Here is a 56061-nt window from a genome sequence, read left to right on the forward strand (position 1 = left end):
TCGGCGTACCGCCCCTTCTGGTGGTCGATCAGGACCACGTCGAAGGGGCCGTCGTAGCGGTCTATGGTCTCCATCGCGTCCCCCACCTCGAAGGTGACCCGGTCGGCGTAGCCGCCGTCGGCGGCGAACGCGACGCCGCGCTCGGCCTCGTCGGCGTCGAACTCGGTGCAGACCACGCTCTCGGCGCCGCCGCGGAGGAACCACGTGGCGGAGTAGCCGAACCCGGAGCCGAACTCGAAGACGCGGTCCGCGTCCGTGAGGCGCGCGAGCAGCCGGAGGACCGCCCCCGCCTCGGGGCCGATTATCGGAAATCCCCACTCGTCGGCGAGGGCGGCCATCTCCGCCTGGGTCTCGGTGTGGTCCGGCGCCGTCGCCGTCAGGAACCGACGCGCGGGGTCCGTGAGCACGTCCATACCGGCGCCTCGGTCGCGTGATACTTAAATCGGGACGGCGGACCGACCGCCCGGCCGCTGGCGCCCCGATCGCTGCCGCCCCGATCGCCAGCGCGCTGAAAACTGTTAAGTCCCGCTCGGTCGACCGGTTCGATAATGTACGACCCTGAGGAACTCGCCGCGATCCGGGAGGCCAAAGAGTCGTGGGAGGACGGCACCTACGGCGAGACGGTCGACCGATTCGGCGAGCGCGAGGAGACGTTTACCACCGACACCGGGGGTCAGGAGGTCGACCCCCTGTACACCCCTGCGGACGTCGAGGTGGACTACCGCGAGGACCTCGGCTACCCCGGCGAGGAGCCGTACACCCGCGGCGTCTACTCGACGATGCACCGGGGGCGCCTATGGACGATGCGCCAGTACGCCGGGATGGGCACCGCCGCGGAGACGAACGAGCGCTTCCAGTACCTTATCGACGAGGGGTCGTCCGGCCTCTCGATGGCGTTCGACCTCCCGACGCAGATGGGGTACGACTCCGACGCCGCGATGGCCGAGGGGGAGGTGGGGCGCTCGGGCGTCGCCATCGACACCTTAGACGACTTCGAGACGGTGTTCGACGGCATCCCGCTCGACGAGGTGTCCACCTCGATGACGATCAACGCGCCCGCCGCGGTCCTCCTCGCGATGTACGTCGCGATGGGCGACGAGCAGGGCGTCCCGCGCGACCAGCTCCGCGGGACGATCCAGAACGACATCATGAAGGAGTACATCGCGCGGAACCTCTACATCTACCCGCCGAAGCAGTCGATGCGGCTCATCACAGACATCTTCGAGTTCTGCGCTGCGGAGACCCCCTCGTTCAACACCATCTCCATCTCGGGGTACCACATCCGGGAGGCGGGCTCGACCGCGGCCCAGGAGATCGCCTTCACCCTCGGCGACGGTATCGAGTACGTCGAGGCCGCGCTCGACGCCGGGCTCGACGTCGACGAGTTCGCCCCGCAGCTCTCCTTCTTCTTTAACGCCCACAACAACATCTTCGAGGAGGCCGCCAAGTTCCGCGCCGCCCGCCGGATGTGGGCGCAGATCATGGAAGAGCGGTTCGACGCGGAAAACCCCAAATCGAAGCAGCTGAAGTTCCACACCCAGACCGGCGGCTCGACGCTCACCGCCCAGCAGATCGAGAACAACGTCGTCCGCGTCTCGTATCAGGCGCTCGCGGCGGTCCTCGGCGGCACCCAGAGCCTCCACACGAACGGGAAAGACGAGGCGCTCGCGCTCCCGACCGAGAAGTCCGTCCGCACCGCGCTCCGTACCCAGCAGATCCTCGCCCACGAGTCGGGCGCGGCCGACACGATCGACCCGCTCGCGGGCTCGTACTACGTCGAGGACCTCACCGACGGGATCGAAGAGGATGCGTTCGAGATCTTAGAAGAGGTCGACCGCCGCGGCGGCATGCTGGAGGCCGTCGAGAGCGGGTGGGTCCAGCGGCAGATCCAGGACGTCGCCTTCGAGCGCCAAGAGGAGATCGAGGAGGGCGAGCGGATCATCGTCGGCGTCAACGAGTTCGAGGTCGACGAGGAGCCGGAGATGGACTTAGAAGAGGTCGACCCGGAACAGGAGCAGAACCAGCGCGACCGCCTGAACGAGGTGAAAGCCGATCGCGACGACGACGCGGTCGACGACGCGCTCGCGGGGCTCCGCGAGGCCGCGCGGGGGACGGAGAACGTGATGCCCCACGTCGTCGACGCGGTGAAGGCGTACGCGACGGTCCAGGAGATATCCGACGTGCTCCGCGACGAGTTCGGCGAGTACAAGCCGGGACGGTGACCCCCGGCCAACGGGCGGCGGGAGTCGACCGCCTCAGGCCGTGCTGATCCGCGGCGCGAGCCGGTAGGAAACCCGCGGTCCCGCCTCGGCGGCCTCGTACGCGAGGCGGACGAGGAACTCGGTCCCCATCTCGACCGTGACCGACGCGTCGCTCGGGATCGCGTGGTTCATCTCCTTGAGGTAGTCCAGCGAGTAGAGCGAGTCCGCCTCGCCCGGCGAGAAGTCGATCAGGTCCTCCGGACCCAGTTCGACGGTCACGTCGTCGGTGTCGCCCTCGGCCTCGATCCGCAGGGACCGGCGCGACTCCGGCACTCGGAGCCGGAGGTGGTCGGCGACCATGTCCGCGGCCGCGATGCCGCGGTCGAGCTGTGCCCCCGACATCGTGGCCTCTGCCGGCGGCGAGAGCTCCGGGAGATCCGGTTCCTCCCGGACCGTGTCCGGGTCGATGAGGCCGAGCGAGTACGAAAGCGTTTCCACCTCGACGGCTAGCACGCGGCGCTCCGCGTCGAGTCTGAGCCGGACGAGGTCGTCGTCGTCGGACACCCGCACGAGGTCCTCGAGGCGCGTCAAATCGACGCCGATTACCTCGCCGTCGGCCGCGTAGGAGTGGAAGTCGTCGGCGTCGACCTCGACCTCCACCATCGCGACCACTGCGGGGTCCGCGGCCCGGATGGAGACGCCCTCCTCATCGAGCCGCAGGCGGCACTCGTCTACGAGCGCCGCCGTCGCGTCGACCGCGTCTGCCAGCCTGTCCGCTCGGATCGTGGCTTCGAACATGATGTAACGGCCGCCGGTCTGGCTAATAAGTATTCGTGCGCTGCTCCGAGTTTATAATCAGAAACAGATTACAAATTTATATATAGTATATATTCTATAATCGAATACAGAGTATGTCGGAGATCGACCGCGAGCGCGGAATTCTGAGCCCGGCGGACCGAGAGTACCTGCGCGGAGAGCGGGAGTTCTCCGGCGCACAGGCGGAACGGAACGCCCGGGCCCGGATACGGGACCGCGTGTTCGCTGCCACCTTCGACCTTGAACTCCTCGTGGACGCGCTCTCGGACCGCGACCGCGAGCTGGTGTTCGGGAAGCGGTTCGACGAGATCGACGGCGTCGCGGCGTTCGACGCGCTGGTCGCGGCGGTCGCCTTCTACTACCGGGCGACCGACGACGCCGGCGTCCGGTTCGAAGACGTGCTCACGGAGGCGATCAACGTCGCCGAGGCGGGACAGGACAGGGCCGCCTCAGTCGACCTCGACGTCACGTATCACGGCCTCTCCGCCGACGGGCTCCGCAGGAAGCTCCGGACGGGCGAGGAGCTGTCGCTCACCGAGATCGCGTACCTACAGCGGAGCGAGGAGGTATCGTCGAACGAGCTGGCACGCCACCTCGCGGAGGGGCCGGACGAGGTCGACGACGGCCGTATCCAGTCGAAGGTGACGCAGTTCTGACCCGGCCGCTCCGGACGGGCCGCCGTGACCGCACCGCGGTTTCGGACGCGGACGCCCCGCGATTCGGTTCCGGACGCGGACGCTTCGCGATTCGACTCCGGACGCGGACGCTTCCCGCCGGCGCGTTCAGTTCGCGCCCCGGACCACGTGCCCGTACTTCAGGAGCGCGACGAACACGCCGCCGCCGAAGGCGTTGCCGAGCGTCGCCAAGACGAGGAACGCGACGTAGTCCGCCGGGGAGATGGCGGACGAGACGATCAGCCCGAACAGCACCTCGACGTTGCCCGCGACCGAGTGCGGGAGGTGGAGCAGGCCGATCGTGCCGGTGACGATCAACACGAGCAGGATGCGCGCGGTCGTGTCTTGGGCTGCCGTTACGAGCCACGCCAGCAGCCCCATCAGCCACCCGGCGAAGACGCCCCCGACGAACAGCCACGGGAGGTCGTGATCGACGAGCTTCAGCGCGATGGTCTCGAACGAACTCGGGTCGACGACGCCGAGTTCGGGCATCAGCAGGGTCACGAGGAGGGTGAAGAACAGCCCGCCGACGATGTTGCCGACGTACACGAGCCCCCAGAGCCGCCCCAGCTGTCGGGCCGAGGCCTGCCCGTCGATCACCGGGATCACCGCCAGCGTCGTGTGCTCCGTGAACAGCTCGGAGCGGCCCAGGATGACGAACATGAAGCCGATGGAGTAGACGCTCGCCAGCAGGAGCTCCGTCGAAAGGTCGCCGAAGGTCCCGGGCGAGAGGGTCAACACGACAGCCATCATCAGCGGCCCGAATCCGATATCGAGCCCCGCGGACAGCCCCGAGAGCAGCAGGCCGGACCGCTCCCGATTCATCTCGTGGAGCCCGGTCTCGAGCAGCGAACCGAGGATGTTCCGTGACGACATCTGCTCCGTCGCCGCGTCGGTCTGTGAGTCGCTCACTGGTCTGGACGCAGTTCTCCCGGGGCTCACCCAAACCTTTGGATATCGGCGGGGCGGGAATGGGAGTCGCGCCGCCCGCGGACGTTATAAGTCGACGGCGCCGGATCCGGAACGTATGCGCTTCGACCACGTCGGCGTCGCCACGCGCGACGCCACCGCGCTGGCCGACCTGTTCGGCGGGCTGCTCGACGCGCCGGTCGCCCACGAGGAGACGTTCGACGACATGCGGATTGTCTTCCTCGAACTCGACGGCGGCGGCTACTTCGAGCTGCTCGAGCCGGACGCCGGCGGAACGATCGCGGACTACCTCGACTGCGAGGGGCCCGGAGTCCACCACGTCGCGCTCGCGGTCGACGACCTCCCGGCCGCGCTCGACGACGCGCGCGACCTCGGCATCGACCTCGTCGACGAGGAGCCGCGCCCCGGCGCGTGGGGCCACGAGGTGGCGTTCTGCCACCCGCGGTCGACGGGCGGCGTGCTCGTCGAGTTCGTCGAACACTGAACTCCGGCTCGCGGCGGCCTCAACCGTCGGCCGCCCGCCGGCAGCTCAGTCGTCGGGTCGGCGGCTCAGTCGTCGCCCTCCGCCTCGACCGCCGGGTCGTGCGTCTCGTACCAGTCGAGGATCTTCTCTAGCCGGTGAATCGCGCGGTCGGGGTCGCCGATGTTGTGGTGTTCGTCGGGGTAGACGACCAGCTCGGCGTCGATCCCCCGCTTGCGGGCGGCGACGTACAGCTGCTCCGACTGCGAGGGGGGGCAGCGCCAGTCCTCGCCGCCGGCCATCACCAGCAGCGGCGTCTCGATGTTCCCGGCGTCGAGGACCGCAGTCGAGGAGTCGTACGCCTCGGGGTTCTCCCACGGGAGCCCGAACTCGGCCTCCAGCCAGACGTGGGTGTCGTCGGTGCCGAACGCCGAGCGGAGGTCGTAGATGCCGTGCTCCGGCGCCGCCGCCGTGAACAGGTCGGGCTCCTGCGTGACGAGGAACCCCTGCGCGATGCCGCCGTACGAGAAGCCGTGGCCGAACACGCGGTCGGGGTCGACCCAGCCGCGCTCCGCGAGCGACTCGACCCCCGCTGCGATGTCGTCGACCTCGGCGGTCCCCCACTTGCCGGTCAGCTCCGCGGTGAACTTCCGGCCGCGGGAGGTGCCGCCGCGGTAGTTCGGCCGGAAGACGAGGTACCCCCGGCTCGTCAGGGCGGCGTGCCCGAAGCTGAACACCGGCTCGTCGTACGACATCGGGCCGCCGTGGATCGCCACCACCAGCGGGTGGTCGCCGTCCGCGGGGTCGATCTCGGGGTCGTGATAGAGCACGCCGTCGAGCGTCCAGCCGTCGGACTCCCACTCGACGCGCTCGGCGGCCGGCATCGCGAACTCGTCGACGAGCGACTCGTTGACCTGAGTGAGTCGCCGGAAGGAGTCAGGCTCGGAAGACGCGTCGAGATCCTCACCGTCGACTGCGTAGAGGTCGCTCCCGTCTTCCGGGTCCGAGAGCACCGTCACCGCGGTCGAGCCGTCGCCGGCGACGTCGAACCCGGCCATGGCGCGGTCGCGGCCCTGCGCCTCGAAGACGCGCTCTGCGGTCCCGTCGGTCTCGACGCGGACCAGCCGCGTGTGACTCTCGTCGGCGATCCGGACGTACAGCGCGCCGTTGATCCACACCGGCCCCCCGCCGCGGGCGACCGTCCGGTCGAGGTCGGCGGTGAGCGAGACGGGACCGTCGTCGGCGCCCGCTCCGATCAGGTACACCTCCGCCGGGGCGGGCGGGTCGTCGGGGTCGCTCGCCACCGTCGCGATCCCGTCGCCGTCGGGACGCCACGCCGGCGCGCCGTGGGAGAGGTCGCCGTCCGTGAGTCGCTCCGCGTCGCCGCCGTCGGGCGACACCGCGTAGAGGTCGCGGACGGTGGTGTCGTCGGGGCGGTCCAGTCGACAGGACGTGAACGCGATCCGGCCGCCCTCGCCCCACGCCGGGTCCATGCCGGCGAGGTCCTCGAAGGCACCGCCGCCGTACGCGTCGTCGAGCCGCCGGGGGTCGCTCTCGGGGTCGTCGAGGTCGACGACGAAGAGGTAGCGCGTCACGTCGTCGGTCCAGCCGGCGCCGTTCACCTTGTGCTGGAGCCGGGTCGTCTCGATCGGGCCGCCCTCCTCGCGCACCTGATCGAGGTACGCGGACTCCTCGTCGGTCGGGTCGCGCGACTCGATCACCAGGCGGTCGCCGTCGGGCGACCAGTCGAAGCCGGCGACCCCCTCGTCGCGCTCCGTGATCTGCCGGGCGTCGCCGCCCAAGGCGAGGTCGAAGATCCACACCTGCGGCTTCGGCTCCTCGTCGCCGTTCCCGAGGGGTTCGTCCTCGTCCTCGTCTCCTTCATCCTCTTCGGCGTCATCGTCTTCGGGCTCCCCGTCGTCCTCCTCGTCTCGGTCCCGCCAGCCCACTCGGCGCTCGGCGTCGCGCTCGCGGGCGGCCACGAACGCGAGTCGGTCGCCGTCGGGGCCCCACGTCGGCGCGGAGGCGCCCGAAGCGCTCGTCAGGCGGTGCGGCTCGCGGGAGCCGTCGGTGGGGACGACGAACAGCGAGGAGACCGCTTCGTCGGCGGCCTGGTCGTACTCGGTCGCGGTGAAGGCGACGCGATCGCCCGTCGGGGAGACGGCGACCTCGCCGACCTGGGTCAGGTCGTAGTAGGCGTCGAGCGGCAGTTCCGACATGAACACATCCAGCCGCGGGCGCAGGAAATACGTTCGGGCCGCGGAACCTCGGCGGGCGACCCCGGCCCGACGCCCCCGCGGAGCGCGGAGCGGTCGCCAGCGACCGACTTAACCGCGCCGCGCCCCGACCGCCGGCCGTGTTCCGCGACTGTTCGCACCCGATCGCGACGGGGATGCCCACCTACCCGGGCGACCCCGACGTGACCCTCGCGCCCGACGCGACCCACGAGGGCGACGGCTACGCGACGAGCGAACTCCGGACCGGCACCCACGCCGGAACCCACGTGGACGCGCCGAAGCACACGCTTCCGGACGGCGAGGCGATCGACGAGCGAGGCGTCGGGCGATTCGCGTTCGACGCTCGCCTCGTCGACGTCCGGCCGTTGGGGCCGCGAGACCCGATCGCCCCCGCTGCGCTGTCCGAGCCGAGCAATCTCGACGCCGACGTCGACCTCCTCGTCCTCCGGACGGGCTGGGAGTCGCACTGGGGGACCGACCGGTACCGCGATCACCCGTACCTGACCGCTGCGGCCGCCGAGCGCTGTCGGGCGGCGGGCGTCGGGATCGGCCTCGACACCTACGGGCCGGACCCGACGCCCGCTGTCGACGCGGAGTCGGATGAGGGCGGCGAGCCGGCGGCCTCGGACGAACGCGACGAACCGACCGGAACCCCGGCTCACGACGCGCTCTTGGGAGAGTCGCTCCCGATCGTCGAGAACCTCCGCGGGCTCGACGGGCTCCCCGAACGATTCCGGCTGTACGCCTTCCCGCTCCGGCTGCGCGGCGCCGACGGGTCTCCGGTGCGCGCGGTCGCGGAGTGGGAAGAGTAGACGGGAGACGGAGACGCGAGCCGCCGCGCACGCCGGCTCGCGGGCGCCCCAGACCAAACCCGTTTTAAGCGTCGGCGACGAACCGCGTCTCAAGGTCGATATCCATGGAAATGCCACGCCGCTTCAACACGTACTGCCCCCACTGTGACTCCCATCAGGAGCACGAGGTGGAGAAGGTTCGATCGGGTCGCGCGACCGGAATGAAACGCGACGCTCGGCAGCGACGCCGCGCGCTCGCGACCATCGGCAACGCCGGCGGGTACTCGAAGGTGCCCGGTGGCGACAAGCCGACGAAAAAGACCCACCTGAAGTACCGCTGCGGCGACTGCGGAAAGGCCCACATGCGCGAGGGATGGCGCGCCGGCCGTCTCACGTTCCAGGAGTAAGCATGGCGGGAGACTTCCACCGCGTCGCCTGCGGCGACTGCGAGAACGAACAGGTCGTCTTCGGCAAGGCCTCCGCGACGGTGTCGTGTGCGGTCTGCGGCACGACCCTCGCGACCCCCACCGGCGGGGAGGCGGAGCTTCACGGCGAAATCGTCGAAACCGTTGAGGCGCGGTAACCGCCTCACCGCTCCGTCATGAAGTACAGCGGCTGGCCCGAACCCGGCGAGCTGGTGGTCGGCGACGTCGACGAGATCGCCGACTTCGGCGTCTTCGTCGACTTGGACGAGTACGAGGACAAGCGCGGCCTCTGTCACATCAGCGAGGTCGCCTCCGGCTGGATCAAGAACGTCCGCGACCACGTCCGCGAGGGACAGACGGTCGTCGCGAAGGTGCTAGAGGTCGACGAGTCGTCGAGCCAGATCGACCTCTCGATCAAAGACGTCAACGAGCACCAGCGCAAGGAGACGATCCAGGACTGGAAGAACTCGCAGAAGGCGGACAACTGGATGCTCATCGCGCTCGGCGAGGACGTCGACGACGACCGCTACACGGCGGTCGCCAACGCCCTCCTCGCGGAGTACGAGAGCCTCTACGACGCCTTCGAGTCCGCGGCGATCAGCGGCGACGAGGCGCTCGACGACGTCGACGTCGACGACGACACCGCCGACGCGGTCGTCACGGCCGCCCGCGACAACGTCTCCGTCCCGTACGTCGACGTGACGGGGTACGTCGACCTCGAGTCGGCGGCCCCGGACGGCGTCGACGACGTGCGCGACGCGCTCGCCGCCGCCGAGGGGAACGGCGAGGTCCCGGACGGCGTCGAGCTCGACGTCGGCTACGTCGGCTCGCCCGAGTACCGTATCAAGGTCCGCGCGCCGGACTACAAGACCGCGGAGAGCCAACTCGAATCCGCCGCCGAGCGCGCCCGCGAGTCGATCGAGGCCGCCGGCGGCGTCGGCGAGTTCCACCGCGAGCGACGCGAAGACGACGAGTAACTACGAGCCGCTCGACCCGCGATCCTTTTACCGTGAAATCAGATATCCGCGTCTGCGCGAACTGGGAGACCGCTCACGACCGACCGGTGTACGCGCTCGGCGACCGCTGTCCGGCGTGCGACGGCCCGACCGAGAACAGCGCGCCGGCCCCGTTCGGCCCAGAGGACCCCTACGGCGAGTACCGCCGGCGCGCGCGCCGGCGGTCGGAGTAGCATTTGACCGGCCGACGGCGCGGCGGGCTCCCGTCTGACGCGATCGATCCCGAGCCGTCCGAATAGCCACGCTCTTGTGACCGCCGCCCGGACGGACGGGGTATGGAGGACATCGAGATAGACGAGGTCGCGACGCCGGAGCTTACGGACCCGGTGTTGATCGAGGGGCTGCCGGGCGTCGGCCACGTGGGGAAACTGGCGGCCGAACACCTGTTAGAAGAGTTCGACGGGGAGCTGGTCCGCCGGGTGTACGCCACGGAGTTCCCGCCGCAGGTGAACGTCGACGACGAGGGGGTCGCGGCGCTGACCTGTGCCGAGTTCCACGCCGTCGAGACCGACGGCGCCGACCTGCTCGTGTTGACCGGCGACCACCAGGCCGGGTCGAACGCGGGCCACTACAAGCTCACCTCGACGTTCCTCGACATCGCCGAATCGTTCGGCGCCGAGCGGGCGTTCGCGCTCGGCGGCGTCCCCACCGGCGAGCTCGTCGAGGAGTACACCGTCCTCGGCGCGGTCTCGGACGGCGACCTCACCGACGACCTCGAAGACGCCGGCGTGGAGTTCCGCGCGGACGAGCCGGCGGGGGGAATCGTCGGCGTCTCCGGCCTCGTGCTGGGGCTCGGCGGCCGCCGCGGGCTCGACGCCGCCTGCCTGATGGGTGAGACGAGCGGCTATCTCGTCGACCCGAAGAGCGCGCGCGCCGTACTGGAGGTCTTGGAGGCCGTCCTCGACCTGTCCGTCGACTACGAGAGCTTAGAGGACCGCGCCGAGGAGATGGAGGAGGTCGTCGGCAAGATCCGCGAGATGCAAGAGGGGCCGGCGGTGCCCGACGACGACCTCCGGTATATCGGTTGAGCGCGGCCGCGACCGACCGACTCGCGACGGCTCGCACCGCTTTCGTTCGCCGCGTCCCTTCTCGCCTCGGCCGACCGGAACCCCCGCTTCCGGCAAAGATAAACCGTATCCCCGATCATCGTTCGTGTATGACAGACGTACGCGTCGCCGGGGTCGGGCTCACTCCCTTCGGCAGCCACCCGGAACGGACCGGCCGCGACCTGTTCGGCGAGGCCGCGCTGCGGGCGTTCGAGGACGCCGACGTCGACAGGGCCGACGTCGAGGAGCTGAACTACGGGAACTTCATGGGCGCGCTCGCCGAGCACCAGGGCCATCAGGCGCCGCTGATGGCCGAGGCCGCGGGGGTCCGCTGCCCGGCGACGCGCTACGAGTCGGCGTGCGCGTCGGCCGGCGTCGCGGTCCGCGAGGCGGTCCGGACGGTGGCGGCGGGCGACGCCGACGTCGTCCTCGCGGGCGGGATGGAGCGCATGACGAACCTCCCGACCGACGAGGTGACGGAGGGACTCGCCATCGCGGCCGACGACCTCTTCGAGGTGCGGGCGGGCGTGACGTTCCCGGGGGCCTACGCGCTCATGGCGAACGCGTACTTCGACGCCTACGGCGGGAGCCGCGAGGACCTCGCCCACGTCGCGTCGAAGAACCACGAAAACGCCGTGCCGAACGAGTACGCCCAATACCGAAAGGAGGTGTCCGTCGCGGAGGCGATGGACGCCCCGCCGGTCGCGGAGCCGCTCCACCTCTACGACGCCTGTCCGATAACCGACGGCGCGAGCGCGCTCGTGCTCGTCTCCGGGGAGTACGCAGAGCGTCACGACCTCGACGCCCCGGTCGCGGTGACCGGAACCGGACAGGGCACCGACCGGATGGCGCTCGGCGACCGCGAGCACCTCGCGCGAACGCCGGCCGCGGCCGACGCGGCCGACGCGGCCTACGCCGACGCCGGAATCGAGGCGGCCGACGTCGACCTCGCCGAGGTCCACGACTGCTTCACCATCGCCGAGGTGCTGGCGCTGGAGTCGCTGGGCCTGTTCGAGCATGGCGAGGGGATAACGGCGGCCCGCGAGGGGGTCACGACCGCCGACGGCGACCTCCCGGTGAACCTCTCGGGCGGGCTGAAGGCGAAGGGCCACCCGGTCGGCGCGACCGGTGGCTCCCAGATCGCGGAGCTGACCCGGCTCCTCCGCGGCGACCACCCCAACAGCGACCGCGTCCCGGACGCGGCGGTCGGCGTCGCGCACAACGCGGGCGGCACGGTCGCCAGCGCGGTCGTCCACGTGCTGGAGGTGGCGGAATGAGCGACGACGGCGCGGACCCGGCGGACGACGCGGTCCCGGCGGACCGCGACTACGCCGACTGGCTCGACGCGCTCGCCGACGGCGACGGGTTCGCCTTGGTCTGCTCGGACGGCCACGGCTCGCTCCCGCCGCGTCGGGTGTGTCCCGAGTGCGGGGCCGCCGACCTCTCGCGGGAGCCCCTCGACGAGACGGGGACCGTCGAGACGTACAGCGTCGTCCACGTCCCGTCGCCGCGCTTCGCGGACGACGCGCCGTACGCGACGGCGGTGGTCGAGTTCGGCCCGACGCGGCTGACGGGGATCGTCCGCGACGGCGACCGCGGAAGCGACGCGACGCCCGACGTCGAAATCGGCGACTCTGTCGCGGTCGACGTGGGCGAGCGGGCCACCGACGGCGAGCGCCTCGTCGTCTTCCGGCCCGCGGGCGAGAGCTGAGCGCGGGACCCGACAAACGGGTCCGCGAGTCGAAACGGCTCCCGGTCTTCGGACGTATCCCGGTGACGAGCATGTCAGCGCCAAAACCGTTATATCCGGGTCGTCGGTAGTCGGGACATATGTCCGACCGCATTCCGGTCCTCCTCGTCGACGACGACCCGGACCTCCGCGCGGTCACCGCCTCCTACTTAGAGCGCGAGGCCGACCGGATCGCGGTCGAGACGGCGCTCGACGCGGCCGCCGGGCTCGACGTCTTGGCGGATCGCGAGGTCGAGTGCGTCGTCTCCGACTACGAGATGCCCGGAACAGACGGGCTCGAGTTCCTCGCCACGGTCCGCGAACGCTACCCGGAGCTCCCGTTCATCCTCTTTACCGGACGGGGGAGCGAGGAGGTCGCGAGCGAGGCGATCTCCGCCGGCGTCACCGACTACCTCCAGAAGCGGGGCGGCACGGAGCGGTACGAGCGATTGGCGAACCGGATCGTCGAGGCCGTCGAGAAGCGCCGGGCTGAACGGGACGCCGAGCGAGCGATCGGCCAGTTCCGCGCGGTCGCGGAAGGGGCGTCGGACGCGATCCTGTCGATCGACACCGACAGCGTGATCCGGTTCGCAAACCCGGCCGTCGAGTCCGTGTTCGGGTACGAACCGTCGGAGCTGGAGGGGGAGCCCCTGACGACGCTGATGCCCGAACGACACCGCGAGGACCACCGCGAGGCGGTCGATCGATACCTCGCCTCCGGCGAACGCGGCGTCGACTGGTCGGACGTTCGGTTCAACGCGCTCCACCGCGACGGCCGGGAGATCCCGGTGTCCGTATCGTACGGCGAGTTCTCGGCGGACGGCGAGCGGCAGTTCGTCGGCGTGATCCGCGACGACAGTGAGCGCGACCGACACCGGGCGTTCATCGAACACGCCGGCGACGTGGTCGCGGTGCTGTCGAGCGAGTGGCGGTTCCGGTACCTGAGTCCCTCCTGTGAAAGCGTGACGGGCCACGCGCCGTCGGACCTGATCGGAGAGCGGTCGTTGGACTACGTCCACCCGCACGACCGGGAGGCGGTGAAGGCGGCGTTCGGCGACGTCCGCGCGGGCGGAGACCCGCCGACCGCCGAGTACCGGTTCGAGACGGCCGACGGGGAGTACCGCTGGCTCGAATCGGTCGGCAGCGATCGGATCGAGACCGACGGGGTCGAGGGGTACGTCGTCACCACGCGCGACGTCTCCGCGCGGAAGGAGCGCGAGCGCACGCTCGCCCGGCTCCGTGAGTGGACCCGGGAGCTCAACTACACCCGGACCACCGACGAGGCGGCCCAGCTGGCGGTCGAGGCGGTCGACGACCTGATCGACGCCGGCCTGAGCGGTATCCACTTGCGCACCGAGGACGGAGACCGCCTCGAACCGGCCGCGCTCGGCGAGTCGGTTCCCTCGATGTTCGAGACGCAGCCGGCGTACGACCGGGACGAGCCGCCCGGGACGCGGGCGGCGCTGGCGTGGGACGCCTTCGAGGGCGAGGAGTCGGTCGTCATCGACGAGCTGTCGTCGTACGAGTCCCTCGACGAGGCCTCGCCCGCGGAGAGCCTCGTGTTGCGCCCGATCGGCGGCCACGGGCTGTTCGTCGTCTCCGCCCCGGAACCGCACGTCTTCAGCGACACGGACGTGCTCGTGGCCGAGATCCTCTCCGGCCACCTCGAGGCGGCGCTCGACCGCATCGAGCGGGAGAGCCGCGTCGAGCGGCTCCACGGCGCCACCCGGACGCTCGTGCGAGCGGAGTCCCGGGAGGAGATCGCCGAGCGGGCGGTCGAGGCGGCCACCGACGTGCTGGGGTTCTCGATCGTCACCGTCCGGGTCCACGACGAGGCGGCGGGCGGACTGGTTCCGTCGGCGGTCTCGCCGGAGGCCGAGGAGCTGCTGCCGGACCGCGAGACGTTCACGCCCGACGGCGGGAGCCTCAACTGGGGGGCGTTCGAGGCCGGCGAGACGCGGATGTACGACGACATCCGGGCGGCGGACGCGCTCGACGCCGACACGGCGCTCCGGAGCCTCCTGATCGTCCCGATCGGCGAGTACGGGACGATCGCGATCGGCGAGACGGAGCCGGGGGTGTTCGACGGGGTCGACGAGTACCTCGCCGGGATCTTGGCGACCGCGGCCGAGACGGCGTTCCAGGCGGAGGCGCGCACCCGGCGGCTCGCCGAGCGGACCGCCGAGCTGGAGCACCAGAACGACCGCTTAGAGGAGTTCGCGGGCGTGGTGTCACACGACCTCCGGAACCCGCTCGAAGTCGCGCGCGGCCGGACCGAGCTGGCCCGAGAGGAGTGCGACAGCGAGCACCTGACGGCGGTCGAGCGCGCGCACGATCGGATGACCGCGCTGATAGACGACCTGCTCACGCTCGCCCGCGAGGGCGACCCCGTGACCGACGCCGAGCCGGTCGACCTGGGACGCGTCGTCGGCTCCTGTTGGCGGACCGTTGACACGAGGGGCGCGACGCTGCGCAACGAGGCCGAAGGGACCGTCGTGGCGGACGAGGGGCGGCTCAAACAGCTGTTAGAGAACCTGATCCGGAACAGCGTCGAGCACGGCTCGACGGGCAGCGAGGGACGGAGTCCCTCGAGCAACCAGGCTCCGCCCGGTGACAGCCGGACGGAGTCCGGCGACGCGGTCGAACACGGCGGCGGGGACGTGACGGTCACGGTCGGGACGCTCCCCGACGGCTTCTACGTGTCCGACGACGGGCCGGGGATCGACCCGGCCCGGCGGGAGGCGGTGTTCGACGCCGGCCACTCGACCTCGCAGTCGGGGACCGGGTTCGGGCTGCGGATCGTCGAGCAGGTGGCCGACGCGCACGGCTGGTCGGTGCGGGCGGTCGAGAGCGAGGCCGGCGGCGCGCGGTTCGAGGTCACGGGCGTCGAGTCCGCGAACTGACGGTCTCGGGACGCGCGCGGAAAATTCGGGTGCGAACAGTCGGCCGGTTTCTCGCGAGATTCAGTCAGTCCCGAGTGACCAGTTCGACCTCGTGGCCGTCCTGGTCCTTCGTGAACGCGTAGTTGTGGTCACAGGAGGCGGGGTCGCGGTAGTCGGGCGCCTCGCGGGTCAAGAGCGCGTCCCACGCGTCGTCGAGGTCGTCGACGCGGACCGCGACGTGGCCCCAGGCGTCGCCCATCGTGTACTCGCGGCCGTCGTAGTTGTAGGTGAGCTCGAGCTTCATCGCCTCCTCCGGGGCGTCCTCCGGCGCCACGAAGTAGTTCGAGAAGGTGTCGGCCTCCCAACGCCCGGGCACCTCGGTGTACTCGAACTTCCGGGTCCAGTAGCCGAGCGCCTCGTCGGCGTCCTCGACGCGGACCATCGTGTGATCGATGCTCCACTTCGCGCCGTGGTCGCGCTTGACGATCTCGATCTCGTGGCCGTCGGGGTCCTTCACGAACGCGTAGCGGTTCCCGCAGGACTCGGGGTCGCGGTAGTCCTCGACGCCCTCCTCCATCAGCTGGTCGTACGACTCCTGAAGCGCGTCCTCGGGGACGCGGACCGCGATGTGGCCCCAGGCGTCGCCCATCGTGTACTCGCGGCCGTCGTGGTTGTAGGTGAGCTCCAGGAGGGCACCGTCCTCGTGGACGTCCTCGGGCCCGAGGAAGACGTTGGTGAACGTCTCCGCCTCCCAGCGGCCCTTCTCCTCGTAGTTCAGGTGCGTCTGGTACCAGTCGAGACTCTCCTCGAGGTCCTCGACGCGGATCATCACGTGGTCGAAGGTTCCGTCCATACCCGAGCGATCGGCCGCTCGGGTCAAAAGCGTACTGAAGCCCGAACCGACCCCGCGGCGCCGGACCGGCCGACCTAATCCCGCAAAAATTTGGGTTTTATTAACACCACGTGGGGTGGATAGATACGTCTCGATCCCCCATACCGGACGTTCGCCGTCGTCTGACGGCGAACGTCCCTATGGCAAACGAACCGACGAGGCCGTCGACGCCGGACGGCACGACAGCGAAGTATCGTTCGCACGCAACACCCCCCGAGGCGGGGAGGCTCCGACAGTTCGCCGCGTTCGTCGCGGGCGCGCCGTTCACGGCCGTCGTTGCGGCCGTCGAGGTGGCGGTCGTGACGGTGGCGCTCGGCGTGCCGCTCTCGACCGCGCCGGTCGCGGTGGGGCTCGTCGCGTTCGCGGTGTACGCCGCGGACCACGTCGCCGACGCCGCGGGCGACGCCGGCTCGACGCCGACGCGGGCCCGGGTCGCGCTCCGCTACGGCGATCAGTTGATGGCGGCGGCCGCCGTGAGCTACGGGCTGGCGGTGGCGCTCGCGGTGAGCGCCGGTCCCGCGGCGCTCGCGCTCGTCTTCGTCCCAGGCGCGGTGTGGATCGGCTACGCCACCGACTGGCTCCCGGCCGCCGGCGAGCGACTCGCGCCGCTCGGTGCCCGCGTCGGGCCGCTCGGCGAGGTCTCGCTCCCGCGGCTGAAGGACGTCTTCCTCCTCAACTCCGCGGCGGTCGCGATCGCGTGGGCGGTCGCCGCCGTCGCCGCGCCGCTCGCGTTCGCCGGCGTTCCCATCCATCCGGTCGCGACGCCGACCGTCGCCCCGCTCTTCGCGTACGTCGCCGCCCGGTCGTTCGTCGACGTCGAGGTTCCGAACGTCAGAGACGTCGCGGTCGACGCCGCACGCGGCGTGGCGACGCTCCCCGTCGCGTACGGGGTCACCGGAACGCGTCGGATCCTGTTCGGCGTCGATGCGGTCGCCGCCGGGCTGCTCACGGCTGCCGCGGCGACCGGCGCCGCGTCGACGACCGCGCTGGTCGCGCTCGCCGTCGGCCTCGCGGTCTCCGTGACTGTCACGGCGCTGGTCGATCGGCTCGGCGACGCGGCGCTCGGCGTCGCGCCGGACTGTAGCTACCTCGTCGCCGGCGCCGTGCTCCTCATGCTCGGCTGGTGAGGTCGCGTCCGCGGCGCCGAACGGCACAGCTGCCCGTTTTTCGATGAGATAACTCGACCCGATGAGTTATAAATCTATTATCCGTAAAAAACTCTATGACCGCGCTGAGTCCGCTGTCCGTCGCTCTCCTCGTCGCGGTGACGGTCGGATCGTCCGCGGCGATCCTCGCGTGGCGGGAACGCCCCGAACCCGGGGCGACGTGGCTCGCAGTGTTGCTCGCCGGGCAGGTGTGGTGGGCGACGTTCCTCGTCTTCGAACTGGAGGCGGCGACGCTGCCGGCGAAGGCGCTGTGGTACGACGTCCAGTGGGTCGGCGTCGTCGCGATCCCGGTCGGGTGGCTCTTCTTCGCGCTGGCGTACACCGGCTACGACCGCTACGTGACGCCCTTCTCCGTGGGGATCGTCTCCGTCATCCCCGCCGCCACCGTCGCGGTCGCGGCCGCGGGGGACCCGGGCAACCTCCTCGCGGTCGACCACGTCGTGCGCGAGACCGCCGTCGGGACGTTCCTCGACGTGGTCCCCGGCCCGTTGTACTACATCATCGCGGGATACACCTACCTCCTCGGCGCGGTCGGGTCGGTCCCCCTGCTCCAGCTGATCCGCGACGAGGCCCGCCCGTTCCGGGGACAGAGCGCGGCCCTGCTCGTCGGGACTGCGGCGCCGTGGGCCGGCAGCGTCGCCTACATCTCAGGCGCGATCCCGGTCCCCGGGCTCGACCCTACCCCGCTGGTGTTCGGCGTGTCCGGGGTCGCGTACCTGCTCGCGCTCTCGCGGTTCCGGCTGCTGACGCTCGCCCCGGCCCCGCGCCGCCGCGCGCGACAGCTCGTCTTCGAACAGCTCCACGACCCGGTCTTCGTCGTCGGGACCGAGGGACTCCTCGTCGACTTAAACGAGTGCGCGGCCGAGACGTTCGGCATCGACCGGCGCACGGCGATAGGGGAGTCCGCGGCGGCGGTCGTGCCGCGGTACGACGCGGTCAGCGACCTCGACGCCGAGGGGGACAAGCCGCGGGCGATCCCGATCGTCGGCCGCGACGGGCAACGCCCCTACGAGGTGACGGTCAGGGACGTGGTCGACGACCACGACCGCACCACCGCCCGGGTGATAACCTTCCACGACGTGGGGGCGTACCTCGGCCAACAGCAGCGCCTCAACGTGCTCAACCGCGTGTTCCGTCACGACGTTCGGACAGAGACGAACCTCATTAAGGGGTACGCGGAGCAGCTGCGCTCGGACCCGACCGACGAGCGCGCCCTGTCGGTCATCGAGCGGAGCGCGGGGCGAATGCTCGAACTCAGCGAGCGCACCCGGACCGCGGGAGAGCTGTTCGACCCGACGGAGGAGTCGGAGTCGGTCCGGCTCCCGCGCATCGTTGACGGGGCGGTCGCGGACGCGCGTTCGATCGACCCCGACGCGCGGATCGAGATCGGAGAAGTCCCCCGCGTCGCGGTTCCGGCCGTGTTGGAGGTCGTCTTGGAGAACCTCTGCTCGAACGCGGTCCGACACAACGACGCGGAGCCGCCGTGGGTGCGGGTCGACGCGGCCGTCGAGGGGGACTGGGTCGAGGTCACCGTCGGCGACGACGGCCCCGGAATCGACCCCGCGGAGTACGACGTGTTAGACCGCGGCAGCGAGACGCCGCTGCGCCACGGAAGCGGGATCGGCCTGTGGATCGTCAAGTGGGGCGTCGACCACCTCGGCGGCCGGATCTCGTTCGCCGAGCGCGAGCCGCGGGGGACGGTCGTGACGGTTTCCGTCCCGGTCGATCGGTCGGACGTGCCGAACGCAGGTCGATAGGCACTTGCCTCCGGGCGGCGACCCCGGGATATGGACGCTACGGCCACGACGTATCTCCCGTACGCGCTGCTCGCGATGGGCGCGTACGCGCTCGTCTCGCCGCTGATGCGCGTCGCCACGACCGGTCCGAACGCGATCCCGAGCGACGTCGCCGTCATCGTCTCGAACACGCTGCTCGTCGCCATGGCGGTCGGCGTGATACTCTACACCGGACAGGGGTTCACGACCCACCTCGCGTCGCCGAAGCTGGCACACGTGCTCGCCGCCGGGGTGTTCCTCGGGATCGGCATCCTCGCGCTGTACCGCTCGCTCTCTTTGGGCCCGGTGAGCGTCGTGACGCCCATCTTCGCGATGTTCCTCGTCTTCTCGTCGGTCATCGGCTTCCTGTTCCTCGGCGAGTCGTTCACCGCCCGCAAGGGGCTCGGGATCGCCTTCGCCGCCGCCGCCGTCTACCTGGTCTCCGGCGCCTGACCGCGAGGCGATGCGGGGCCTGCGACCCCCGCGATCCGGAACCGCCTGCCGCGTGACGAAACCCCTTTAGCCGCCAGCGGGAAAGGAGCGCACCCGCCGTGTCTCGCCTTCCGATCTCCCTCCGTTCGCTGGTCTCCCGCCTCCCGAACCCGTTCCGGGCGCTCATCCTCTACATCGGCTTCGCCCTCGCGAGGATCGGGCTGATCGACCGACACCGCGTGGTCCGCACGACCGACCTCGCGTGGCCGCGGATCGTCACGGGGATCGCCCGGATGTCGAAGAACGCGGTCGACGTCGCGATGGTCGGCGTCGCGGTCGGCACCAGCGCCGTCGCCGGCGTCGGCTTCGCCGGCCCCTACTGGGGGCTCGCGTTCGCGCTCGGCGGCGGCGTCGCCGGCGGCACCATCGCCTTGGTCTCCCAGCGGTACGGCGCGGAGGCGTTCGTCGAACTCGGCGACGCGGTCCGGTCGAGCGTGCTCCTCGCGGTCGCGATCACGATCCCGGTCAGCGCGACGTTCTGGCTGTACGCCCCGGCCTTCATCGACGTCCTGAGCAGCAACGAGGCGGCGATCGCCTACGGCGCGGACTACCTCCGCGTGGTCGGCCTCGGCGTCCCCTTCGCCGCGCTCAACCTCGTCGGCAGCCGCGTGCTGGTCGGCTGCGACGACGCCTACACCGCGATGCAGGTCCGCGCGGGCGGCGCGATCGCGAACATCGTCCTCAGCGCGCTGTTCATCTTCGGCTTCGGCTGGGGCGTCGAGGGCGCCGCGATCGGGACCGTCCTCTCGAACGTCCTCGCGGTCGCCGGCTTCACCGTCGGCCTCGTCCGCGGCAGCGCCCCGCTCATCGGCGAGTTCCCGGTCGCGATCGACCCGACCGGCTCGTACGTCAACCCCGGAATGTTACGCGACCTCGTGGAGATCGGGGTGCCGGTCGGCGCGCGCAATCTCGTCTGGACCGCCGCGGAGTTCCCCATGCTCGCCATCCTCGACGTGTTCGGCGAGAACACCGTGGCCGCGTTCGTCATCGCCCGCCGCATCTGGGGGATCATGAACACGCCCGGCTGGGGGTTCGGCCTCGCCTCCTCCAGCCTGGTCGGGCAGGAACTCGGCGTCGAGCGCCCCGACGAGGCCGAGGCGTACGCCCGCGACATCATCCGCTTCTCGGTGGCGACGTACGCCGTCTCCGCGGTGCTTATCGCGATATTCGCGACCGACATCGTCTCGCTTTTCGCCCAGTCGCCCGACAGCCCGGAGATCCCGATCGCCGTCAACCTCGTGTACGCGGCCTGCGCCGCCGTGATATTCCAGGGCGTCTCCGGCGGCGCGGCCGGCCCCCTTGACGCCGCCGGCGACACGAAGATCCCCTTCGCGAGCCAGTTCCTCGGCATGTTTTGCGTGTCGATCCCGCTCGCGTACGTCGGCGCGCACGACGCGACGCCGGCGATCGACCTTCCCCTCGTCGGGCTCACGGTCCCGGAGGTCGCGCTCCCCGCGATCGGGCTGTGGGGACTCTACTTCGCCTTCATGGCGGAGACGACGATCCCCGCCGCGATCAACTACCTCCGGTTCCGCTCCGGCAAGTGGAAGGCGATCAGCGAGGCGTACCGCCCCGAGGCGACCGCCGACGACTGAGGCGGGCGCCGGATCGGTTCGCCGCCTCGCCTCGCGAGTGGTACACGGATGCCGTCCCGGCAAAACAGTATTGTATTTAAACCACAATAAAATATGCCAGACGGAACGAAGGTTCGGACGTAGACGGAGTAGTAAAACCAGTATTGGATAATACGAGCAATATTTATGCCCCAGCGACACGTACGAATCGGTGTGAAAGACTGCGAAAAAGGCCGTCTGTTCGGGTCGGCGCTGATACTCATCCAGGGAGTCGTGACGGCACTCTTCCCACAGGCGAGCATCCGGCTCACGAAGAAAATGATCGGAAAGAACTTCGACAACGCCTCCGGGCTCGAAGCGAAGCCGGCGTACGTCCGGCAGCTGCGCGCGATCGGCGTGGGCATGATCGCTGCGGGCGGGACGGGGCTGCTCCTCGAGGACGCGGAAGAGTCGGAGGCCGCTATCTCCGAACTCGCCGGCGCAGAGGGCGACGACGACGAGTGACGGTGTCTCGGGGGTGAGCTCCCGGGAGACCGGTCGACGTACGGTTTCGAGTCGGGCTCCGCGACCTCCGACTCGCGTTACGGAGGTGCGAGGAGAAAGCCCCGCCGTTCACGACGGGGATGAATCCGACACCCCTACACGAACTACGTTCGACGCACTGAACGGATGTTTTAAGAGAGTTAAAACTGTAGATAAACGCAACCGAGGCGGTCTACCCGCCCCACTAATTGGACAATATCGGGATTCCCTCATTTCAAGCGGAAGACACCCTCTTCCGTGCCGAAATAGGGTACAGGCAATAAGAAGTACCTCCGAATCCCATGCCGGGATAGGAGTAACGGCTGGTTGGCACAGCCAGTAGCCGTCATCAAGACGGCTACAAACCGTAACCATCCCAACCCAGCGGTGCAGTGCCGTGGGAATCTTCGCCCTTCAGAGCGGAGAGGATGTCAACTCTGTGCGAATGACGAGGGAAGCGGGAGGGTCACCCCGCGCGGCGTTCGACTCCGCCTGCCGACCGATTTTTGACCCGCACGGTCGGCAACCGAGAACGGCGGTGTTCAGATAAGGATTGAAAGGTGAGGCGGTACGTTTTCAAAGTGATTCATGCCCGAAAACGACCGCCTCAGCGGCTGTTTAGACGAGATAAACTTAGAGTTTGTGGAGCGAGAAGCAACACCGAAGCTGTTGATGAAGCTCAGTATTCAGCTACATTTGTCTGGATTATCGCTTTCGAATACTGTTTCGTTTCTTGAGGTATTCGGTGTTGATCGGGTTCGATCCACAGTAGATAACTGGGTTCACAAGGCTGATCTACAGCCGGAATCTGGTCGGAGTCCGAATCACGTTGCGGTCGATGAAACGGTGATTCAGCTTGACGGTGAACAATATTGGCTGTACGCTGCCGTCGATCCTGACTCAAACGATTTACTCCATACAAAGCTTGAGCCGACAAGAACAAACGTGATCGCAGATCAGTTTTTCGCAGAGCTCCGCGAAAAGCACGATGTAGATGACGCGATCTTTCTCGTTGATGGCGCGGTTCCACTTCAGCGAGCTTGTGGCAAACATGACCTCAAGTTCAGATATAAACGACATGGAGATCGGAACAGCGTCGAACGTGTCTTTCGTGAAGTAAAACGCAGAACTACCAGTTTCTCAAACTGTTTTAGCAACGCCGAAGCAGAAACCGCTAACGAGTGGTTGAGCTCGTTCGCCTTCGCATGGAATCAGCTTATCTGAACACTACCCCGAGAACGCCCCGCACGCTTTTGTTCGCGCCCGCAGAGGGGACGCTCGTGAACGACGAGCTATTCGAACGCATTCTGATACCGATCGCGGGCCCGGACGACGCCGAGGCCACGGCGCGGGCGGTTCGGCCACATCTCGACCCGGGGACGACGCTCATCGTGACGCACGTGACGCGGGGCGAGAGCGGCGAGACGACGATCAAGACGGGCCGAGACCAGTTCGCGGGAGCGACCTACGAGAGGTTCTACGACATCCTCTACCGAGACGACCTCCGGTTCGAGTGGGTGACGCTCGAGGCGCGGGAGGTCGCGGCGGCGCTCGTCGACGCGGTCGGCATGACCGAGGCGACGCTCGTCGCCTTCACCCCCAGAGACATCGACGATTGGAAACGGACGATCACCGGTGACCCGGGCGGCCGCCTCATCCGAGAGGCGGACGTCCCGGTGATGGTGTTCCCGGACCGGCGGGCGTGACACGCGACAGACGCGCAGGGACCTCGAACGGCCCCGGTGCGAGCGCGACCCCCACTGTCGCGGTGACCGCCCGTCGCCCCTTCGGCCCCGACCCCCTACCAATTACCTTTTGCTCTCGGACGACTCGACGAGGTCCGCGAAGTTGGCGAGCGTGCGGGTGGCGGTGGAGTCCTCGAAGGAGCCGTCGGCCGCCTCCCAGCCGTCGTACTCGTCGGCGATCCGCGGGGTGAATTCGGGGTGGTACTGGACCGACCAGACCGGCCGGTCGCGGTGTCGAGTGGCGAAGTACTCGTAGTAGTCCGCACGCCCGATGACCTCCATCCCGTCGCCGAGTTCCGTCACGACGTCGGAGTGAAGGACGGGCACGGTCGGTTCGACGCCGTCGAACAGCGGCTCGTCGGCGTCGAGATCGGCGTCGTAGAGCCGGAGGCGGGACGTCCCGCTGTCCGCGACCTCGCCGCCGAGGGCGGCGTTCAGAATCTGATGGCCGAAACAGACGCCGAGCGTGGGAACGCCCTCCTCGACGAGTCGGCGCGCGAAGCGCTTCTGGGCCGTGATCCACGGCTGATCGGGCTCGTCGTACACCCCGACCTCGCTTCCGCCGATAACGACGCCATCCACGTTCTCGAGGCTCGGGTCGCCGTCCTCGTGGGGATAGTCGTACGCGCGGGCGTCGGGGAGGAAGTGGACGATCTCGTCGGCCATGTAGCCGCCGTCGACCGCGTTATTGAGTACCAGTATCATCTGGGGTTTATTTAACAGGAACTGGTGTCTTGGCAGTAACATGAGTTTCGATGCCGACGCGGTACGTGCGGATTTCCCCGTGCTCGATCGACGCGTAAACGGGCATCCGCTCACCTATCTCGACAACGCCGCGACCACGCACACGCCCCAGCAGGTGTACGACGTCTTCGAGGAGTTCTACGCGGGGTACAACGCGAACGTCCACCGGGGGATCCACGAGCTCAGCCACGAGGCCTCGCTCGCCTACGAACGGGCGCACGACCGCGTCGCCGATTTCCTCGGCGCGGACGGCCGCGAGGAGGTCGTCTTCACCAAGAACACCACCGAGAGCATCAACCTCGTCGCGTACGGTCTCGGCCGGCACCTCGGCGAGGGCGACGAGATCGTCGCGACGGAGATGGACCACCACGCCTCGCTGGTCACCTGGCAGCAGATAGCCAAGCGCACGGGCGCGACCGTCCGCCACGTCCCCGTCACGGCCGAGGGCCACCTTGACATGGACGCCGCCCGCGACCTCGTCACCGACGACACCGCGGTCGTCTGCGCCCCTCACGTCTCGAACGTGCTCGGGACGGTCAACCCCGTCGCGGACCTCGCGGCCCTCGCACACGACCACGACGCGTACGCGGTCGTCGACGGCGCCCAGTCAGCCCCGACGCGCCCCGTCGACGTGGCGGCGATGGACGCGGACTTCTTCGCGTTCAGCGGCCACAAGCTCGCCGGTCCAACCGGCATCGGCGGACTGTACGGGAAACGGGAGATCCTCGAGGAGCTCGACCCGTTCCTGTTCGGGGGAGAGATGATCCGGAACGTCACGCTCACCGACTCGACGTGGAACGAGCTCCCCTGGAAGTTCGAGGCCGGCACGCCGCCCATCGCGGAGGGCATCGCGCTCGGCGCGGCCGTCGACTACCTCGCGGAACTGGGGATGGACGCCGTCCGCGACCACGAGAACGACCTCGCGCAGTACCTCCTCCGGGAGCTCGCCGACCGAGAGTTCGTCCAGACGTACGGCCCCGGCGTCGGCGAAGAGCGCACCGGCCTCGTCTCGTTCAACGTCGAGGGGGTCCACGGCCACGACCTCTCCAGCCTCCTCAACGACCGGGGGATCGCCATCCGCGCCGGCGACCACTGTACGCAGCCGCTCCACGACCGACTCGACGTCCCCGGCTCCGCGCGGGCGTCGTTCTACGTGTACAACACTCGCGCGGACGTCGACCGCCTCCTCGAGGTCGTCGACACCGCCCGCGACGACCTGGACGCGTACCTCGCCTCCGACAGCTACCACGACCGCATCAGCGACCACTACCACCGCCCCCGCAACTCGGGCGCGATCACCGACCCGACGTTCGTGAAGTCCTCCGAGGAGACGACCTGCGGCGACGACGGCGAGTTCCACGTCGCCGTCTCCGACGGACGCATCGAGGACATCGCCTTCGAGAGCCGGAGCTGCGCGGTCAGCCGCGCCGTCGCCAGCCTCCTCTCGGAGCACCTCGACGGAATGCCGGTCGAGGCCGTCGCCGAACTCGACGGTTGGGTCGCCCGCGAGCTCGACGGGCAGTACCCGGACCTCCGACGCGAGTGCGTCGAGGGCCCCGAGGACGTCATCCGCGAGGCGGCCCGCGAGTACGTCGAGGAGAACAGCGCGTAGGACCGTCACCGCGTCGTCCGTCGTCCCTGCCGGACGAGAGACCCCCTCGACCGAAACGGAAGAGCGCCTCAGTGGTGCGAGCGACCCGTTCGGACCGACCGTCGATCTACCGCCCTCTCGGGCTCGGTCACTTCTCGTCCGCGTGCCGGACCTCGACCGCGACGCCCCGCGTCGACCCGGCCATCTCCGGGCCGGACATCGCCGCACGGCCGACCGCGAACGCCTTCGGCCCCTCGACCACGACCTCGTCGCCGACGCGGATCTCGTCGGCGGCGTCGACAACGCCGGGCGCGAGGACGGAGCCGCGCGGGACGAAAGAGTCGATCTCGACCCGCTTCGTCGGCGCGTCGCTCTCGACCCAGCGGCGCGCGCCGGCGAGGGTGAAAGAGAGGGTGCCGTACTGCGGGACCATCGTCGCCAGCTGCTCGCCCGGCTCGCCCTCGCGGCCCGCGTCCGGGTCGTCGCCCCACACCTGGAGCTTGGGGTAGCGGCCGGTGGTGCGGACGTCGGCCTCGCCACCGTACGCCTCGGCTCCCTCGCCGCCCGCGCCGAGCCCGCCGAACAGGTCGTCGCCAGCGCCGTCGCCGAGCAGGTAGTCGGCGATGGCGCGGACCGTGTTGTGCTCGCGCTCGCGCTTGCTGTAGGCGGGCTCGCCCTGAAGCGCGGCGTTCAGCTCGCCGAGCGACTCGTCGGTCGTCGGGTGGTCGACGCAGGTGTACTCGAACTCGACGTCGACCGCGGGGTCGCTCTCGACGCGCTCGCAGATTTCGCGGTAGCCGTCCGCGGGGACGTGCGCGATCACGCGGGAGTAGTCGTTGCGTCCGAGGTACCGCCGCAGAACCTCCGCGACGAATCCGATCTCGCCCTCGCTCCAGTCGCCGGTGACGACCGAGTCGTAGTGCTGGGCCGGATACGTCGTCTCCAGCTCTTGGGGCACCACGCCGATCGGCGAAGTCATCGAGACGGTGTGGCCGCGCCACTTTATCGCGTCGTGGAACTGGCGGTGGCTCTGGGAGTCGCTGTACGGCTTGGTGGCCGAACAGGGGACCAAGACGAGCGGCTGGTCGGTGAACCGGTTCCGGTAGCGGCTCGTGACGCGGTCGGCGAACCGCCGGATCTCGACGCGGTCGAGCGTCTCCGCCGACGCCGCCGTCACCTCCGCGTCGCGCATGAGCGGCGCCCGCTCCTCCACGTACCCCCACTGATCGTCGAACTCGCGGAACGCGGCCGTGAGCCACCCCTCGTGGCGGGCCTGTCCCTCGACGTAGTCGCGCAGGCGGCCGCTCCGGATCCGCTCGCGGACCCGGCGCAGTTCGGCGCGGAGCGCGTTGACGTTGTGGTCGGCGCAGTCGGCGCGCGTGAACTCCTCGGTGGGCTTCGCGCAGGCCGGGCAGGCGCAGGGGAGCTCGTCGAGGTCCTCGAGGAAGTGCGCCGCGTCGGCGGTGAGGTACATCCCCTGCGTCCCCTTCGTGCGCGCGAGCGTCGCGTCGACGAGGTCGACGCCGGCGTACGCGAGCAGCGCGACGTTTCGGGGGGTCGCGACTCCCGACAGGCCGAGCGCGGCGTCCGGCGGCAGGCTTCCCTTCGCCCGAACGATCGCGTCCCGGAACGCCTCGCCGTGGCCGACGAACCCCTGCGCGTCAGAGAGGAGGTACGCGTCGGCGCCGAGGTCGCGGGCGCTCCGGCTGTCGACGACCGCCGCGGAGGGGAAGTCGGCGTCCGGGTGGTCGACCGCGAACGACTCGCGGACCTCGTCGCGCGTGCCGGCCGGGAACGACCGATGCGGCAGCACCGTCAGCGCGCTCTCGTCGCCGTCCGGCACCTCGCGGTCGCCGGCCCAGAGGCTCCCGGCGTCGTCGAGGAACGGGTCCGCGAGCGCCGGCGTCGCGACGGGGTCGGCGAGGCGGACCGCCCCGAGCCGGGCGGCGCCGTCGCGCTCGTGGACCTCGAAGTAGTCGGTCATACCTCCCATCGCGCGGGGACGGTCAATTCTCTTGTGTTCCGCGGTCGGCCGGGGCGACGGTACCACCGACGGGGACGCTGCGCGGAGTGTCACCTCGACCACTCCGCCGGAACTGTTAGGCGGAACGCGGCCGAGGGATCGGTATGGATCCGACCGGCCCGTGGGACCGCGACCGCGTCGACGAGTTCCTCGCCGTTGCGCGCGTCCCGGTCCGCCTCGGCTGCCGGACGCCGAACGACCACCCGTGGATCGTCTCGCTGTGGTTCGCGTGGGACCCCGACGCCGACGCGATCCGCTGCGCGACGAGCGCGAGCGCGGACCTCGTCGAGTTCGTCGAGCACGACGACAGCGTCTCCTTCGACGTGTCGACGAACGACCCGCCGTACAAGGGGGTCCGCGGCCGCGGCCGGGCGACGGTCGTCCCCGACGAGGACAAGCGGCTCCTGCGCTCGCTGCTCACGAAGTACCTCGGCGGGACCGACAACCCGACCGCCGAGCGGCTCCTGCGGCCCGACCGCGAGGAGGTCGAGATCCGGATCGAACCCGAGCGCCTCCACGCGTGGGACTACACGGAGCGCATGGGGCCGGCGGACGAGTGAAGCGAACGCGGGCGGGCGGTCTCGGCGCCCTCCGCGCCGCTCTCCGCGATGCTCTCCGCGTCGCCTTCCGCGCCGCTCTTCGCGATGCTCTTCGCGTTGCCCTCCGGGAGGCGATCGTTTAAGCGGTCGCCGGGCAATCCAGCGGTATGAGCGCTCTCGAAAGCGACGAGTACCGCGCGTTCCGCCGCGACCTCCACCGCCACCCCGAGCCGGCGTGGCGCGAGTTCTACACCACCGCCCGCATCGTCGAGGCACTCCGCGAGCGCGACCTGACGGCGCTTCACGTCGGGCCGGAGGCGTTGGCGACCGACGAGCGCCTGAACGTCCCCGACGACGAGGAGCTGGCGGAGTGGGAACAGCAGGCCCGCGAGGCCGGCGCCGACCTCGAAATCCTCGACCAGCTCTCGGGCGGCTACACCGGCTGCGTCGCGGTCGTCGAGCGCGGCGACGGCCCCGTGGTCGGCCTGCGGGTCGATATCGACGCCCTCCCGATCACGGAGTCGGAGTCCGACGACCACGTCCCGGCCGGGGAGGGGTTCCGATCCGAACACGAGGGGTTCATGCACGCCTGCGGCCACGACGCCCACGCGACGATGGGGCTCGGCGCGCTCGACGCCGTCCTCGACTCCGACTTCGCCGGCACGCTGAAGGTGTTCTTCCAGCCGGGCGAAGAGCAGGTCGCCGGCGGGAAGCCGATGGCCGAGTCGGGGCACCTCGACGACGTCGACTACCTCTACGCGGTCCACGTCGGCTTAGATCACCCCTCGGGCGAGGTCGTCTGCGGCGTCGAGGGGTTCCTCGCGGTGCGACACTTCCTCGCGGAGTTCTCCGGCGAGCCCGCGCACGCCGGCGCGCGCCCTGAGCAGGGCCGGAACACGGTTCAGGCGATGGCGGCCGCCGTCCAGAACCTCTACGCCATCCCGCGGCACGCGGACGGCCCCACGCGGGTGAACGCCGGGCTCGTCGGCGGCGGCACCGCGACGAACATCATCCCCGAGGAGTCGCACATCGAGGGCGAACTGCGCGGGCAGACGACGGACCTCGCGGAGTACATGTCCGAGCACGCCGACCGGGTCCTCGACTCGGCCGCCGAGATGCACGACTGCGAGGTCGACGTCTCCACGCTCGGCGAGGCGCCCAGCGCGACGAGCGACGACGCGCTCGCCGGCCTCGTCCGCGAGTCCGCGGGCGACGTGGCGGGCGTCACGAACATCGTCGACAGCGACGATCTCGGCGGCTCGGAGGACGCCACCTACCTCATGAACCGCGTCCAAGAGCAGGGTGGGCTCGCCTGCTACCTCGGCGTCGGCACCGATCACCCCGGCGGCCACCACACGACCGATTTCGACGTCGTCGAGGACGACATCGGGATCGGCATCGACGTGATTGCCGGCGCGATCCGGCGCGTCGCCGAGACGCGGCCGTAGCGATCTGGAGCGATTTTTCGGATTGGGTTAAAAACGTCTGCGATTGATTTTATAAGCGAATGCGGTGGCGCGCGCCTCCGAGCGGCCGCCTCCGGCGGCCGCGAGGAGCGCGTGCGAGGGACGCCGCGAACGCCCGCAGGGCGTGAGCGGCGAGGCTGGGGAGGCGTGAGGTGCGGTTGCTGTGCGGGGCGGGACTCAAAGGGGCAGCCGCGAGGCGGGCGCAGGCGTTCACGAGAGCGGAGCGCTCGTGAGCCAATCAGAACGCTTCGCGTTCTGATGACGACGCAAGCACCACAGGGAGCGAGCAGCGCAAGCGAACGAGGAGCGTGGCTCGAGAGGGCAAAGCTCTCTCGTCATCGCCAGAAATCGGAGATTCTGGCTAGCTGCCAGACTCCTCCGGAGTCTGGCAACATCACAAGACGCCTTCGGCGTCTCGAACGACAGCGAGCGTGCGCCCGCCTCCCGACTGGGGCTTCGGTGATGTCGGTGTCGATCGGCCATTTATAGGTAAAAGCGTGCGGCCGAGCGGCTGGGCTTTGGAAGCGTTCGCCGCCGATCAACGGTTAACCGCTTATAAATGAACGGCAGGAGCTTCGACAGACGGCATTGCGAAGCGGCCATCCGTAAGATGAGTTCTGACGTAGCCCTCCTCTTCGGAGATAGTAACAGCCGGTCGACTAAGAGTGCGTACTGAACTTCTGGATAGAACGAGTGAACGAACCAATTGACAACTATAAGATGTCCACTCGGAAAATAACCTCATTTAATAGTTGTTCCATGTTGGTGTATGGGAACTGAATCACCGTCGCAGCGGTATACGCCGGACGAAGACGAATCCTTGAGCGTCGCTATTATTACGGCTCTTTCGGAAGTGAAGGGACGAGATGTAACCGAAGAGGAATGTGTACTCTACAAATCCATCGACCCTGGGGCTCTTGACAGGATGTTCCGTGAAGACGGAGATGAGAATACGATCAAGGTGGAGTTTACGACGCATGACGCGATAGTGATTTTATGGGGGAACGGCGAGATATCTCTGGAAATCCAAGACATGGAGGCTGACCCGAGCCATGAGTGATTTCTGGTCACCTGTACTGAGCGATCTCGGCGTAACCTGGACTGAGCTATCTGTGACTCACTCGTACTGACCGTACCGAGATGAGATATCTCGGTCCTGCCGATCGCAACAAAGACATCGTATAGAGACGCCCGACCGCGAACTGGCCTTCCGGATAGTACTCGACTCAGAACGTCAGGTGCGAGCTCGACGACGGCCCCGCGTCGTCGTCGCCGTCGTCGTCCGGCAACCCCTCGGAGAGGTACGCGAGGTCGTCGTCGGTGAGGAACACCGCACCGTCGCGCACCTCGATATCGATAGCGCGCAGCGTCGTCCCCGCCGCCTCGCCGTTGTCACAGGAGCCCTCGCACGTATCGAACGCCGAGCCGTGTTTCGGGCAGACGACCGAACCGTCCCGCGTCACGGCGCCCACTCCCTCGCGGTAGAGCCGCTGGTCCTCGTGGGTACAGCGGTTGATCCACGCGCGAACGGGCTGGCCCGCATCCGATCCGTCCTCGGCTGTTCCGCCGTCCGGCTCGTCCGCGCACGGCACGAGGAACACCTCGCGGTCGGCGTCGCCCTCGCGGGCGGTGAACGCCCACGACCCCTCCTCCCGGACCGTCTCGACGGTGGTGAGCCGGTAGCCGCTCACGGCCTCAATACTTCGCGTCGGCGCCGGTCGTCTCGTAGACGCGGTCCATGATGGCGTCGCGCTCGCGGGTCCAGTTGGCCATCGCGGCGGGGCTCGTCGGGTACTCGTCGTAGTGGCCGATCAGCTCGTCCGCCAGCGACTTCGTCTGGTAGAAGTTCCGGATCGTCCCCCAGTAGCCGAAGGACTTGATCGCGGCCTTCACCTTCAGCCCGAAGGACATCGAGGTCGACCCCTCGTATAACGCCTCCGCGAGCTTCTCGCCCGGCAGCGACGCGAGCAGGCCCATCAGGTCGTCGACGTCGACCGCGGTCGCGAGGACGTTGTACACGTCGAGGCCAGCGTAGCGCCCGCCGAAGTGGTCCATCACGCGGGTGTTGTACCGCCAGAGGTTCTCCTCGCTCACGTCGCCGTCGGAGATCGCCTTCACCGCCTGCTCGCCGGCGTACTTGCCCGCGTACGCCGCGCCAGCGATACCGCCGCCGGTCGTCGGGTTCACGTGACCGGCGGCGTCGCCGACCGCCATGTACCCCGGCGCGACCGCCGAGTCGTAGGGACGTCGCGTGGGGAGCGCGGCGCCGAGCTTGTCGCGCACCTCCGCGCCCTCGAACTCGGGGCGGTCCCGGAGGTCCTTCTTCAGCGACTCGACGAGCTGCATCGGCTCCTCGGTCATCTGGAAGCCGAGCCCGGCGTTGATCTCCGTCGCTGTCCGCGGGAAATACCAGAGGTAGCCCGCCGCGCGGTCGGTCGCTTTGAACACCAAGGCGTCGTCCCACTCGACCGGCTCCGGGACGTCGACGATCTCGCGGTACGCCGAGCAGAACTGCGAGTAGCGGACGTTCGTGTCGAAGGTGGTCCCCTCGAAGTCGGCCTTGTCCTGGAGCAGCGAGAGCGACCCGGCGCCGTCGATGACGACGTCGGTCGCGTACGTGACGGGGTCCCCGTTCCGCACCGCGTTGAGGCCTCTCACGCGGCCCGTCTCGTCTTGGACCACGTCGTTGATCACGGTGTCGTAGTGGAAGTCGACGCCCGCGTCCTCGGCGCCCGAGATGATCTGGCGGCCGTACTCCCAGCGGTCGATGACGGCGAGCTCGCCGGGGACCGGGATCTCCAGGATCGTGTCCTCTTGGGGGATCTCGAAGCGGCCGTGGTCGACGCCGGTGTTCGTGAACGCCGGCTCCAGCCGGTCTTTCGGGATCGCCTCCGGGAAGGCGTCGGCCCCCTTCAGGGCGTCGCCGCAGGCGATGTGGCCGGCCTCTTCAGCGTCCTTTCGCTCGACGATGACGACGTCGAGCCCCTCGTTCGCGATCGTCGCGGCGGCGTAGCAGCCGGCGGTCCCGGCCCCCGCCACGACGACGTCGTACTCGTCGATATCCATTACCGGACCGTGTCGTGCGCCCGGCAAAACTCTTTGCTCCCGTTTCGGTCGGACTCGCGGGGACGAGATACAGCGGCGGACCGGCTCTCGACGGACGAGCCCCGGACCCTAACTGTTCAGGCTCACCGTTTAGGGGCCCGGAACAACGTGGTTCTGGTATGGGTCAGCTCGACCGCGTGGACGCCGACCGGCTCCGCGCGTGGCTCGCGGAGGTTGAGTCGGCGGAGGCGACCGCGGCGCTGATGGTCGCCGTCGCGTACGACAGGGGAATCGGCACGGCGGAGCTCGCCTCGTGGTACGACCGGTCCGAGGAGTGGATCGAGGACACGGTTGCGGCTCTCGACTCGCCGCGGCTCGTCTCGACGATCGCCCGGCTCGAAGGGGTCGACGTCGAGGCGGTCGCCGGGGAATCGAACCTCGCGCCGTCGACGGTCCGCGACTGGTTCGACGACCTCGCAGACGGGCCGGTCGCGGAGGCGGCGGACGTGGTCCGGCGGTACGCGGAGGGGTCCGTGGAGCCGGTCCGCACCGGTTCGCCCTCGACCGTCTACCACCTGGACCGGAGCGTCATCGCCGAGAGCGGCTGGTCGATCGATGACGAGGACCTCTTCGAGAAGGCGGCCGAAGCCGACCTCGGCCTGCCGGAGTACGGGCGCTTCCTGGTCGAGCCCGGCGAATCTATACTTGAGGCCGCCGAGCGCGGCGGGCGGTCGTGGCCGTACGCCTGCCGCGGCGGCGCCTGCTCGAACTGCGCCGTGGTCGTCGTCGAGGGCGACGTGGCGATGCCGGGGCAGTCGATCCTCTCCGACGAGCAGATCCGCGAGGCGAACGCCCGCCTCTCCTGCGTCGGTGTGCCGATCACCGACGAGGTCAAGATCGTCACCGGCGTCGGCGACACCGAGGACCTCGCCGACCTGCGGCTTCCGTCGCCCGCCGACGAGGCTAGCGCTTCGGACTGACGAAGCCAGCGACTCGGATTGTCGAAGCCGGCGACTCGGACTGTCGAAGCTGGCGGCTCGGACTGTCGAAGCTGGCGACTCGGACTGTCGAAGCTGGCGGCTCGGACTGTCGAAGCCGCCACGACGGGGAGCCCGTCCGGTCGCGACTACTCTTCCGTCTCGTAGTGTTCCCCGGCGGCCTCGGGGATCTGCGTCCGGCCGACCAACGCGAGGACGACGATCACGACGACGTACGGGATGGTCTGGACCAGCGTGTCCGGGACCGCGTATCCGAGCTGCTGGAGCCGGATCTGCATCGCGTCGAGGCCGGCGAACAGCGCGCCCGCCCCGAGCGTCCCGATCGGGTTGTAGTTGCCGAAAAGGTACGCGACGATGGCGATGAACCCCTTTCCTTGAACCATCGTCTCGCCGGAGCCGACGAACTGGCCGATCGACAGCGCCAGCGCAGAGCCGCCGACTCCGGAGAGGACGCCCGAGAGCAGGACGCCGGCGTACCGCACCTTCGAGACGGAGACGCCGACCGTGTCGAGCGCCTTGGGGTTCTCGCCCGCAGCCCGGAGGTGTTTCCCGAAAGCGGTCTGGTTCAGCAGCCACCACGAGCCGACGGTCGCGAGGACCACCAGCGTCGCGGAGTACTGCCACCCGACGCTCACGCCGAGGTTGGGCGTGTTGACGCCGCCGAAGAACACGGTTGACATGAACGGCGCGAGCCCTAAGGCGATGAGCCAGACGGCCAGCCCGGCGATGATCTGGTCGGCCTTGAACTCGATGCAGACGACCGCGAACACCGCTGCGAGGAACGTCGAGGCCGCGATGCCGGCGAGGAACGCGACCACGAGCGCCGGGACGCCGAGGACGGCGTTCCCGACCCCGACGACCGACGCGGCGTACACCGACACGAACGCCGAGATGATTAACAGTCCCTCCAGCCCGATGTTTATCACGCCCGACTTCTCGGCGAAGATGCCGCCGAGCCCGGCGAGCACGATGGGCGCCGCGAGCCGCGCCGTCGACGCCCCGGTGCTCGTCGAGAAGACGATGCGGGAGAGGTCGCCCGCGACCGACTCGGGGAACGCGACCCCGAGCACGCCGAGCAGCGCGAGCACCCCGACGGTGCCGACGACCAGCGAGCGCACGTAGCTCGACTCGCTCGCCCCCGCGAGGAGCGACGACGGCGAGAGCGGGTTACGCATCGGTCTCACCTCCGTCGCCGCCGGCGGGCTCGTCGGGTTCCGTCGACCCCGAGCCGCCCGCACCGCGCGCGCCGCCGACGCCGGTGTACCGCCCGATCATCCGGAAGAACTCCGGCATCGCGACGAACAGGATGATGAGCCCGCGCAGCACCGCGACGAGTTCGGTCGGGACGTCGGTCCGGAAGCCGATCTCCAAGGCGCCGCCCTTCAGGACGCCGAAGAGGAACGCCGCCGGCAACACGCCGATCGGGTTGTTCCCGGCCAGAATCGAGACGGTGATCCCGTCGAAGCCGAGGTCGGGGATCGAGGCCATCCACCGCCCCTCGGACATCAGCACCCACACCGAGCCGCCGACGCCGCCGAGCGCGCCGGACAGCGTCATCGCCCGGACCGTCGTGAGCTTCGCGTTCACGCCCCCGTACTCGGCCGCTGCGGCCTGGACGCCGCTCGTCCGGAGGTCGTACCCGAGCGACGTGTGCTCGACGAAGTAGTAGAGCCCGCCGATGAAGACCACCCCGCCGAGCAGCGCGAGCAGCGCGAAGTCGCTGGACGCGGGGAACAGCCACGGCCGGAACTGCGCGTACTCGGGGACGTAGCGGGTGGCGACCACCGAGGAGCCCTCGGCGCGGAACACCTCTAACACGAGCACGTACGCGACGTTCGCGGCGACGAAGTTGAGCATGATCGTCGTGATCACCTCGTTGGCGTCGGCGTACGCCTTGAGCGCGCCGGGTATCGCGCCCCAGAGCCCGCCGCCGACCGCGCCGGCCGCGGTGCCGGCGACGATCAGCACGACCCCGGCGACGGGGCCGGCCGGGAGGAGGGGCGCGAGCGCGAGGACCGTGAGCGCGGTCGCGAGCGCGCCGACGACCAGCTGTCCCTGCGTCCCGATATTGAACAGGCCGGCGCGGAAGGCGACGGCGACGGAGAGCCCGGTGAAGATCAAAAGTGTCGTCTCAGAGAGCGTCAGCCCGAACGAGAGGTTAAACGGCGTCCATCCGGGGGTGAACAGCCCGGGGTCGCCGACGGCGAACGGGTAGCCGAGCGCGCCGTTGAACAGCACGAGGTACACCTCGATCGGGTCGTAACAGAAGCCGAGTCCGGTGAGCGGCATCGTCCACGCCGCGCTCGAACACCCCGCGATCCGACCGGAGACGAGCACGAGCGCGAAGCCGACGACGATCGAAAGGAGGATCGCGGCGACGCTGATGAGGAGCCGCTCCGCGACGCTCCGGTCGACGAACGGCGCGACCACGCGGGCAAGGACGGACTGGCCCCGACTCTCCTCTGAGTCAGAATCGCTCACGCGTCCACCCCCTCCTCACCGCCGGTCGCTCCGTCGATCCCGTCGTTCGACGCGTCGTCCGCGCCTTCAGCGCCGTCCGCGCCGTCGACTGCGGCGTCGTGGAGGGCCGCCCCCTCGACGGAGTCGTCGTCGAGCGACTCGCCCGCCATCAGCAGGCCGATCTCCTCTTCGGTCACGGTCGCGGGGTCGACTACCCCTGTGAACTCCCCCTCATGGATCACCGCGAGGCGGTCGGAGAGCCCTTGTACCTCGTCGAGCTTCGAGGAGACCAAGAGGACCGCCTTCCCCTCGGCGCGCAGTTCGAGCAGCCGGTCGTGGAGGAACTCCGTCGAGCCGATGTCGACGCCGCGGGTCGGGTGAGTAGCGACGACGAGCTCTGGGTCGCGCTCGAACTCCCGCCCGACGATGAACTTCTGCTGGTTGCCGCCCGACAGCGACTCGGCCTCCGCCTCGGCGTCCGGCGGCCGGACGTCGTACTGCTCGATGACGGACTCGGCGTGGTCGCGCGCCGCGCCCCAGTCGAGCCGGCCGCCGCGCGCGAACGGCTCGTCGTGTTGGCTCCCGAGAATGCCGTTCTCTGTGAGGTCGTACGACATCACCAGGCCGCGCTCCTGGCGGTCTTCGGGGATGAACGCCATCCCGCGGTCGATCCGGTCCCGGCGAGTCTTCCCGACCATCGACTCGCCGCGGTAGCGGATCTCGCCGGACGCCGTCTCGCGCAGCCCCGTGACCGCCTCGACGAGCTGGGACTGCCCGTTGCCGTCGACGCCCGCGATCCCGAGGATCTCGCCGCCCCGGAGCTCGAAGGAGAGGTCCGAGACCGCCTCGACGCCTCGGTCGTCCTCGACGCTGAGGTCGGTCACCTCAAGCACGCGCTCGCCCGCCTCCTGCGGCGAGGTCGCGGGGTCCATCAGCACCTCCCGGCCGACCATCATCTCCGCGAGCTCCTCGCGCGTCACGTCGGCCGCGGCGACGGTGCCCACGTTGACCCCGTCGCGGAGGACGGTAATGTCGTCGGCCGCCGACAGCGCCTCACCGAGCTTGTGCGAGATGAAGATGATCGTCTTCCCCTGTTCCGTCAGCTCGTCGAAGACGCCATACAGCTCCTCGACCTCCTGCGGGGTCAACACCGCGGTCGGCTCGTCCATGATGAGCACGTCGGCGCCGCGGTACAGCGCCTTCAGTATCTCGACGCGCTGCTGTTCGCCGACCGAGATGTCCGCGATTTTCGCGTCCGGGTCCACGTCGAACCCGTAGCGCTCGCTCAGTTCGACGACGGCTTCGCGGGCCGCCTCCCTGTCGACGCGGAGTCCGCCCCAGCTCTTCGGCTCGTTGCCCAAGACGACGTTCTCCCACACCGTCATCGGGTCGACCAGCATGAAGTGCTGGTGGATCATGCCGACGCCGGCGTCGATCGCGTCCCGCGGCGAGTCGAACGACCGCGGCTCGCCGTCGAGGCGGACGGTCCCCTCGGTCGGCTGGTAGAGGCCGTACAGCACGTTCATCAGCGTGGTCTTACCGGCCCCGTTCTCGCCGAGCAGGGCGTGGACGCTCCCGCGCTCCACCGCGAGATCGACGTCGTCGTTCGCGACGACCCCGGGGAATCGCTTCGTGATGCCGTCCAAGTGGACCGCCGGGTTCATTCACCCGTAACTCCGCGTCGGAGCCTAAAAACGCGCGGATTCCGAGCTAACACGCCCGGTCCTGTCTCTCGTCTGACCGGAGTGGCAGAAAATTCCGCCGGCGGGATCTCGGTCCCGAGACCGGAGTCCCCCGCGGCGCGTTCAGTCCGTCGTCTCCGGGACTTCGATGTTGCCGTCGATGATCTCGTCGCGCGCGTCCGCCACCGCGGTCGTGATATCTTCGGGCACTTCGTCGCCGATCTCCTGTCCGTAGACGCACTCGACGCCGTTGGAGTCTAAGCCGAGCGCCGTGGTGCTTCCGCCCTGGTGGTCGTCGTCGATGACGTTCGAGATCGACTCGTACACCGCGGTGTCGACGCGCTTCACCATCGACGCCAGGATGACGTCGGAGAACGACTCGTTGGAGACCGACTGGTCCTGGTCGACGCCGAAGGCGAACCGGCCCTCCTCTTCCGCGGCCTGGAAGACGCCGACGCCCGTCGCGCCCGAGGCGTGATAGATGATGTCGGCCCCGCTCTGGTACATCGACAGCGCCGCCTCCTGTCCGCCCGTCGGGTCAGCATAGCTGCCGACGTAGCTCGTGGTGACGTCGACGTCGTCCGTGGCGTAGTCGACGCCGGCCTCGAAGCCGGCCTGGAACCGGCGGATCACCGGGCTGTCGACGCCGCCGACGAAGCCGACGGTCGTCGAGTCCGGGTCCGTCTCGCCGGCGCCCGCCGAGAACTCGGTCTCGGTCAGGCGGCCGGCGAGCACGCCCATCAGGAACGAGCCCTCGTGCTCGCGGAACAGGTAGCTCGCGACGTTCGGCTCGTCGACGACGGTGTCGACGATCATGAAGTCCTGATCGGGGTACTCGGGCGCCGTCTCGGTGAGCGCGTCGCCCTGGTTGAACCCGATGGTGGCGACCAGGTCGTACGCCGGGTCCGTCGACCCCGCGTACTGCTGTTGGAACTGCTCGAACTCGCCGGCGCCGTCGGGCTCCGACTCGTCGTACGCGATGCCGAACTCCTCTTCGGCCTGGAAGATGCCCTGCTGGGCGGCGTCGTTGAACGAGTTGTCGCCGAGGCCGCCGTCGGAGTAGACGATGCCGACCCGCGCCGGCACGTCGCCGTCGCCCCCGTCGCCGCCGTCGCCGCTCGGGCCGCCGCTACACCCGGCGAGGCCGACGAGGCCCGCTGCGCTTGCCGCCTTGATGAACCGCCGCCGATCGAAGTCGGATGCCATCTCACTCGTACCCCCGTCGGAACGCGGCATAAATTCGTCGTTCTCGGGGCGTCGATGTGGCACGTTCGTGAAAAGAGGCGGGCGTTTCCGGGGGAATCCTCGGTCTATTCCGGCGTTCCGATCCACGAACCCGGATTTCCCACGGTCGTTCATCGGACCGGGCACCGCGGCGGAACGGCGGCGGAACGGCGGCCGAACCGCCCGGGTGCCTATGCGGCGGCCGAACCGCCCAAGCGCCTACGCGGCGGCGACCGCGTCCTCGACGACGCCCTCGACGTCGGCGACGAGGGCGTCGACGTCGTCGCTCTCGGCGTAGATGCGGACGTACGGCTCCGTCCCGGAGGGGCGAACGAGCGTCCACGAGGCGTCCTCGAACTCCAGCCGGACGCCGTGGTCGGTGTCGACTGCGGCCTCGGGGAACGCCTCCGGCAGCGTCGTCTCCAGGCGGTCCATCACGGGTTCCTTCGCGTTGTCGGGACAGCAGACGCTCACCTTGCGGTACGGGCGCTCGGTGACCGGCTTCCGGAGCGCCTCGAGCCCCTCATCGGCGACGAGTCGGGCGATCACCGCCGCCGAGGTCACGCCGTCGATCCACCCGCCGAAGGCGACGTGGATGTGCTTCCACGGCTCGGCGGCGAACACGACTCGGGTGTCGTCGCCGCCCGCTCCGTCCGCGGCCGCCGCCTCCCGCACCGCCGCGATGCCCTCGTGGAGCGCGCCGAGCCGCACGCGCTCGACGCGGCCGCCGGCGTCGCGGACGCGCTCGTCGATCCGGCCGGAGGCATTCGGCGTCGTCACGACGACGGGGTCGGCCGCGTCGCTCGTGCGGGTGTATCGCTCCGCGAGGACCGCGAGGACCGTGTCCTCGTGGACGACCTCGCCGTCCGCGTCGACGATCACGATCCGGTCGGCGTCGCCGTCGTGGCCGATGCCGAAGGCGAACCCCTCGGCCGCCCCATCTTCATCACCGCCGACCTCGGGTAGCCGGCCCGGGTTCTCGACGTCCTCGTTGGCGTCGGCGATGAACGCGCGCAGGTCGGCGAGTGTCTCCGGGGTCGGCTTGCTCCCGCGACCCGGGAAGTGGCCGTCGACGTTCCCGTTGAGCGTGACGACGTCGGCGCCGAGCTCGCGGAGGACGGTCGGCGTGGCGGGCGCGCTCATCCCGTTGCCGCAGTCGACCGCGACCCGGAGGCCGTCGAGGGGCGCGCCGAACCCCGCGGCGTACTCCCGCACGTCGTCGAGGTAGCCGCCGAGCGGGTCGGTCCTTGTCGGCTCGGTCCACTCGTCCCACGGGGCGACCGGCTCCTCGTCGGCGACGCGCGACTCGACGGCACGCTCCGCGTCGCGGTCGAACTCGGTCCCGTCGCGGAACAGCTTGATCCCGTTGTCGGTCGGCGGGTTGTGCGAGGCGGTGAGCATCACGCCGTAGCGCCCCCGCGAGGCGTGCGCGAGCACCGGCGTCGGGAGCCGCCCGGCGCGGCGCACGGCGACGCCGCCCGCGGCCAGTCCGGCCTCCATCGCGGCCGCGAGCGCCGGGCCGGTCACCCGGCCGTCGCGGGCGAGCACGACGGTCGGCTCGGGGGTCGAATCGGAGGACGATCCGGCGGTCGGTTTCTCGGCAGAGTCGTCGGTTCGGCTTCGAATCTCGGCGCCCACGGCTCGCCCGACGGCGAGCGCGAGCGCCGGCGTGACGCGGTCCTCGACGCCGCCGCGGATCCCGGCGGTTCCGAACAGGTCCATGTCGACCACCTCGGCGCCCGGGAGTTAGTAGGCGTCGGTTGCGGGCACGGCGTTTAAGCCGGACGCGGCCGCACCGTCGGCCGATGACCGACCGCGTTCGCGCGCACGTGTTCGTCTCAGGTCGCGTTCAAGGCGTCTACTACCGGGCGAGCACCCGCGACGCCGCCCGCGAGACGGGCGTCGACGGCTGGGTGCGGAACCTCGACGACGGCCGGGTCGAGGCCGTCTTCGAGGGCCCAGAGGGCGACGTTCGCGACATGGTGGCCTGGTGTGAGACCGGAAGCGAGGCCGCCGACGTCGACGACGTAGACGCGGAGTACGGCGAGCCGGAGGGCGAGGACGGGTTCGAGGTCAGGTGGTAGACCGCGGTGCGGGGAGACGCAGCAGCGACGGGCCCGGATACGACTCAGTCGTCGTCCGCGGCAGTCGTCGGTCCGGCGATGCCGCCGGGTCCGTCTCGAACGCCGAGTTCCTCCAGCGCGCGTAACACCACGATCGCCTCGACCACGTCGCGCTCCTCGGTGTAGGGGTCGTCGACCGCGTCAAGCGTCGCCTCGGCCTCCTGTTCGAGCCGCGATTCCAGCTCCGTCTGGTCTGTCTCGGCCTTCGTCGCGGACAGCAGCGCCTCGTGGTCCTCGCGGAGATCCAAGGAGACGTGCGCGGCGTTACATCGCGAGAGGGGATGCGTGTCCATCTCGATGGCGAGGTCGCTCACGAGGTCCCAGTCGTCGGCACAGAAGCGGAGCGTCACCGTGCCAACCACGTCACGCCACGCGATCGGCTCGCCGTTCTCCAGCAGCCTGAGCGCCCGCGGCGGCACCGCGATCCGGGTGTGGGTGTCGTCCCGGCCGCACAGGCAACAGGGGGTGTTCTTCAGTCCGGCGTACACGGCGATCCGTACGCGCCGGAGAAGGGTGTGCGTTTCGCCGGCGGAGCGCTTTCGCCCGCGCCGGGAGCTCGGTCGACGGGTCGCGATCGCACAAAGCACTTACACCGTCGGTGGAACGAAAGCCACGATGAGCCGCCCGTCACCGGCACTCCTCGCGGCCCTCTGTTTGTTCGTCGTCGGAGTCGGTCTCGTCATCGGCGGCGCCGCGGGCGCGACGGATTCAGGCCCGGTAACGTACGTGGTGGACGAGACGGACGGCGAGGTCCATCGATACGCGGACCTCTCCGAGCCGGCACGGGACGTCGTCGACGCCGGCGCCGATGGGAGTGCCGTCGCCGTCGACGACGTCCCGTCCGAGTTCCGGTCGGGGAGATGGAACTTTGTCAGGGACGGCGACGAACTCGCGTGCTTCCTTCCGACCGACGACGCCGACTCCGGAGATGTCAGCGTCACGTTCGCCCAATGCGGGGGGTTCGCCTTCGAGTACGAGGAACTCTCCGAGCGAGGACAGACGCTCTTCACGGCAGCGATGGAGAACCCCGACGGCTACGTCTCGTTCGCCGGAGCTCCCCCTGCGGGGCTCGGCACCGCCTCGATCAACGGGGTCGACGTAGCGGACGCCCCCGAGGAAGAAGGACGCTACTACGTGTTCGCGAACGAACGCGTCTACGAGTTCGGGATCTACGGAGCGGGTCCGCTCGGCGGGTTCGGCGAAGTCATCTACGCTCTCATCGTGTTCGCCCTCGGTCTCGTCCTCATCGCCGGCAGCGCGTACGGCTATCGGATCTCGGCCGTTCACGCGCCGGCGGCCGCCGCGGTCGGTGCGAGCGTGTACCTCGTACAGCCGCTCGCGGAGGCCGTCGGGCTACTCCGATGGTCGATACGGCTCGACGGGTACAGCCCGTGGGGAGTCCCGTTCGTGATCGCTCTCGCGGTGGGCGGGGTGGCGTACGTGCTCCCGGAGCTGTACGCGTTCGCGCGACGATACCTGTGAGAGTGGCGCGGCGGCACAATTCATAGACAGATTCGAGCGCCTGCGCCGCTCACTTATATATCAGGCCGTGGCGCGTGCCTACGAGGCCGCCCCGCGGTCGAGCCGGGAGGGACCTCCGGCCACTTTAGAAGCCGGCGCTTCGCGCCGGCGACTGACAGGGCGAGAGCTTCGCTCTCGCTTGCAGCCGGACGTAGTCCGGCGACGAGGCTGGGGAGGCGTGAGGCTGCGGTCCCGCGAGCGACCGGAGAGAGCGAGCGAGAGGACGGAAGTCGCAGCCCACGCAGCGAACGGTGCGAGGTGCGAGCGGAGCGAACGAGCGAGGAGCGTGGTTCGAGAGAGTTTCGCACTCTCGTCATCGCCGGAAGTCGGAGACTTCCGGCTAGCAGTCAGAATCCATGGGATTCTGATAACCTCCCGAAAATCGGAGATTTCTGGCGACACCGAGCTGCGAGTCTTCGCGGCTGGGGATTTGGAAGTGTTCGCTGTAGGCACGGTATCGGCCCGAACGGCCGGACAGTGAACTGTGATAACTCACTTAACATTCAGTTTGGCAAAAATTTTAATATAGGTGCCATATACATCCCGGCTGAAATGGGCCTGTTTGGTTCAAGCAGTAAGGGAAACTGTGAGCTGTGTGGCGGACAAGCAAACGCGAAGTCGAACGACGCCGCGAAGTGTAGCAACTGCGGAGCGATAGCCCATAAATCGTGTATGCGTAACCGGGGCTTGGTCAAGGAAACGGGGATAACGAATCCGTTCAGCGATGGGAAAGTCAAATGCCCCGGGTGTGGAGTCGTCGGTAAGTATTAGCACACACCGGCGCCCAACTTCTGTCAATTAGAACGAATTTACCGCTAGAACCGACCGCTCAGGCGTCACATTCCGCGAGCCACTCGTGGGCCCAGTCGTCGATTTCTTCGAAGACGGGCGCGAGCGACTCGCCTTTGTCGGTCAGGCTGTAGTACGTCGCCACCGGGGAGTCCTCCTCCAGTCGCCGATCCACGAAGCCGGTCTCCTGGAGGTCGTCGAGCACGCGCGAGAGCGTCCGGGCGTTGGCGTCGGTCTCGCGTTTGAGCTCGTTGAACCGCGACTCGCCGTTCAGCAGCTCGTGGAGGACGACGAGCCGCCACCGCGAGCCGATCTGTTCGAGCGAGTCGACGACCGGGCAGGGCGTCTCGGGCGTCGTCGCCTCTGCCGTCGCCTCCGTCGTGGCGTCAGCGCCCGAGTCCGCCGTCTCCGCTGGCTCCGCTGCCTCAGCCGTCTCCGCCGCCGAAAGGTCCTGTGATGACATCGGTGTTACCTACTAACCGTATTGTCCGGGAAGCGATAAATAGGTTACGTCCGTATAGCAGGTTACACGATGTTAGCTGAATTCGGAACGCTACCGCTCCAGCTCGACACCCCCCTCGCGGGCGAACTCTTCCTACTCGGCCGGATCCTGTTCGGCGCGACGCTCGCGTTCATGGGGCTCAACCACTTCACCGACCTCGAGACGATGGCCGGCTACGCCGAGTTCAAGGGCCTCCCCGCGCCGCGGTTCTCGGTGTTCGCGTCCGGCGCCGTCCTCGTGCTCGGCGGCCTCGGCGTCGCGGCGGGCGCGTTCCCCGTCCTCGCGGCCGGGAGCCTCGCGTTCTTCCTCCTCGTCTCCGCCGTGACGATGCACGACTTCTGGTCGGTCGAGGACCCCGAGGAGAAGCAGAACGAGATGACGGGCTTCCTGAAGAACGTCTACGGCGCCGGCGCCGCGCTCGCGCTGCTCGCCGTCGGCGGGTCCGCGTGGCCCTACGCGGTCGGCCTCGGCCTGTTTTAAGACGCGACCAAACTGCCCGGTTGTCCGGGGGCGCCAGTACGACTAACTACCTTCCCGACGACCGTTCACACAGACCATGACCGACGCGCCGCCGACGACCGGACTCCACCACGTCACGAACATCTGTACCGATATGGACGAGACCGTCGCGTTCTACGAGGACGTCCTCGGCTGGCACACGGTCAAGCGGACCCAGAACTACGACGACCCCGGAACGCCCCACTACTACTTCTCGCCGACGCCGGAGGGCGAGCCGGGCACCAACGTCACCTACTTCGAGTACCCCGACTCGCAGGGGACGCCCGGCCCGGGCGCGAGCCACCACTTCGCGTTCGGCGTCGAAGACGAGGCAGCGCTCAGCGAGTGGCGGGACCACCTCAAGAGCCACGACGTTCGAGTCTCCGAGGTGAAAGACCGCACCTACTTCAAGAGCGTCTACTTCACCGACCCCGACGGGCTCGTCTTCGAGCTGGCGACGCAGGGGCCGGGGTTCACGCGCGACGAGGCCGACCCCGGAAGCGCGGTCATCGACCCGTTCGAGGAAGGCCACGAGAGCTGACCGGGCGGTGAGCGCCTCGGTCCCGAAACCGGCGGACGAAAGGCGTGCGAGGAACCGCCCGGCGGCCGACGTGGTCAGTCGTTCCCGTTCCCCCTCGCGCCGCTCTTGCCTCTCGCGCCGCTCTTGCCTCTCGCTCCGCCGTCGTCGTCGTCCGAGCCGTCGACGCGGGGGAACGCGCCGTCCATCGGGGGCAGCGATTCGAACGACCGGGTCGTCGTCCCAGTCTCCCCGGCGTCGACGGTCAGTTCCGTTCCGTCGGAGAACGACACCTCGGTCGGCTCGTCGCCCGCGTTGTAGGCGACGTACGTCCGCGTGCTTCCGTCCCGGAAGACGCTGTAGAGGGGCGTGTCCGCCGAAACCGTCGCGTCCGGAACGCCCACGGCGTCGAGGGTGTAAATCCAGTGTGCGGTGTGCGCGCGGGACTCTCCGAAGTCGCCCGCCACGTAGTCGGTCTCGTACCAAGACCGCGCTTCGTCCGGGTCCGAGAGCGCGCGGAACTCCCAGAGGAAGTCCGAATACCAGCCGAGGTCGAACGTGCCGTCGCCGCCGTCGTTCTCCAGCAGCTCCGCCCAGTTCGCCGAGGCGGCGTCGCGGTTCCACCCGAGGTAAAGCGAGTGCCCGCCGATCGGGAGGTAGTTGATGGCGTGGATCGACTCCGGATCCTGGTTGAACCACGTCGCGTACTTGTAGCCGCGACCCCAGACCATCCCGGCGTAGTCGTAGGGCCACGCGTCGGGGAGTGTCTCGTCGGCGACGTCGAACCAGTACTCGAGGGCCGCGTGGACCTCGTGGGTGTAGAGGTAGATCCCGGCGTCGCGAAGCTCCTCGTCTCCCGTCAGCTCGCCCCACAGCACCAGAGCGGCGTAGGCGTTGACCGCCTCCGAGGAGGACTCCTGATTACACCCGGCGGGTAGCTCGCCGCTCCCGGACGCCCACGAGTGGCCCGCGTACGGGCTGAAGTTTCGAAAGAGCGGGTACCGGGGGTCGTCGCGGTCGGGATTCGCGTAATCGCGGACGAGGTGGTCGACGATCCCGCCGTACGCGTCCTCGCGCGCCCACTCCGGGTCGGCCCGCGCGAGCTCCGCCGCGGCCTTCACCCAGTAGCCGTAGTGGAAGTGGTGGTCGTTCAGATCGGCGTCGGCGCCGAACCCCATCGGCGTCCCGTTCAGCGTCCCCCAGACGTCGTCGTACCAGAACAGGTCGGTCCCGTCGACCTCGCCGTCGGAGCCGGCGGAGAACCACGTCTCCAGTTCCTCGCGCATCGCCTCTCGGAACCGTTCGGCGGCGGCCTCGTCGTCGACCTGTTCGGCGAGCGGCGCGAGCTGGAGGAGCCGTTCGAAGTTCTTCCCGTTCCAGTAGGTCCCGTCGCCCTGCCAGTCGCGGATGAGCGTCTCCGCCGATTCCACCGCGTCGACGTGCTCTCCCAGGTCCGGGACGTCCGTCGCGTCCGGGAGGAACGGGAGAATCCCCCGGTACGGGAGTTCGGTCGTGAATGTCGAGCCGGCGTAGACGGGCATCTCGCCGCGCGGAGAGACGTACGACCAGTCGCGCAGCTCGTCCGTGGTCCGCCTCGCCTGATGGGGGTAGAGGGCTGTCAGCGTCTCGTCGGCGCGGCCGTGCTTGGCTTCGAGTTCGAACTCGTAGTCGGTGACGACCGCCGAGCGCTCGGCGTCGTACTCCCAGGTGACCGTCGTGTCCGCGACGAACGCGTACGCGCGTCGTCGGTACGCGTTCAGGACCGACTCGCCGGCCTCGGGAAGCACCGCCACCGAGACGTATCCCTCGCCGTCGAGCCGGGACGAGACCGCGTCGCCGCCGACGCCATCCCAGGTGGCACCCGGCGGCGCGAACAGGCCGTAGTGGTGTCCCGCGACCGTCACGCCTAGGACGTGGTCCCGCTCGTGCCAGACCGAGACGTCGCCGTCGAACGCCACGTCGATGCCGCCCCCGTTTGCCTCGAAGTACACGAACGGCGACCCCTGTGCGAGGGTCGCATCGAGGCTCGCCTCGCCGTCCGTCCGCCGGTAGGTGACGGACCAGTCGCCGTAGTCGGCGACTTTGGCCGGCACGTCGCCGTCGACTTCGGGATGAGAGACGGTGAGGTCGGCGGCGATCGGGCCGGTGCTCGCCTCTGGCGACGCCGCCATCGCCGCGAAGTCGTCGGTCCGCTCGCCCCACGTGAACGGCGCGTCGCCGATTTGCCACTCGTCGGGATACGTGATTGCGAGCCCGGACTCGGTCACGCGCGCCGCGAGCGGGTGGACCCAGAGGTTCTCGGAGAGCGGTCGCCACAGCAGCGTCGTCCACCAGTCGTTCGAGGGATACGGGCTCGAGAGCTCGTCGACCGCGTACACCTTCCGGGGCGGTGCGCCGGCTTCCTCCGGTTTCACGCGTGCGATACTGCCCGCACCGACCTGTTCGAGGTCAGCGTCCGCCGCGCTCGCGCCGAAGCTCCCCGCGGCCGCGAGCGTGCCGCCCGCGAGCAACCCCTTGAGCCAGGTGCGTCTCCGTACGTTCGTACTCGGTCCGTCGATCGGAGTGTGTGAGTCGTCTTTCATAGCTGTCGCTTGTCGTGCGTCGGCGGCCGAATACCGCGCCGCAGGGGGAACATCAACTTCATTTATTAAAAATATTGGTTAAAATAAAAATAAATTGTCTTATATCCGGTTACTAATCAATATTCTTATATGACCGGCGCCGCCGCCTCACCAACGACGGTGCGACCGGGAGGGCGAACCACCGGCGTCTCGGAAGACCAGGGCGCCGCGCTCCCGTCGCGGGGGGACCCGACATCACTCCGACCCTCCCTCACTCCGACCCTCTCTCACTCTGACCTTCCCTCACTCTGACCTTCCCTCACTCTGACCTTCCCTCACTCTGACCTTCCCTCACTCCCATTCGGACTGCTCTCTCCGTCCTCCACCAGCCGTGCGAACCGGTCGAGCGCGCGACGACAGACCGGAACGTACGCGGCCGCGATCAGCGGAATCTCGATCACCGCCCGACACCGGTCCGGATCTCCTGAGTACCGCTCGACGCGGTGCCCGGTCGCGGGGACCCTGGCAACTGTCCAGTCCCACCGGAGGCGCGTCGCTGCGGTCACCCGGAACGGGATCCAGACCCCCGCGACCCGGACTCGCCCGGTCGTCCCGGCCTCGACGTACCGGTCCGCGCTCTCGACGCCGCGGACCGACGGGCTCCACTCGGGCCACCGTCGGGTGTCGCGGAGCGCCGTCGCGGTCGGCTCTGGGGGCGCGTCGACGTCGCGACCGACCGCGAGCGTCGCGCCCTCGCGGACCACCGAGTCGCCGTGGTCCCGGGCAGAGTCACCGGCCGCATCTCGGTTTCCGAACACGTCAACTCTTCCGGCGGCCACACCCCTCATCGCTGCGGTTCGCCGGGTATATTTGAATGAACGTACGGTTTCTTCCCCTTCAGACGACGGTAACTCTCGGTTCGTCCACCGATCGAACCAGTTCCCCTTCCAGCTGATATTAATACCTTATATGGTATCAGGACTCATTATCTCTTTCCACGAAGGGTTAATACGGGGATCCCCGCTATCGCAGGTCAATATGGCAAGCGATCGCGACACCATGAAAGACGTCTCGCACACAGCACCGAACGGCACCTCCGCGGACGCCGTCTGGGAACGAGGACGCGGACCGGTCGAGGAAGAGGAAGAAGAGGAGTAACGCGGCGTTTCGATTTCTGCGTCCCGGCAAAGTCACCGACTGACACGGCTACGCGTCTCGGACTGGGAGCGGTGCCTCCCCGCTAACTGCGGGCCTCCGGCCGACACCCTCTTTGACCTAGTTTTTATAAACACGGGTCATGGTCGGAGTTCCACTTGGGGTGGCGGGGGTCTCGGCGGTGGTCGTGTTACTAGCGTTCAGCGCGTTCTTCTCGAGCTCTGAGACCGCCATCTTCTCGCTGCCGGCCGAGTGGTTCGAGCAGCAGGCCGGCACTGACGACCCACGGGGGGACGTGCTGAAGGAGCTCCACGACGACCCGCACCGACTCCTCGTGACGCTGCTCGTCGGAAACAACGTCGTCAACATCGCCATCTCGAGCATCGTCACCGTCCTGATCGCCGGGTACCTCCCCTCCGGGGCGGCGATCGTGACGACGACGCTGTGCACGAGCTTCCTTGTCCTCGTGTTCGGCGAGATCGTCCCCAAGGCGTTCGGCCTCGGGAACGCCGAGACGTGGTCGCTGCGGGTCGCGTCACCGGTCCGGCTGGTCGAGCGGGCCCTCTCGCCGCTCATCTCGCTGTTCGACGGGATCACCCGCCGGATGAACGCGTACATCAGCGGCGACGCGAACATCGAGAAGCCGTACACCGACTGACGCGGACGGGGCCGTTCTCGCGGCTGATACCCGCGGGCGTGGGTTTAACTCGGGCGCCGCCGGACCCGAGCGCATGATCGAGGCCTCGGGGCTGCGGAAGACCTACGGCGACTTCGCGGCCGTCGTCGACAGCGACTTCGCCGTCGACGACGGCGAGGTGTTCGGCATCGTGGGCCCGAACGGGGCCGGGAAGACGACGACGCTCAAGGTGATCGCCGGCCTCGTCGAGCCGACCGCCGGCGAGGTGACCGTTGCCGGGTTCGACGCCTCGGACCCCGAGATGCGCCGGCACCTCGGGTTCCTGCCGGAGGAGTCGCCGTTATACGAGGAGATGACCGCGCTCTCGTACCTCCGCTTTTTCGCCGACCTCTACGACGTGCCCCGGGAGGTCGCCGACGAGCGGATCGGCGCCGCGCTCGACCGCCTCGAACTGGACCACCGCGAGCGCCGCCTCGGCGACGTCTCGAAGGGAATGAAACGCAAGGTCGCCATCGCGCGCTCGCTCGTCAACGACCCGGACGTGCTGGTGTACGACGAGCCGGCCTCCGGGCTCGACCCAGTGACGACGAACTCCGTGCTGGCGTTCACCCGCGAGCTGCGCGAGACGGGCAAAACCGTCGTCTTCTCCGCGCACAACCTCTACCACGTCGAGTCCGTCTGCGACCGCGTCGTGGTGATGAACGAGGGCCGGATCGTCGCCCGCGGGAGCGTCGACGGGATCCGCGAGCGACACGGCGAGACGACGTACCGCGTCTTCACCGACACCGAGCCGACGGCGACGCCCGCGCTCGCCGACCTCGACGCGACGACCGAGGAGGTCGGCGACCGGTACCGGACGGCCGTCCCGACCATGGACGCCGTCGCCGCGGTCCGCGAGGCCGTCGGCGAGGCCGGCGGCGAGGTCGTCGACATCCGGAGCCGCGAGCCGAGCCTCGAGGACGTGTTCCTCGACATCGTCGGGCGGCCAATGCCCGGGCGGTACACTGGCGACCTCGGCGGTGATGGAACCGACGCCGAGAGCGACCACGACGGCGACGAAGAGGAGACCAAGACGACGAAGCCGGCGACGACGGAGGCGACCGAGTGACCGATCGGCTGCGTCGCGTCGGCAGGCGCCTCGCGGTCGGCGTCCGTCGCGTCCTCCGGGTCGCGAGGTGGGAGACCGCCCGCGCGTCCGGGGGCGTCGACCGCCGAACCCTCGCCGCCGGAATCGCGCTCCTCCTCGTCGCCGGCGGCGTCGTCGGTGTCGGCGTGGCGACGGGCGTCGCCGGCCTCGACGTCGACCGGGACGTGTACCGCGTCGGCGTCGACGCCGAGTCGCCGTACGCGGAGGCGATCGAGGAGGCGCCGTCGCTGCGCCCGGTCCCCGGCGGCACGGCATCGCTCGGCGACTCGACCGACGCTGTCGTGGTGACGGTGGTGCGACCCGGCGCCGGCGACGACGGGGCGATCGACGCCGCTGACGTCGACGAAGTCGTCGTCCGCGCGACGGACACGCGGAAGGGCGAGGCGGCGGCCGCGTCGGTCCGCGAGGCCGTCGAGGCGCGAAACGAGCGGGTGCTGCGCGCCGAGCCGAACCGGACCGCGGCGTTTCCGGTCACCGTCACCCTCCGGTACGTCGGCCGGACGACCGGGTTCGACGACGGCGCGACGCTCGGCGGCAGCGACGGCGGCTCGACGGGCGACTCGGACGGGGACGGCGGCGACGAGAGCGCCAGCGGGGGTACCGTGACTGACGCCGACGGATCCGGTAGTGGCACCGACGCGGAGGAAACTGGATCTGACGGGTCCTCTGCGACCGACTCCGAGGCCGACACCGGCAGCGATGGCTCGCCCGGAGACGATACCACGGCCGGGAGGACAGACGGGACCGACGGCGACGGAAGCACGACCGGGGGGACAGACGGGACCGACGGCGACGGAAGCACGACCGAGGGCGTCGATTCCACCGACGACGGCGCGGACGCGGACGACGGCTTCGCCGTGCCCTCGATCGGCGGCGGCGCCTTCGGCGCGAACACCGTCGGCTCGCCCGGGTCGATCACGCCGCCGTTCCCCTTCACCTCGCTGCTCTTGGCGTTCGCCTTCCTCGTGCCGATGAACTTCCTCATCCAGGCGTACGGCTCCTCGATCCTCGACGAGCGGACGAACCGCCGGGGGGAACCCCTGCTCGTCACGCCGCTGTCGCCGGCCGAGATCGTCGCCGGCAAGACGCTACCGTACGCCGCGGCCGCCGCGGTCGTCACGAGCCTTATCGCCCTCCTCGTTGGCGGCGGGGCGCTCTCGGTGATCGCGGTGGCGCCGGTCGCGGCGACGTTCCTCGGAGCCACGTTCGTCGGCGCGATGTTCGCGCGCTCGTTCAAGGAGCTCACCTTCGTCACGGTGGGCGTGAGCGTCCTCCTGACCACCTACGCGTTCGTCCCGGCCATCTTCACGAACGTGACGCCCGTCGCGCTCGTCTCGCCGCTGACGCTCGTCGTCTTCGACCTCCAGGGCAAAGCCGTCTCGGCTGGCGAGGTCCTCTTCTCGACGGCGCCGATGGCGGTCGGGGCCGCACTGTTGTTCGGCCTCGGCCTCGGCGTCTACCGCGAGGAGGACATGTTCTCGCAAAAGCCCGTGACGCGGAAGTTCCTCGACGCGCTCGCGGTGCGGCTGGCTCCCGTGTCGGCGGGCGGCGGACTTCTCGACCGCGACCGACTCCGCGGGCTCGGTTCCGTCGCGTTCCTCACCGCCTGTACGATCCCCTTCGTGTTCGTCGCGGAGCTTCTGGCCGTCGCGGTGCTTTTCGCGCTGCCGGTCACCGTCTCGATCCCGGTCCTGCTCGTGACCATCGCGTTCATCGAGGAGGTCGCGAAGAGCGTCGGCCTCTACGCCGGCTTCGAGCGCGGCGTCTTCGAGCGGACCGACGGCGTCGGCGTCGGGGACGCCGATGCGGGTGACGCCGACGTCGGGGACGGCGATGCGGGTGACGCCGGCGTCGGGGACGGCGACGGATCGCTCCGCGTCGCGCTCGCGGTCGGGATCGCCTCTGGGACCGGCTTCTTCCTCGCCGAGAAGGCGACCGCGGTCGTCCAGGCGGTCGGGCTCACAGACCTCTTCCTCGGCCGCGCCGCCTTCGCCGACGTGGCCGGCCTCTCCGGGCTGCCGCCGCTCGCGCTGGCGGCGCTGTTCTTCGCGCCGCTCGTCCTCCACGTGACCGCGACGACCGTCGCGAGCGTCGGCGCGAGCCGCGGGCGGACCGCCTACGCCGTGGCGCTGACCCTGGCGACGCTGGGGCACGCCGCGTACAACGTCGGGGTGGTGAGCCTTGGATAGCCGGCTGACGATCGCCGGGCGCGAACTTGCGGGGCTGCGCGCCGAGAAGACGATCCTGCTGGCGATCGGTATCCAGCTTTTCATCGCGATGTTCTCGTCGTTCCTCGTCGTCGGGCTCGTCTCGATGTACGACCCGGGCGCGCTCGACGGCGCGGAGATCGAGGTCGCGGCCGCGGGCGACGCGGTCGACGACTTGGAGCGCGCCGCGGGCGACGTCCCGGGCGCCTCCGTCACGCCGTACGACGACGCGGGCGCCGCGCGGAGCGCCTTCGAGCGGAACGCGGCCGACGCGGTGGTGGTCGCGACTCGCACGGAGGACGGGCGGGTGTCGGCCGCCGTCACCGCACCCGACTCCACCGTGGAGACGACGGTCATCGTGGTGCAGCTCCGCGAGATGTTGCGGACCTACGAGCTGAACGAGCGCGACTCCCGTGCCTCATACCTGGAGGAGTCTCCGCTCCCCCTGCCCGACCGGAGCGACACTAGCCCGTACTTCACGTTCACGTACACCGTGTTGATCCCCCTCCTCGTCTTCCTCCCGGTGTTCATCTCGGGGTCGCTGGTCGTCGACTCGATCACCGAGGAGAGAGATCAGGGGACGATGGAACTCCTCCGCGTCGCGCCCGTCACGATCGCCGAGATCGTCGACGGGAAGGCGGCGGCGGCGATCGGGATCGCCCCCGCACAGGCCCTGCTGTGGCTCCTCCTGCTCGAGGCGAACGGCACCTCGGTCGCGAACGTCGGCCCAATCTTAGCGCTGATGACCGCGCTGACGACGCTCGTCGTCGCCGTCGCGGTCGGCGTCGCGGCGGTCGCGCCCGACCGCCGGGCGGCGCAGCTGCTCTACTCGGTCGCCGTCCTCGTCCTGTTCGGTGGCGCGACGGCGATGGCCGGCGGCCCCGCGAACGCGGTGGCGCGGCTCGCCATCGACAGCGCGGATGCGACGACGGGCGTCCTCGTGGTCACGTACGCGGCCATCGCCGCGGCCGCGTACCTCGGCGTGCGGCGCGTCGTCGCCGTCGAGGGCTTCGCTCGCTGAGCGGGTCAGTTCCGAGACGGGGCGGCTCCGGGCCGGTCCGGCTCTTCCGCGGCTCAGTCGCCGAACCGCTCGCCGACACGCTTCGCGGTCGGGAGCCGCCAGCCGCGAGCGACCGCGACGAGCCGGAGACCGACCGTCACCGCCGCGCACGTCGCGGCCGCGACGCCCGAGGGCCCGCCGAGCGCGCCCACCAGCCAGTAGGCGACGCCGCCCAGCACGGCGCAGCTGGCGTAGAAGTCCTCGAAGAGTATGAACGGCGCGCGGTCGAGGAGGACGTCGGCGAGCGCGCCGCCGCCAACGGCGTTGATCGTCGCGACGGCCACCACGCCAAACGCGGACACCCCCGCGTTCGTCGCGACGATGGCGCCGGTGGTGGCGAACGCGGCGAGACCGACGGCGTCGGCGACGAGCGTCACCGGGTGTTCGTCGGGGGAGGCGAGCCACGCGCTCAGCCCGACCGCGAGCGCGACGCCGAGCAGTCCGAGGAGGATCTCGACCGGCGAGCGCAGCGCGAGCGGGACGCGCGCGACGAGGAGGTCGCGGGTGACGCCGCCGGCGAACGCCATGGCCAGCCCGACGACGGCGACGCCGAAGAGGTCGAACTCCTCGCGGACCGCCTTGCTCGCGCCGACGAGGGCGAACGCGACGAGCCCCACCGTGTTCATGACGGCGAACGGGTCGCCGAAGAGGACCGCCGGAACGCCTCCCGTCACCCGCCGAACGCCCCGAGGCTCGACTGGAGCTCCCGTTCCGGCACCGCGTCGGTTAGCTCGTAGCCGACGAGGTCGCGCGCGTCGACCGCGTACGTCGAGCCCCCGCGGTCGAGGACCAGCACCCGACCCTTCCAGCCGCGGACGGTCCCCGCGGCCATCGTCTCGGCGACGGGGCGCTCGTCGAGGTCGAGCCCGTAGTCGAACGCGAACCGCTCGATCGGGTCGAACCGGTCGAGGAGCGCCCCCCACGCGGCCTCGTCGACCGCGCGCCCGAACCCGTCGAGCTTCGTCGGGACGCGGACGCGGTCGACGAGGTCGTCGCCGGCGGCCAGTTCTGCCTCCACCTCGCGGGCGATGCGACCGTTCGGAAAGGTTCGGATATGCGCCGCGCGGTCGGCGCCCTGCTCGCGGAGGCGGGTCCCGAGCCGCCACTCCTTCGTGACGCCGACCTTCAGCACGTCGGGCGCGAACGCGGCGAGGTACATCGCGTGCGTCTCGTGGCAGTCCATCTCGTCTTTCAGGCACGTCCCGGTACACCGGGCGCACACCCAGACGCGCGAGTGGTCGTCGCAGTACGGCGCGGTGGGGGCGTCGCAGGCGACGTGGTCGCCCTCGTGGACCGTCCCCGCGCAGCGGCGCTCGCCGAGCCCGAAGGCGAGCTCGGTGCCCGGGCTCGCGTCCACGAAGTCGACGGCCCCACCGCTCGCGACGTAGAGCCCGCCGCCGATCGGTCCGTCCGCCTCGGCGATCGGACCCCGCTCGGAGTCGCCGTCCGCGTCCGGCGAGTCGCTCGCGACGTCCGTCTCGTAGCCGACGACCTGCACGCGAGCCGATAGGCGAAGCCGACGCTTATAGGCGTCGTCGTCGGTCACGTCCGCGGGCTTCCGAGAGACCGGAGCGCGCCCGCCGAGGAGTTTTCCCCTCGCGCGTCGCAGACGCCGCCATGCTCGACGCAGCGCTCGCGGCGACCGAGACGGACGGCCGAGTGGCGCTCTCGCTGCGGATCGAAAACGCGGGCGCGGAGTCGGTGACGCTCGACTTCCGGACCGGTCAGCGCGCGGAGTTCACCGCGTACCCGGCGGCCGAGGAAGCGCACGCTTCCGACGGGAGAGAGGCCGACCCGGTCTGGCGATACGGCGCGGGGCAGATGTTCACGCAGGCGCTCGGCAGCGAGACGATCGCGCCCGGCGAGGCGGTCGGCTACGAGGCGACGTGGCGGGGCCCTCCGTCCGGGAGCTATCGGGTCGTCGGCGAGGTCACCGCGACGAACCGCGGCGCGCGCGCCGAGGCGGTCGTCGACGTGGGGTGAGGCCCACGCCGGCCCGAGCCGAGCGCTCGCCCGACCGGGATTTATAAGTAAAACCGGCGTCGGCTCACGGACATGCGCACCGCAGCCCTCCCCCCGGTCGTCGCCGCGGTCGTCGCGCTCGCGGTCAGCGGCATCAGGCGGCTCTCGCCGATCCTCCTCCAGTCGTCGGTCTCGCTCCCGTCGGCCGAGACGCTCTCAGTGTACCTCGTAAGCGGC

At 69.4% G+C, this 56061-nt stretch carries 54 protein-coding genes (2 of these 54 cut by a window edge); 34 read left to right on the plus strand and 20 right to left on the minus strand.

Annotation, left to right across the window (positions count from 1 at the left end; genetic code table 11):
• Window positions 1-413, minus strand: partial view of an O-methyltransferase gene (locus F3H13_RS10265; RefSeq protein WP_149798942.1) — the 5' portion only. It extends 253 nt beyond the left edge of the window; the window shows 413 of its 666 coding nt (coding positions 1-413); the start codon lies at window positions 411-413; the stop codon falls past the left edge of the window.
• A 135-nt stretch (window positions 414-548) separates the two neighbouring features.
• On the opposite strand from F3H13_RS10265, the gene F3H13_RS10270 reads away from it, so the two are divergent.
• Window positions 549-2222: an acyl-CoA mutase large subunit family protein gene (locus F3H13_RS10270; protein ID WP_149798943.1), complete on the plus strand. Its 1674-nt coding sequence runs from the start codon at window positions 549-551 to the stop codon at window positions 2220-2222.
• A gap of 33 nt (window positions 2223-2255) precedes the next feature.
• On the opposite strand, the gene F3H13_RS10275 is transcribed toward F3H13_RS10270, so the two are convergent.
• Entirely contained in the window at window positions 2256-2999 is a 744-nt protein-coding gene (locus F3H13_RS10275; protein WP_149798944.1) for a DNA polymerase sliding clamp, read from the minus strand.
• A 113-nt stretch (window positions 3000-3112) separates the two neighbouring features.
• On the opposite strand from F3H13_RS10275, the gene F3H13_RS10280 reads away from it, so the two are divergent.
• A complete protein-coding gene (locus F3H13_RS10280) occupies window positions 3113-3673 on the plus strand; it encodes a hypothetical protein (RefSeq protein WP_149798945.1) in 561 nt (186 codons plus the stop codon).
• A gap of 126 nt (window positions 3674-3799) precedes the next feature.
• On the opposite strand, the gene F3H13_RS10285 is transcribed toward F3H13_RS10280, so the two are convergent.
• On the minus strand, window positions 3800-4603 hold the full coding sequence (locus F3H13_RS10285; protein WP_149798946.1) for a formate/nitrite transporter family protein: 804 nt from the start codon (window positions 4601-4603) through the stop codon (window positions 3800-3802).
• A gap of 115 nt (window positions 4604-4718) precedes the next feature.
• On the opposite strand from F3H13_RS10285, the gene mce reads away from it, so the two are divergent.
• A complete protein-coding gene (gene mce, locus F3H13_RS10290; protein ID WP_149798947.1) occupies window positions 4719-5105 on the plus strand; it encodes a methylmalonyl-CoA epimerase in 387 nt (128 codons plus the stop codon).
• Between the two features lie 65 nt (window positions 5106-5170).
• Here the strand turns inward: mce and F3H13_RS10295 are convergent, their stop codons facing one another.
• The gene (locus F3H13_RS10295; RefSeq protein WP_149798948.1) at window positions 5171-7300 is read right to left on the minus strand and encodes a S9 family peptidase; all 2130 of its coding nucleotides are present in this window, start codon (window positions 7298-7300) and stop codon (window positions 5171-5173) included.
• Window positions 7301-7437: 137 nt separating this feature from the next.
• Between F3H13_RS10295 and F3H13_RS10300 the strand changes: the two genes are divergently transcribed.
• From F3H13_RS10300 to F3H13_RS10340, 9 genes are all read left to right on the plus strand, one after another.
• Window positions 7438-8130 carry a cyclase family protein gene (locus F3H13_RS10300; RefSeq protein ID WP_149798949.1) on the plus strand — a complete coding sequence of 231 codons (693 nt, stop codon included), beginning with the start codon at window positions 7438-7440 and terminating at the stop codon, window positions 8128-8130.
• 104 nt (window positions 8131-8234) lie between these two features.
• The gene (locus F3H13_RS10305) at window positions 8235-8516 is read left to right on the plus strand and encodes a 50S ribosomal protein L44e (protein WP_053771189.1); all 282 of its coding nucleotides are present in this window, start codon (window positions 8235-8237) and stop codon (window positions 8514-8516) included.
• A gap of 2 nt (window positions 8517-8518) precedes the next feature.
• Window positions 8519-8692 carry a 30S ribosomal protein S27e gene (locus F3H13_RS10310; protein ID WP_149798950.1) on the plus strand — a complete coding sequence of 58 codons (174 nt, stop codon included), beginning with the start codon at window positions 8519-8521 and terminating at the stop codon, window positions 8690-8692.
• 18 nt (window positions 8693-8710) lie between these two features.
• On the plus strand, window positions 8711-9511 hold the full coding sequence (locus tag F3H13_RS10315) for a translation initiation factor IF-2 subunit alpha (protein ID WP_149798951.1): 801 nt from the start codon (window positions 8711-8713) through the stop codon (window positions 9509-9511).
• A 32-nt stretch (window positions 9512-9543) separates the two neighbouring features.
• On the plus strand, window positions 9544-9723 hold the full coding sequence (locus F3H13_RS10320; RefSeq protein WP_004595878.1) for an RNA-protein complex protein Nop10: 180 nt from the start codon (window positions 9544-9546) through the stop codon (window positions 9721-9723).
• 102 nt (window positions 9724-9825) lie between these two features.
• Window positions 9826-10578, plus strand: coding sequence for a proteasome assembly chaperone family protein (locus F3H13_RS10325; protein ID WP_149798952.1), 753 nt, complete (start codon window positions 9826-9828; stop codon window positions 10576-10578).
• A 128-nt stretch (window positions 10579-10706) separates the two neighbouring features.
• A complete protein-coding gene (locus F3H13_RS10330; RefSeq protein WP_149798953.1) occupies window positions 10707-11873 on the plus strand; it encodes a thiolase domain-containing protein in 1167 nt (388 codons plus the stop codon).
• On the plus strand, window positions 11870-12307 hold the full coding sequence (locus F3H13_RS10335; protein ID WP_149798954.1) for a Zn-ribbon domain-containing OB-fold protein: 438 nt from the start codon (window positions 11870-11872) through the stop codon (window positions 12305-12307). The genes F3H13_RS10330 and F3H13_RS10335 overlap by 4 nt, the downstream gene beginning before the upstream one ends.
• 119 nt (window positions 12308-12426) lie before the next feature.
• The gene (locus F3H13_RS10340; protein ID WP_149798955.1) at window positions 12427-15228 is read left to right on the plus strand and encodes a hybrid sensor histidine kinase/response regulator; all 2802 of its coding nucleotides are present in this window, start codon (window positions 12427-12429) and stop codon (window positions 15226-15228) included.
• Window positions 15229-15292: 64 nt separating this feature from the next.
• On the opposite strand, the gene F3H13_RS10345 is transcribed toward F3H13_RS10340, so the two are convergent.
• Entirely contained in the window at window positions 15293-16060 is a 768-nt protein-coding gene (locus tag F3H13_RS10345; protein WP_149798956.1) for a VOC family protein, read from the minus strand.
• A gap of 179 nt (window positions 16061-16239) precedes the next feature.
• On the opposite strand from F3H13_RS10345, the gene F3H13_RS10350 reads away from it, so the two are divergent.
• From F3H13_RS10350 to F3H13_RS10380, 7 genes are all read left to right on the plus strand, one after another.
• Window positions 16240-17226, plus strand: coding sequence for a UbiA prenyltransferase family protein (locus F3H13_RS10350; protein ID WP_149798957.1), 987 nt, complete (start codon window positions 16240-16242; stop codon window positions 17224-17226).
• Window positions 17227-17321: 95 nt separating this feature from the next.
• On the plus strand, window positions 17322-19022 hold the full coding sequence (locus F3H13_RS10355) for a histidine kinase N-terminal 7TM domain-containing protein (protein ID WP_149798958.1): 1701 nt from the start codon (window positions 17322-17324) through the stop codon (window positions 19020-19022).
• Window positions 19023-19052: 30 nt separating this feature from the next.
• Window positions 19053-19493 (plus strand): EamA family transporter, encoded by a 441-nt coding sequence (locus tag F3H13_RS10360; protein ID WP_149798959.1) that lies wholly within the window; start codon window positions 19053-19055, stop codon window positions 19491-19493.
• A 98-nt stretch (window positions 19494-19591) separates the two neighbouring features.
• Window positions 19592-21127 (plus strand): MATE family efflux transporter, encoded by a 1536-nt coding sequence (locus F3H13_RS10365; RefSeq protein ID WP_149798960.1) that lies wholly within the window; start codon window positions 19592-19594, stop codon window positions 21125-21127.
• 192 nt (window positions 21128-21319) lie between these two features.
• Window positions 21320-21610, plus strand: coding sequence for a hypothetical protein (locus tag F3H13_RS10370; protein ID WP_149798961.1), 291 nt, complete (start codon window positions 21320-21322; stop codon window positions 21608-21610).
• A gap of 606 nt (window positions 21611-22216) precedes the next feature.
• Window positions 22217-22852 carry an IS6 family transposase gene (locus tag F3H13_RS10375; RefSeq protein WP_149798962.1) on the plus strand — a complete coding sequence of 212 codons (636 nt, stop codon included), beginning with the start codon at window positions 22217-22219 and terminating at the stop codon, window positions 22850-22852.
• 56 nt (window positions 22853-22908) lie between these two features.
• A complete protein-coding gene (locus tag F3H13_RS10380; RefSeq protein ID WP_149798963.1) occupies window positions 22909-23334 on the plus strand; it encodes a universal stress protein in 426 nt (141 codons plus the stop codon).
• Window positions 23335-23436: 102 nt separating this feature from the next.
• Here the strand turns inward: F3H13_RS10380 and F3H13_RS10385 are convergent, their stop codons facing one another.
• A complete protein-coding gene (locus F3H13_RS10385) occupies window positions 23437-24078 on the minus strand; it encodes a type 1 glutamine amidotransferase (protein ID WP_149798964.1) in 642 nt (213 codons plus the stop codon).
• A 40-nt stretch (window positions 24079-24118) separates the two neighbouring features.
• On the opposite strand from F3H13_RS10385, the gene F3H13_RS10390 reads away from it, so the two are divergent.
• Complete coding sequence (locus tag F3H13_RS10390; protein ID WP_149798965.1) at window positions 24119-25729, plus strand: SufS family cysteine desulfurase; 1611 nt, start codon at window positions 24119-24121, stop codon at window positions 25727-25729.
• A gap of 127 nt (window positions 25730-25856) precedes the next feature.
• Here the strand turns inward: F3H13_RS10390 and arcS are convergent, their stop codons facing one another.
• Entirely contained in the window at window positions 25857-27692 is a 1836-nt protein-coding gene (gene arcS, locus F3H13_RS10395) for an archaeosine synthase subunit alpha (RefSeq protein WP_149798966.1), read from the minus strand.
• Between the two features lie 143 nt (window positions 27693-27835).
• Here arcS and F3H13_RS10400 point away from each other — a divergent pair, with 143 nt between their 5' ends.
• From F3H13_RS10400 to F3H13_RS10410, 3 genes are all read left to right on the plus strand, one after another.
• On the plus strand, window positions 27836-28291 hold the full coding sequence (locus F3H13_RS10400; protein WP_149798967.1) for a pyridoxamine 5'-phosphate oxidase family protein: 456 nt from the start codon (window positions 27836-27838) through the stop codon (window positions 28289-28291).
• 146 nt (window positions 28292-28437) lie between these two features.
• Window positions 28438-29718, plus strand: coding sequence for an amidohydrolase (locus F3H13_RS10405; protein WP_149798968.1), 1281 nt, complete (start codon window positions 28438-28440; stop codon window positions 29716-29718).
• Between the two features lie 787 nt (window positions 29719-30505).
• A complete protein-coding gene (locus F3H13_RS10410; protein ID WP_149798969.1) occupies window positions 30506-30796 on the plus strand; it encodes a HalOD1 output domain-containing protein in 291 nt (96 codons plus the stop codon).
• Between the two features lie 166 nt (window positions 30797-30962).
• Here the strand turns inward: F3H13_RS10410 and F3H13_RS10415 are convergent, their stop codons facing one another.
• Both F3H13_RS10415 and F3H13_RS10420 read right to left on the minus strand, forming a co-directional pair.
• Entirely contained in the window at window positions 30963-31427 is a 465-nt protein-coding gene (locus F3H13_RS10415) for a Rieske (2Fe-2S) protein (protein WP_149798970.1), read from the minus strand.
• 4 nt (window positions 31428-31431) lie between these two features.
• On the minus strand, window positions 31432-32802 hold the full coding sequence (locus F3H13_RS10420) for a geranylgeranyl reductase family protein (RefSeq protein ID WP_149798971.1): 1371 nt from the start codon (window positions 32800-32802) through the stop codon (window positions 31432-31434).
• A 158-nt stretch (window positions 32803-32960) separates the two neighbouring features.
• Between F3H13_RS10420 and fer the strand changes: the two genes are divergently transcribed.
• On the plus strand, window positions 32961-33761 hold the full coding sequence (gene fer / locus F3H13_RS16575; protein WP_149798972.1) for a ferredoxin Fer: 801 nt from the start codon (window positions 32961-32963) through the stop codon (window positions 33759-33761).
• Between the two features lie 146 nt (window positions 33762-33907).
• Here the strand turns inward: fer and F3H13_RS10430 are convergent, their stop codons facing one another.
• From F3H13_RS10430 to F3H13_RS10450, 5 genes are all read right to left on the minus strand, one after another.
• Complete coding sequence (locus F3H13_RS10430) at window positions 33908-34954, minus strand: ABC transporter permease (RefSeq protein ID WP_149798973.1); 1047 nt, start codon at window positions 34952-34954, stop codon at window positions 33908-33910.
• Entirely contained in the window at window positions 34947-36260 is a 1314-nt protein-coding gene (locus tag F3H13_RS10435) for an ABC transporter permease (RefSeq protein ID WP_149798974.1), read from the minus strand. The genes F3H13_RS10430 and F3H13_RS10435 overlap by 8 nt, the downstream gene beginning before the upstream one ends.
• Window positions 36257-37903, minus strand: a complete 1647-nt coding sequence (locus F3H13_RS10440) for an ABC transporter ATP-binding protein (protein WP_149798975.1) — start codon at window positions 37901-37903, stop codon at window positions 36257-36259. Before F3H13_RS10440 ends, F3H13_RS10435 begins: the two co-directional genes overlap by 4 nt.
• A 141-nt stretch (window positions 37904-38044) precedes the next feature.
• Window positions 38045-39127, minus strand: coding sequence for a BMP family lipoprotein (locus F3H13_RS10445; protein WP_149798976.1), 1083 nt, complete (start codon window positions 39125-39127; stop codon window positions 38045-38047).
• Between the two features lie 237 nt (window positions 39128-39364).
• Complete coding sequence (locus tag F3H13_RS10450) at window positions 39365-40867, minus strand: phosphohexomutase domain-containing protein (RefSeq protein WP_149798977.1); 1503 nt, start codon at window positions 40865-40867, stop codon at window positions 39365-39367.
• 83 nt (window positions 40868-40950) lie between these two features.
• Between F3H13_RS10450 and F3H13_RS10455 the strand changes: the two genes are divergently transcribed.
• Window positions 40951-41229, plus strand: coding sequence for an acylphosphatase (locus tag F3H13_RS10455; protein ID WP_149798978.1), 279 nt, complete (start codon window positions 40951-40953; stop codon window positions 41227-41229).
• A gap of 44 nt (window positions 41230-41273) precedes the next feature.
• Here the strand turns inward: F3H13_RS10455 and F3H13_RS10460 are convergent, their stop codons facing one another.
• Window positions 41274-41756: a hypothetical protein gene (locus tag F3H13_RS10460; RefSeq protein WP_149798979.1), complete on the minus strand. Its 483-nt coding sequence runs from the start codon at window positions 41754-41756 to the stop codon at window positions 41274-41276.
• Between the two features lie 127 nt (window positions 41757-41883).
• Here F3H13_RS10460 and F3H13_RS10465 point away from each other — a divergent pair, with 127 nt between their 5' ends.
• A complete protein-coding gene (locus F3H13_RS10465) occupies window positions 41884-42750 on the plus strand; it encodes a hypothetical protein (RefSeq protein ID WP_149798980.1) in 867 nt (288 codons plus the stop codon).
• An 868-nt stretch (window positions 42751-43618) separates the two neighbouring features.
• On the opposite strand, the gene F3H13_RS10470 is transcribed toward F3H13_RS10465, so the two are convergent.
• Window positions 43619-44041, minus strand: a complete 423-nt coding sequence (locus F3H13_RS10470; RefSeq protein ID WP_149798981.1) for a winged helix-turn-helix transcriptional regulator — start codon at window positions 44039-44041, stop codon at window positions 43619-43621.
• A gap of 69 nt (window positions 44042-44110) precedes the next feature.
• Here F3H13_RS10470 and F3H13_RS10475 point away from each other — a divergent pair, with 69 nt between their 5' ends.
• Both F3H13_RS10475 and F3H13_RS10480 read left to right on the plus strand, forming a co-directional pair.
• Window positions 44111-44560, plus strand: a complete 450-nt coding sequence (locus tag F3H13_RS10475; RefSeq protein ID WP_149798982.1) for a DoxX family protein — start codon at window positions 44111-44113, stop codon at window positions 44558-44560.
• Window positions 44561-44636: 76 nt separating this feature from the next.
• Window positions 44637-45119, plus strand: a complete 483-nt coding sequence (locus F3H13_RS10480) for a VOC family protein (protein WP_149798983.1) — start codon at window positions 44637-44639, stop codon at window positions 45117-45119.
• Between the two features lie 74 nt (window positions 45120-45193).
• Here the strand turns inward: F3H13_RS10480 and F3H13_RS10485 are convergent, their stop codons facing one another.
• Both F3H13_RS10485 and F3H13_RS10490 read right to left on the minus strand, forming a co-directional pair.
• Window positions 45194-47677 (minus strand): glycosyl hydrolase, encoded by a 2484-nt coding sequence (locus F3H13_RS10485; RefSeq protein ID WP_149798984.1) that lies wholly within the window; start codon window positions 47675-47677, stop codon window positions 45194-45196.
• Between the two features lie 314 nt (window positions 47678-47991).
• On the minus strand, window positions 47992-48474 hold the full coding sequence (locus F3H13_RS10490; RefSeq protein ID WP_149798985.1) for an SRPBCC family protein: 483 nt from the start codon (window positions 48472-48474) through the stop codon (window positions 47992-47994).
• Window positions 48475-48953: 479 nt separating this feature from the next.
• Here F3H13_RS10490 and F3H13_RS10495 point away from each other — a divergent pair, with 479 nt between their 5' ends.
• From F3H13_RS10495 to F3H13_RS10510, 4 genes are all read left to right on the plus strand, one after another.
• A complete protein-coding gene (locus F3H13_RS10495) occupies window positions 48954-49469 on the plus strand; it encodes a CNNM domain-containing protein (protein ID WP_149798986.1) in 516 nt (171 codons plus the stop codon).
• Between the two features lie 73 nt (window positions 49470-49542).
• Complete coding sequence (locus F3H13_RS10500) at window positions 49543-50556, plus strand: ABC transporter ATP-binding protein (protein WP_149798987.1); 1014 nt, start codon at window positions 49543-49545, stop codon at window positions 50554-50556.
• Window positions 50553-52784, plus strand: a complete 2232-nt coding sequence (locus F3H13_RS10505; protein ID WP_149798988.1) for an ABC transporter permease — start codon at window positions 50553-50555, stop codon at window positions 52782-52784. The genes F3H13_RS10500 and F3H13_RS10505 overlap by 4 nt, the downstream gene beginning before the upstream one ends.
• Complete coding sequence (locus F3H13_RS10510) at window positions 52777-53823, plus strand: ABC transporter permease (protein WP_149798989.1); 1047 nt, start codon at window positions 52777-52779, stop codon at window positions 53821-53823. Before F3H13_RS10505 ends, F3H13_RS10510 begins: the two co-directional genes overlap by 8 nt.
• A 53-nt stretch (window positions 53824-53876) precedes the next feature.
• On the opposite strand, the gene F3H13_RS10515 is transcribed toward F3H13_RS10510, so the two are convergent.
• Both F3H13_RS10515 and F3H13_RS10520 read right to left on the minus strand, forming a co-directional pair.
• Window positions 53877-54536, minus strand: a complete 660-nt coding sequence (locus F3H13_RS10515; protein WP_149798990.1) for a trimeric intracellular cation channel family protein — start codon at window positions 54534-54536, stop codon at window positions 53877-53879.
• A complete protein-coding gene (locus tag F3H13_RS10520; RefSeq protein ID WP_188128049.1) occupies window positions 54533-55360 on the minus strand; it encodes a DUF2797 domain-containing protein in 828 nt (275 codons plus the stop codon). The genes F3H13_RS10515 and F3H13_RS10520 overlap by 4 nt, the downstream gene beginning before the upstream one ends.
• Window positions 55361-55479: 119 nt before the next feature.
• Here F3H13_RS10520 and F3H13_RS10525 point away from each other — a divergent pair, with 119 nt between their 5' ends.
• The gene (locus tag F3H13_RS10525; RefSeq protein WP_149798991.1) at window positions 55480-55845 is read left to right on the plus strand and encodes a BsuPI-related putative proteinase inhibitor; all 366 of its coding nucleotides are present in this window, start codon (window positions 55480-55482) and stop codon (window positions 55843-55845) included.
• A 72-nt stretch (window positions 55846-55917) separates the two neighbouring features.
• On the plus strand, window positions 55918-56061 hold the beginning of the coding sequence (locus F3H13_RS10530; RefSeq protein ID WP_149798992.1) for a hypothetical protein. Its footprint extends 306 nt past the window's final position; 144 of the gene's 450 nt are visible here — the first part of the coding sequence; the start codon lies at window positions 55918-55920; its stop codon lies off the right edge, out of view.

The organism is Halorubrum xinjiangense, assembly GCF_900102375.1.
Taxonomy (GTDB): domain Archaea; phylum Halobacteriota; class Halobacteria; order Halobacteriales; family Haloferacaceae; genus Halorubrum; species Halorubrum xinjiangense.

What these genes read in the sequence shown, in the direction of transcription:
- F3H13_RS10270 (WP_149798943.1), top strand. Translation starts at nt 549, where the DNA reads ATGTACGACCCTGAGGAACTCGCCGCGATCCGGGAGGCCAAAGAGTCG.
- F3H13_RS10275 (WP_149798944.1), bottom strand. Translation starts at nt 2,999, where the DNA reads ATGTTCGAAGCCACGATCCGAGCGGACAGGCTGGCAGACGCGGTCGAC.
- F3H13_RS10280 (WP_149798945.1), top strand. Translation starts at nt 3,113, where the DNA reads ATGTCGGAGATCGACCGCGAGCGCGGAATTCTGAGCCCGGCGGACCGA.
- mce (WP_149798947.1), top strand. Translation starts at nt 4,719, where the DNA reads ATGCGCTTCGACCACGTCGGCGTCGCCACGCGCGACGCCACCGCGCTG.
- F3H13_RS10295 (WP_149798948.1), bottom strand. Translation starts at nt 7,300, where the DNA reads ATGTCGGAACTGCCGCTCGACGCCTACTACGACCTGACCCAGGTCGGC.
- F3H13_RS10305 (WP_053771189.1), top strand. Translation starts at nt 8,235, where the DNA reads ATGGAAATGCCACGCCGCTTCAACACGTACTGCCCCCACTGTGACTCC.
- F3H13_RS10310 (WP_149798950.1), top strand. Translation starts at nt 8,519, where the DNA reads ATGGCGGGAGACTTCCACCGCGTCGCCTGCGGCGACTGCGAGAACGAA.
- F3H13_RS10315 (WP_149798951.1), top strand. Translation starts at nt 8,711, where the DNA reads ATGAAGTACAGCGGCTGGCCCGAACCCGGCGAGCTGGTGGTCGGCGAC.
- F3H13_RS10325 (WP_149798952.1), top strand. Translation starts at nt 9,826, where the DNA reads ATGGAGGACATCGAGATAGACGAGGTCGCGACGCCGGAGCTTACGGAC.
- F3H13_RS10330 (WP_149798953.1), top strand. Translation starts at nt 10,707, where the DNA reads ATGACAGACGTACGCGTCGCCGGGGTCGGGCTCACTCCCTTCGGCAGC.
- F3H13_RS10335 (WP_149798954.1), top strand. Translation starts at nt 11,870, where the DNA reads ATGAGCGACGACGGCGCGGACCCGGCGGACGACGCGGTCCCGGCGGAC.
- F3H13_RS10340 (WP_149798955.1), top strand. Translation starts at nt 12,427, where the DNA reads ATGTCCGACCGCATTCCGGTCCTCCTCGTCGACGACGACCCGGACCTC.
- F3H13_RS10345 (WP_149798956.1), bottom strand. Translation starts at nt 16,060, where the DNA reads ATGGACGGAACCTTCGACCACGTGATGATCCGCGTCGAGGACCTCGAG.
- F3H13_RS10350 (WP_149798957.1), top strand. Translation starts at nt 16,240, where the DNA reads ATGGCAAACGAACCGACGAGGCCGTCGACGCCGGACGGCACGACAGCG.
- F3H13_RS10355 (WP_149798958.1), top strand. Translation starts at nt 17,322, where the DNA reads ATGACCGCGCTGAGTCCGCTGTCCGTCGCTCTCCTCGTCGCGGTGACG.
- F3H13_RS10360 (WP_149798959.1), top strand. Translation starts at nt 19,053, where the DNA reads ATGGACGCTACGGCCACGACGTATCTCCCGTACGCGCTGCTCGCGATG.
- F3H13_RS10375 (WP_149798962.1), top strand. Translation starts at nt 22,217, where the DNA reads ATGCCCGAAAACGACCGCCTCAGCGGCTGTTTAGACGAGATAAACTTA.
- F3H13_RS10385 (WP_149798964.1), bottom strand. Translation starts at nt 24,078, where the DNA reads ATGATACTGGTACTCAATAACGCGGTCGACGGCGGCTACATGGCCGAC.
- F3H13_RS10390 (WP_149798965.1), top strand. Translation starts at nt 24,119, where the DNA reads ATGAGTTTCGATGCCGACGCGGTACGTGCGGATTTCCCCGTGCTCGAT.
- arcS (WP_149798966.1), bottom strand. Translation starts at nt 27,692, where the DNA reads ATGACCGACTACTTCGAGGTCCACGAGCGCGACGGCGCCGCCCGGCTC.
- F3H13_RS10400 (WP_149798967.1), top strand. Translation starts at nt 27,836, where the DNA reads ATGGATCCGACCGGCCCGTGGGACCGCGACCGCGTCGACGAGTTCCTC.
- F3H13_RS10405 (WP_149798968.1), top strand. Translation starts at nt 28,438, where the DNA reads ATGAGCGCTCTCGAAAGCGACGAGTACCGCGCGTTCCGCCGCGACCTC.
- F3H13_RS10410 (WP_149798969.1), top strand. Translation starts at nt 30,506, where the DNA reads ATGGGAACTGAATCACCGTCGCAGCGGTATACGCCGGACGAAGACGAA.
- F3H13_RS10420 (WP_149798971.1), bottom strand. Translation starts at nt 32,802, where the DNA reads ATGGATATCGACGAGTACGACGTCGTCGTGGCGGGGGCCGGGACCGCC.
- fer (WP_149798972.1), top strand. Translation starts at nt 32,961, where the DNA reads ATGGGTCAGCTCGACCGCGTGGACGCCGACCGGCTCCGCGCGTGGCTC.
- F3H13_RS10430 (WP_149798973.1), bottom strand. Translation starts at nt 34,954, where the DNA reads ATGCGTAACCCGCTCTCGCCGTCGTCGCTCCTCGCGGGGGCGAGCGAG.
- F3H13_RS10440 (WP_149798975.1), bottom strand. Translation starts at nt 37,903, where the DNA reads ATGAACCCGGCGGTCCACTTGGACGGCATCACGAAGCGATTCCCCGGG.
- F3H13_RS10445 (WP_149798976.1), bottom strand. Translation starts at nt 39,127, where the DNA reads ATGGCATCCGACTTCGATCGGCGGCGGTTCATCAAGGCGGCAAGCGCA.
- F3H13_RS10450 (WP_149798977.1), bottom strand. Translation starts at nt 40,867, where the DNA reads ATGGACCTGTTCGGAACCGCCGGGATCCGCGGCGGCGTCGAGGACCGC.
- F3H13_RS10455 (WP_149798978.1), top strand. Translation starts at nt 40,951, where the DNA reads ATGACCGACCGCGTTCGCGCGCACGTGTTCGTCTCAGGTCGCGTTCAA.
- F3H13_RS10465 (WP_149798980.1), top strand. Translation starts at nt 41,884, where the DNA reads ATGAGCCGCCCGTCACCGGCACTCCTCGCGGCCCTCTGTTTGTTCGTC.
- F3H13_RS10470 (WP_149798981.1), bottom strand. Translation starts at nt 44,041, where the DNA reads ATGTCATCACAGGACCTTTCGGCGGCGGAGACGGCTGAGGCAGCGGAG.
- F3H13_RS10475 (WP_149798982.1), top strand. Translation starts at nt 44,111, where the DNA reads ATGTTAGCTGAATTCGGAACGCTACCGCTCCAGCTCGACACCCCCCTC.
- F3H13_RS10480 (WP_149798983.1), top strand. Translation starts at nt 44,637, where the DNA reads ATGACCGACGCGCCGCCGACGACCGGACTCCACCACGTCACGAACATC.
- F3H13_RS10485 (WP_149798984.1), bottom strand. Translation starts at nt 47,677, where the DNA reads ATGAAAGACGACTCACACACTCCGATCGACGGACCGAGTACGAACGTA.
- F3H13_RS10495 (WP_149798986.1), top strand. Translation starts at nt 48,954, where the DNA reads ATGGTCGGAGTTCCACTTGGGGTGGCGGGGGTCTCGGCGGTGGTCGTG.
- F3H13_RS10500 (WP_149798987.1), top strand. Translation starts at nt 49,543, where the DNA reads ATGATCGAGGCCTCGGGGCTGCGGAAGACCTACGGCGACTTCGCGGCC.
- F3H13_RS10525 (WP_149798991.1), top strand. Translation starts at nt 55,480, where the DNA reads ATGCTCGACGCAGCGCTCGCGGCGACCGAGACGGACGGCCGAGTGGCG.